The following is a 57,671-nucleotide window of genomic DNA, read 5'->3' as shown; positions in this document are numbered from 1 at the left end:
GTCGCTTCTGCGTAATCTCCAATGTGATGCTCGTAGTAATTCATCTCAATCTGTCTCCGTGTAGTTCTTTTTCTTGCGCACAATATTTTTTGCAAGAGATGAATCTAACAATCGGAAAGCGTATCGTCAAACGCGTTTTTTCTGAATTTTTCTTTAATTTATTTATTCATCATTTCGCTGTAATCCATGTTTGAGAAATTCGTGAGAATGATTTTCTTTATCTGAAGTGTTTGTTGATCTAAGTGTGTCCACCACTCTCTTTGCGCTATCAGAATCTTCTGACAAGGCTGTAGCCATTTATTTATATGGCTTGTGTCACTTCTATGAATAAATATTTTTTTGTAGTCAAAAATTAATATGCGTCTTCAAAGTGGGTATTGACTTTTAATTGACCACCAAAATTTCATTGACTACATTGCACTTCAGCAGCACACAAAATGATTCATAACAATACATAAATGGAGATTAAATTTAATGATGGCAATTCGCTTATACAGCTTGTATCGCTCGTATGGATATACAAAAATGAGTTCTGCAAAGATGGCGTTGCAGGTTTATCGTAAAAATGTAAAACGCGCCCGGTAAGGAAATAATCATGAATGACATCACATCTAGAGATATGAACGTGACCTTAATGCGAATTCCTCAGATTTTGAAAATGATGCCGATTTCTAAATCCAAATTTTGGCTCATGGTGCAGAAAGGTGAATTTCCAAAACCGATCAAAATTGGTAGGTCATCCTTTTGGACGTTTGAGCAAGTTCAGACTTTTATTGGGGAGAAGGCAAGACAATCCACCAATTGAAAAATGGCTATCTCCTCAGGTTAAGCTCATTAAATGAGCCAGTTAATTCATAAACTTTAAATACCTCGGGAGATAACATGCATGTGGAGCCGGCACACCAAAAATACGTAGTAAATGTATACAGCGATCAGTCGCCAATCAATAGTGAGCCTTGGAGAAAGCTGGGGGAATATGATCAGCTGCCTCCAGCCATCGAGGCCTGCAAGGGTGTAGTAGATAGATTTCTACAGAACCCAGCACTAAAGGGGCTCTGTACTCAATCTCTAATTCATCACTTCCTAAGTTATGGGGATGTGCCCTGCATCAATGGTGGCGAGAACCTAGGCATATTTGATGTTTACGAATATCTCAATACGAGATGCACTCGATTTAATAGTCAAATACCAGGTCTCCTTTAAAATTCTCAGACTGTGTTAACCTGGTCGAAACAGAAAAAATTCAAATGCCCCAATCAATACCCGTCATAGATCTATTTGCAGGACCAGGAGGTCTAGGTGAGGGGTTCTCATCGCTTAAGAAGCATGGGAAAAATGCTTTTCAATTAAAGCTCTCAGTTGAAAAGGAGCAAAGCGCACATCAAACATTGATGCTCAGGTCACTATTTAGATCATTTGGAAATAAAGTCCCTGATTCGTACTATGACTACATAACAGGGAATATTACCAAGCAAGAGTTTCACTCCGATAAACCAGTTGCAAGCCTTCTAGGCGAGGCAGCTAATGAGGCAAGAAATGAAACTTTAGGAGTCACCTCTACCAAAGATATTGATCAATGGATTAAGGCCGGCATTAAGGGCCACTCAAAGTGGGTCTTAATTGGCGGCCCGCCTTGCCAAGCTTATTCCCTAGCCGGCAGATCAAAGATGATGAACTCTGACCTAGAAAAATATGAATCTGATGCGCGCCATCTTCTCTATAAAGAATACTTACGCATCATTAAGGAGCACGAGCCCCCAGTCTTCATTATGGAGAATGTAAAAGGTATTCTTTCTTCAAAACTTGATGGCGAGCTAATTTTTAAAAAAATTGTTAAAGATCTCAGTAACCCAAAAAATGGATTGAAGTACGAGATCAGGTCACTTACCCTTGAAACTCCCTCAGAAGAACTTGAGCCCAAAGACTTCATTATTGAGTCTGAACGCTATGGAATTCCCCAGGCGAGACATAGAGTCATACTATTTGGAGTCAGAAAAGACTTAGCCAAGAAGAAACACCGCATCCTTCAGGAAGAGGATGAAATGGTGACCGTTAATGATGTATTGAAATCAATGCCGCATATACGAAGCAAACTCTCTCAAGAGAAAGATTCTTTGAAGGAGTGGTGCAAGACAGTACAAAGCACCAAATCAATGCTTAGTGGCTGGAATCCAGAACAGAAGAAAACTCTAATTGCTGAAATGGAGCGAAGTGCCCAGTTAAGTCTTGAAATAATGAGCGCTGGGGCAGCTTACCTGAAAGGTAAGCCAAGGGCACTAAAGAACTCTGAACTCAACGACTGGCTAATCGACCCGAGACTTAGTGGTGTGATTCAACACCAATCTAGATCGCATATGCGATCAGATATTCAAAGATACTTTCTTTTGTCTAACTACGCCAAGGTATTGGAAAGGTCGCCAAAAATTAGGGAGTTACCGCCTAAGTTGCTACCAGACCATCAGAACGCTAGCTCGGTTAACGCACCCTTTCAAGATCGATTTCGCGTACAACTAGGCGGCCATCCGAGCACAACTATCGTGTCCCACATTTCGAAGGATGGGCACTACTATATCCATCCAGACCCATCACAGGCACGTAGCTTAACCGTAAGAGAGGCTGCCAGACTACAAACATTTCCAGATAACTACTACTTTGAAGGAAACAAAACCTCTCAGTACGGTCAAGTCGGCAATGCAGTACCGCCATTGCTAGCTAAAAAAATTGCCGATATTGTTTACGCTTTTTTGGCCAATTAATTCAACTCTGGGATATTGTCTGCAGGCGGGGAATACTTGCCGTCTTTCACAGCTTCCCAACATTCAGATTTTTTAGCCCATTCAGAAATCATTCGACCCGCCGATGACTTATGAAGTGCGCTGTTAACTTCTCCAGCCCAAATTTTTAGCTGATTTCTAAGCTCCGAAGAGATATCCTGATTAGTCCACACTCGCTCAAAGTTAAATTTGCTTCCATGAAACTCGGATAGCATCGCAACTAGGTATGTTGCAACATTTCCCTGGAAGGCTGGAAACATAGGCCGTACCAACGCGCTAGTTTTCTTATAAATAATAGCCTTAGAAACCATATTTTTAAATTCCGAGACTGTTGGCATAGGCAAAGGATTTCCATCTAAACCAGTATTGATGTAGTCCATGAATTTCTCAAAATTCTTCTGTGAGCCCAAACTCACTAGATCTGGCCTTCTATCCCAAGTAAGCATATATTTCGCTAAATCAGTTTTAGTGATCTTTCTAGAAGATGGGATAACGTCAGTTTTAAGCACCTTAAGTTTTGCCGGGGTATTACCTTCACGTGTGAGTAAAGTGTTATAGCTCCCCGCTGCCCTTTCATAAAACCAACGCCCTATACCATTTGGGCAATATGTTGAGGATGCAAGCTTTTCAATCTCCACATGGAAGGGCTTATTGGCCGCCAAATCTGATTGCTTGACAGAGTTCTGACTATTCGCATATCTAGATATATCGGAAACCAACGATTCCTCGTCTTCAGGACTTGTAGACTTGAGAATAATAATTTTTGCAGGAATGCGGACGCTAGCTAAATTAATCTCAGGGAATTTCTTCTTGGAGAAATAGATAGATGCAGTTGTTTGGCCACCGTTAACAATCTGCATGCCCTTCAAACCCTTTATTCCGGGGCCGCCATCAGAAGTTTTGCCCAGCATAATTTCATCGGCAACTAAAACAATTCCATTGTTATAGGCCATAAATTTCTCAGGATCATTCCTTAATGTGTCTCTAATTCCTCGGTTAATTTTCCCTGTAGAGCTTAAGAATGAGCGTACGTTTGCCTCCAATAACCTCGGCCCATATTTTTCATAAATGAATCGGAGGGCATCGCCATTGATTACCGTCAAGGCATAGTCATAGTCATCTATCTGCCCCGGTACGTAGACACACGGTAGCGCAGTACCTGATACATCCTCAAAGTTAACAATTAATTCATCTCTAGGCTTACCCTCAGACCAATGCCTGAATAAGCGCTCAATATCCATGACTTCCAACTTAACTGTTTTTCCGCCAACCTCGCGGGACTTAAAGTTTTTGGACTTAGCCACCCGATCAGACAATACATACACTCTGATTTGCTCTAGGGATGAATAGCATTGCTCAATTGTTAACGCGAATGCATAGGCATCATGTGACTCATGCATTGTTGCAGCCAACTGGCCATCGGCACACTTTGCCAGAAATCTCAGGCATTGTTCAGCAGCTGTTTTAGTTTCAGTTTCGGAAATTTGTTGAATTTCTCTGGTGTCACTATAGAGACATACAAATAAGTCCAATTGCTCCATATCCTCAGAAAGTGAGAAGCCGGTTAAGCGCAAATTGGCATTTCCAACCTTACCTGAGTAATGACAAATTTCCGGATCGAAAGTCATGCCAATTTCTGACATATGCTCCATTACTTTTTCGGAAAATACCAACTCCGGAAAGGGAAATCCATCTTCATTTGATTTAATCCGGCCTTCAATTTCTTGATGAACCTCATCCTGCAGCTGATTTAAGAATTCTTGTAATTCCATTAAATGCTTACCCCTACTTTATTTAGTATTTCTTTTAAGTCTAACGCCTTGGCTGGCAAGGAACTAATATCTATTTCATATCTTGCAGATTTAATTAATGGATTGAGTAATTGCGGTGTCAATCTTGGAAAATCCTGATCAACTTCATACATCAAAGATTTCTCAATCACTAAAAGGCGGTCATAGGCGCCAGAATGCATATCTAAATACCCTGACCGTAATAATCTACTCTCAAAATTGCTTAGCAAGCTCAGATCCCCTCCTAGCTCAGTACGTATTTCATCGATAATCATTGGCAAAGATATCCCGGCAGGTGATATCCCCAATTTTTTTCCAACTAAGTAAAGGGGCTTATAGGTGCTGTCACTTAACTGATCCAATGAGCCTATCTTTGCAATAAACCCATCTTGCGAAACAGTGGATTTAACCTCAATAGCTCCAAAGCCAATATGGAAATCTTGCAGTCCATCAAGAGGACCATCCCAAGTTTTAATCGCTTCTTCTTTAAGCCCTAAATCAAGTAAATCTTTTAAAAAAGAGAGTTCGCCAAATAGACCGGTTTGACTTTCTATAGTGAGGCTTTGCCTCCCCTTCTTCATGAAATCCTGCCAAGCAGATACTCTATCCAAAAAAGAATGCAAAAGGACATCGCCCTTGGTCGCGCCCATAACCTCGAGCAGGCTAAAAAGGTTTTCTAGCATGGCAACATAAAGATCGGGACTTCCGTCCTCAGATTTAGCAAGGGCAATCCACTTCTTCCCCTCAACTTCTACGTGCTCAACTGAGAACCCCTTACCGCTTGGTAGCAACTCCGCTCTCGGCAACGTTGTTACCTCAAAGTTGAATATTGCTGCCTCCCTAGGCCCTGGAAATGCCATACCGGCCATCAAGCCACAGTTCGAAAAACTGGAGACGGGTATTACCTGCCAGCCATTTTGAGCCTTCGACGCCTCAAATGTTTTCCATGCATCTACAAATTCATTAATCAGCTTCACCAAATTCCTCCCAGAACAATTGATTCACCTGATACTCCACCTTAACGCCATCCTCACTTGCCTCAGTAGATGGAAAGCTGATTGCAAAGCCCATAACAGGATCTTTATAGCCAACATCCTCAAACATTGAATCTTTAATTGCATCATTGCTTGAATCAAGGGGGTAAAGAATCAACAATCCCTTATTAATAGGCGCATGTCCCTCATATCCAAAACCTTTGATTTTTCGAATCTGAATACCGCCCGGGATTTTTGGTGGAACCAGATTACTTCTAGCTGGATCTAACTGCCATGCTTTTTTAGTTGCTTCTAGGGCTGCCGACCATGCCGCTTCATCCAAATCAACCGCCTCATCACTAGGATCGGTTAAAACGCCAATTGAATATCTACCCTCGACACTTTTGTGTTTTCGAGTTTTCATGCTCTCAATCTTTAAGCCACTTTCGAATGTATATGCAGCACCGCTACCCTCACCCATCAATACAACATTCCAATCATTTAATTGGTCCGCAGCAGCTAATTTCTTAACAAAATTAGCAATCATTTGACTGTTAACCCTAGTCGATGTGGGATGAGACTCGTATTCACTCAAGAAGTCGACAATTTTTTTAGGCTCAACTCCTTCCCATAAATAGCTATTACGCAATTCTTCGATCTTGCCACCAGGGCGGCTCAACTTAATGCCTTTTTGAGTAGGCCCACCCATAGAGGTTATTAAATGATTTGTGGCAGCTAAATTCAACAGCTGCTTATCCTTTTCCTTAAAGAAGGCAATCGTTTGCAATAAGCTTCCGCTAAACGATAGGTAAAGCGTTTCTGCAGTTCTCATTTTTAGGGGTGATGTCACCATCAATACTGAATGTGACTTCACCTTAAGGCCGTAATCAAGTGGTGATCCACCACTTTCCACCATAAGATCAAACTCTTCCCTTAACTCTTCAGCTGCATCGGTTATGGCTGCAAACCATCCTATTAAATCCTGGGTTATATATAGACGACAAACATCTACATATCCAGGGCGATATCCAAACCATCGCCCCATCTGCATGAGGGTGTCGTACATTTTTGACGTACGAATGAAATAGCTCACACACAAACCTTCGAGGGTTAAACCCCTCGATAACTTATCGCCGCCAATTGCTATAACCTTTAGACCGGTCTGAGAATGTGTTGTGTAATCCAGCGCATCTTTGGCGCTACCATTGATCATCCTAACGCTGATATCAGACAAGACTCTTGGCAAGATATTCAGAACCTCATCCCAAGTTGGAAGTGTTTTAGATAATTCTAAATACTTATCTCTCGAGGCGATATCCTCAAATTCTTTATAGGTTGGGACATAGTCCGTTACCCACAAATCCTTTAGTGCAGCAATAACTTTTTCGTTGTCAATCTTCCAAGTTATTCTCTGCTTAATGTGGGCAACATATTTCTCAACTTGGTTGTATACGGCCTCTTGTACAAGATTGAATCTTGTTACATGAACCAACATTGACGAGTGCCTATCCTCTTGACCGCGTAAATATCTGACAGCGCAAGTCAAAAAGAAGGAATTCACGGCATTTTCAAGACTCTGGGGGATGCGATCTTCACCATTACATAACGGATGGTGATCCTTCTTATGCTTCAGGGGCATCCACTTGAGTTCTTCAGCTTCATCTTTGTAATTAATTGAACGTATAACTGGCATTCCACCAGTGCGCTCTTCCTCACCATGGAGACCAAATACTCTCGCAGGACCAATGTAATTTGATGGGGCAGCCAAATTCTTAATAAATGCAGATGGAAATAAGTCCTCACCCTCCTCAACGGTTTTATTTTTTCGATGAATGAAGATGTTCGCAAACGGCGTTGCGGTATATCCAACATATGCAGACTTTGAAAATGAATTAAGGATTTTTCGAATACCCGCATTGATTGCCTTGGGCTGATAATCCTCATCTAAAGTACCATCGGAATAATGAACCTGCTCCCCTGTGTCTACAGATGCATGGTCAGCCTCATCATCAATGATCATTAGGGGCAATTTAGATACATACTTACGCTGATTTTCATCCGTAGCATCAGCAACGTGATTCTTGATCCACATAAGAAGCCGATTTAATACAGTTTTGTTCTTTTTGACGACAAACAACCAGGGGCGCTCCTCAGGTCGATTTGCTAAATGGTTCGCCACCCTAGTATTGAAGTCTCCGTTATCGAGTCGGGTTGTAAAACAAGCTGGAGATAACTGCATGTCACTATCAATCTCGCCAACGCCCACACCAATAGGATTAGCTGGATCGCCACTAGAGGAAGTTTCATATCCAAGAAACCCCTCCTCTAGGCGTATCTGGGTCTGGGAACGCAAATTGTTATGCATGCCCGCTAAAACAATAATTAATTTATATCCGGCATCAGCAGCTTTTGCGACTAATGCCGTGTAATTGCTTGTCTTGCCAGATTGAACGTGCCCAACAACTAATCCACGGCGATCGAAACCGCCATCTCTTTTTGGATCAGCCAATAAATCTAAAATTTCATCTGTAGTTTTATCTAATTTTTCCACTGCAGGGGCTGAAATCTCCTGCTCTAACCAAGTCGCATATCGTTGCCAGTATTTCCAGTCCTGCTTTCTTTCAGCAGTAATCCACGGCTCACTTTTTTTATCCGAAATTGTTGAATCAGTTCCAATCCAGCGACTAAACCGTCTTATTAGCTCCTCAACAACCTCATGGACCTCTACCCCCTCAGCGAGAGAGGGGTCCATTGAAAATGCGAGCTTTATTTTTTCTTGGATGAGTGATGGGGTAATTAAGCTCTTGTCCTTAACCCTCATTAGAAGGGTTTGAGCAATATTAATTACGCCCGTTAAATTTTCTTTATTTGCGCTCATTTTTAAACTTTATAAGTTTGAAATTAAATTAGGGTAGTGATTAAAAGGCTCACTAGATAACAATGTCTTTTTTGCCAATTCAGAAGACATGCCGCGCCTTAAAGTTAAATCCTCAAATACTGCTGTGAGGACCTCTACTACGCCTTCAGATGGCTGCTCGGCAAAAGCTGTTCTTGGTGTCTCTTTTGCTTCTGCTGTATCAAGCCATATCTTTTGTACGGGGACGGTTTCTTCGATAATCCTGAGAAGCGCCTTAATTTGAGGACTTAATTCCCCAGAAGACTCCATGATGGATTTAATGGCTGGGTGATCCGTATCAATTCGATAGCGGATTCCACCCTTAAATACCTCAGATCTCCACGCATTGTGTATCTCCTCTTTGGGAGTACTCTTGTTATAAAGGCCGCGATGCGCAAAAACCCTTCTCGCCTTTGCTCTTGTATCTTCAGCAATTTTTATTAGCAGTGGCCTAATTGAAAGCGGTGGTCGCGCTATAGATTTTCGAATATCAATCTTCCAATCAATATCCGATGTATTTGTAATATCAACCGATATTCTGGCAAGCCTATGCGACTCTTCCCTTGTCCATGCCCGTCGACCGCCTAAACCCAACCAGCCGCCGGATACCAGAAGTCTATCGCTCCGATATACATAGAATCCTTGCTGCGAATTCCATCCGTCTGGCCCGCCCCAGCGCTCGTATTCTTCCGCAGTTAGCTGGTCGTTGTGAGGTAACACATAGCCCCTAATCTTAACGATCCCAGAAGGCGTTTTATATGGCACTTCAGGCGATGCCATAGTAAAAGAGTTATTGCTCATAAACGGATCCCAAGGCTTGACTGGCACATCATTGATTGTCAATTTAAGCCTAGGATGGGATCCTTCTATAAAGCGATGAAAAATCATGCCCAAAGTCTGGTCAACTTTTTCTATCAAATCTAGATACTCTTGCTCAGAAAAACCGGGGGTGACGATGCGGTCCATTACCTCCCACAAAACCACAGTGCCATGAGTGGTTGGCATATTTTCGACTATCAAACCGCTAGAGCTGGGATCAGCGCCCTCCAATAAATGCCAGCCCCCATCAGCATTGTTGGCTAGATAGTCCAAATCCCAACGCAAGCAACTTAAAACGCCGTTCTTTGTTGAGCCAACCGTCAGTCGCCTGCACTGCGAAAAGGACGCCGACTTTAATCCAATCCCAAATCTCCCTAGATCATTTGGCTTTCTTTGAGAAGTTGGATTCTTATCTCCCAAGCGCATTGCCAATTCGAGCTCGGCATCACTCATACCGTCACCATCATCTATGACCAGAATGGAGCTCCCCAAGTCATTCCAAATGAACTTTAGAGAAATATTCTTAGCGCCAGCCGAAATTGAATTATCAATAATGTCCGCAAGCGCAGCACCTGTGGAGTATCCCAAGCCTCGCAATGTTTCTATCATTGCAGATGCATTTGGAGGTGCCGACCTAAATTTGTTTATCTGCATTTACGCTTCCAATACTTTCTTTTCAGAGAATAATCCCAAATGCCTCAATGCCGATGGGCCTTGAAGCCTTTTCAGTACCTTAACCTCAATCTGCCTAATTCTCTCTCTAGTTACCCCATAAAGCTCACCAACTTCATCAAGAGTCAGTGGGGATCCGTCATACCAGCCGAACCGTAATTTAATAACTGAAACCTCTTTTCGATCCATATTTTTAAATATAGATTCAAATGATCTTCTCAGCATCCAGTTAGATAGCCCAACGCCATCTTCATAAGCCGGGAATCCATAAGATTCAAGTCGCTCAATATCCTCCGAGTCCTCAGAATCAATAGAGATCATTGTAAATTTTGCGTTTTTCACCCTTTTAATTCTTACTTCTGAGATATCCAACATCTCAGCTATCTTTTTATTCCTTAGTGGAAGAGGTATATCCATAAGGCCACGCTCTGCACGATCAACTTTATTCAATAGCTCCCCAACATGAACTGGAAGCCGAATCTCCCTTGACTTATCCTGGACCATACGACTAACAGCTTGACGAATCCACCAAGTGGCGTAGGTAGTAAATCGGAATCCTCTTTTGTATTCGAATCTTTCTGCAGCCTTAATTAATCCAACGAAACCTTCCTGCACGAGATCTGAAAATGGAAGATCGCTATATCTATAAGCCCTAGATAAGTGAGAAACAAGCCTTAAGTTTGATGTAACTAATTTATTACGAGCGCTTAAAGAGCACTCAATATGAAAAGCTAAAACCGGGTCTTGTAAGTACCCTTCAAAAATTAGATTTTGTATGTATTTAAAATTAATGTTGAGCTTGCGTAGATGATCTCGAATTTGAGCTTGGATTGCATCCGTCATATCAAGCTCAACTAGCTCTATAAATTCTTTTATCTGGGGATCTATTGCAGAAATTTCATCAGACTCCTCCTCTTCGGAATCTTCGAGGGGCATTGAAATTTGGCCGGGAGTTAAGTCACCCTCCCCCTCATCCTCCACCACAACCACCTCAGAAATTATCTCTTCGCGATCTAATAGTCCACTCAAGACTTTTCTTAAATCTTCGGCAATGATTTTTATCGCCGATGTGTTTCCGGCAAGAGTCTTAATGGATTCTTCATAACTGCTATCAATCTTTTTGCCAAGATCAATTTCCTCTTCATGTGTAAGTAGATCCCCTCCACCTAGTGGAATACTCAAGCTCCGATAAAACCATGACTCATCCTGAAGGTTATTATCTATAAGGTAAACAAGCTGATCGTAGAGGTCCTCCAAATGATCATCTTCGGCCAGAGCTTCAGAAACTCTATCAAGACAGATTGAATCCTGTATCTTGAATTCCAAATCTTCAAAAGCTAGTACTAGTGAGTCTAGCAATACCTCATCAAGCTCTTCATGCTCGTCTAAGGCAATTCTTTCCAATAAAGATATTGGAATTGCCCCATTTAAATGGCCAAGATAAATTGCCTCCTTTACAAGCGCTTTATCGGAAACTGATAGTTGCTCCTTTCTTCTTCGCCAGGCGACTTTCCCCGGCAAATCTATTTGGACCTCTGCCCACTCCTCATCCCTATCAATAGGCTTATGCGAGAGGATTTTTACCTGAATCTTATTAGACTCAACACCAATATTAACTTCATGTGACGGCAATAGAATTTCAGCATCCTCTACCCAGCCACTCAAATCGAATGGCTCAGAATCTATCTGAACCTCAACAAGCTCGACCGACCCTAAGGATGGGGCCGTTAAGACTCCAGCAACATCAGAAAAGCCTGCATTTATAGCGAGATCTGCAGCATTCTGTTGGTCATAGTTCTTAATGCTAGGATCAGCGCCAAGTGACAATAGAAGGTTTACGGCATCTAGGTTCCCCTTTCTAGCCGCATACATTAATACAGTTAAACCGTCTTTATCTTGAGCATTTATAGAATCGCCACGGCTAATCCTATTATTAATTGCTGCCGTGACATTTCCAAGGGCGGCAAATTTCAATAGGGAACTAAATCCCAATTGCCTTGACTCTGCCCCCTCAAAAATACCGTCTACCAAAATGAAATCATTCCAATTTATATATTTATTATTAGATGATAGTGAATAACTATCGCAGATTTACATTTTTGGAGGAATGGCAAGAATCACAGTAATAATGGCCTTCAAACTCCCAAGATTTAAGACCGAGCTTCTTTGTGCACCAATAGCAATATAAATTTGATGATGGCACAAATTCAGCATCCACTTTCTTCCAATTTAGAGCTTTGACTCTTTGTTTACTAGACTCCGTCTTTTTCTTATTGGCGGAGTATTTTTTGGCGGCTACCTTTGCCCTTCTTTTTGGGGATTTATTAGCAACAACTCTTTTTTTTCGCCTCGTTTGACGAGTTTTTTGGATTCCTAAAATATGTAAAAAAATTATGAATAAAAACTCAAAAAATGCACCGACCGACCGAATAGTTAAATCTAAATATTGGAGATAACTATTGATATTAACTTTTATTAAAGCTTTATCACCACCCAATTTATGACCGGCGGGATTTACCTTGCTATCTTGAGAACCCTTATTAGCGGCTCCATCTTTACTTTTTAATATCTTCGACTCTTCTACCTTCTGCGAAGACTGAATGTGAATATCTGACCAATCCTCATCCCTATCAACTAATATATGCTCAGAAATTCTTAACTGAATTACCTTCTGATCGCTATAGACACTCTCTTCATGTTTGGGCAAGGTTGATCCTTCCGCAGACTCCCAGACGAGTCCACCCAATTCCTCTTCTCCCCGATTTACTGTATTCATCTGTATATAGTGTCATAAATTAGTAGCTCGTTAGATGAGCCACTAGCACCATCACTTCAGAGACAAAATCATTGAATTTCGCACAGACATGCATCCACTGATTTCGAGCGATTTTTTGATTTTTTTATATAGCTTTAGCGTCGTAAGTAGGTCTGTATGTATGCCTTACGTCTATTGACCTCCTTAGAAAATGAAACCCCCGCTGAGTCGTGAACTACTGCTAGGGGCTCTTGTAACAATGTCTTATCGGCTAAATAGGGGTTGCCACTCGAATCACGCAGCCTAAACTTTGGCAAGCCCAATATCTTTGCCGTATCTACAAATGCGGCTACAGCCAATGGTGTATTTAGGGGAATGGCCAATTTACCGCTAGGAGACACCTGAAGGGGTATGAGGGCAACAAGTACCAAGGCGCTAGTAAGCATGGGCTCTTTATAAAATTTGATAGTTTTTTCATTTTCTTGAACTACTAGCTCATTAGGCGAGCCTTAATCCTTTTAATCTAGCTCCATAGACACTTTTTTGGAGGTAACTATGCAATATCTGATCACCCTACTTTTGATTGCTCAGGCAGTTTTATTAGCGCGAGGAGTATCTGCCCAAGCTATTTATGGCCCAAATGGAAACTATGTTGGCTATAGCCAAACATCGCCCAGCGGTGTGACTAATGTCTATAACTCCACGGGACAGAACGTTCAGTCGTTTCAGACTGATAACGGGCAGACTAATTTTTATAGTCCTCAGGGTGCCTATCAAGGCGCCTCAACTACACCAGTTTATGCAGCACCTAATTCAACAATCAACGCACCTCGTCAAGCACCACAAGCACCCTCTGTGAAAGGTTGGTAATTCAAATGAAAAAGATCATTATTCAAAGCAGTCTTCTAATGACTACAGCATGTTTCTCTTCGGGAGCTTTTGCTCAAGTTACGAGCTGGGAGAACAGCCCTATGAATTACCAGAACAGTCCCATGAACTATGAGAATAGTCCTATGAATTACAACAATAGCCCTATGAACTATCAAAACAGCCCCATGAATTACAACTCTAATAATGGGGTTTATGACAACAGTGGCAAGCGCATAGGTTATGAAGTTACCGCGCCCTCAGGCGTTACCAATGTATTTGATAACAACGGCAACCGAATTGGATACTCGCCCGCTAAAAAATAAATTGATTCAGTTAATAAGTATTCCAACCGCCTGACCCATTAGGTAGAGTTTGGATAAGTTCACCACCAGGCGTATAAGTGTTGTATCCCCCTGAACCATTTGGCAAGGTCTGTGTTACACCGCCCTGAGGCCCGTAGGTGTTGTAACCACCCGAACCGTTAGGTAGGGTCTGTGTCAGCGAACCGTTTCGTCCATATGTGTTGTATCCACCAGACCCATTTGGCAATGTTTGAATTGGCTGGGCAATCGATGAGATTGAAGCCAGGGAGGCAATTGCTAGGCCTAGGATTTTTTCAAATTTAAGCTTGATCATTAACGACTCCGATATTTAGCGCGTACTTTTTCTCGCTGCACAAATGAAACGTGAGCAATCAAGGCTTCGCTGAAAAACATGAAAAGGCCAATAAAGAAAGCTTGAACAAGCCCTAAATCTAATCCTCCCTGCTCCAAGCAGTATGCGCTGATAAACATTAAAAATAGACCGAGTAACTTAACCATTTTTCACTCCTTTTGTTGATATAGGTCAGATTAATGACCAACTAGCTCACGAAATGAGCTATAAACTAACTAAAGTGATAAAAACAACAAAAGATATAACTATTAGGGGTTCTTATGAGTGACATGGAACGGCTACACCGCATTAAGTACATGATTCAGCAGCGTAAATGCGTGCCCAGGGAAGACTTCCTAGATGAGCTAGAGATCTCCCCTGCAACGTTTAAGCGCGATCTAGAGTACCTACGTAGCCGCCTGAAGGCATCTATTGTTTATGACCGATTTATGGGTGGCTATAAGTTTGAGAATCCAGACCAAGTAGACAAGATCGAAATGCCAGGCCTTTGGTTCTCTGAAAAGGAGGCTACGGCTTTAGTACTCATGCAGCACTTACTCTCTTCGCTTGATCAAGGCGGACTTATTGGCCCGCATATTGAACCCTTAACTGCAATCATCGATGGCATCTTGGGTCAAAGTGAAACTTCTGCAAAAGAATTGCGCAAGCGTATCAAGGTGGTTGGAATGGGTGCACGTAAGAACTCCATTGAGAACTTCTCCGAGATCGGAGCCGCCCTACTCAAGCGCAATCGTCTAGACATCTCCTATTACTCCAAAGGCAAGGATGAGCTTACTGATCGTGAAATCTCACCCCAGCGTCTTATCTATTACCGCGAAAACTGGTACCTAGATGCTTATTGCCATACGCGTAATGATTTACGGAGTTTTGCCGTGGATGGCATTCGTAAGGCAACCTTATCAAACAAGAAGGCTGAAGAGGTATCTGATAAACAATGCCAAGAACACTTTGCGGAGAGCTATGGAATCTTCTCAGGTAAGGCAACCCAAAGAGCCAAACTACGCTTTACTCCTGAGCATGCACGCTGGGTTTCAGGGGAACACTGGCATGGCCAGCAAGTGGGCAGCTTTGATAAAGAGGGCTTTTTTAACTTAGAGTTTGATTACAACCAAGATCCAGAGCTAGTCATGGATATCCTAAAGCATGGATCTGGAGTTGAAGTGATTGGTCCAGCAAGCCTTAAAAAGCGTGTCCAAGATGAGCTACAAAAAACTTTAAAGCGCTACACCTAACTAACGAATACTCCAGTCATAGGCCAAATCAATAAAGATTGAAGCCTCATCAGACAGATATCTTGGGGATGGGATTATTCCAACTCTGCCTAGATCTAATCGATCTGAATCCCAGCAAGTTTGAATGGTTGCATCAATCGATATATCTCCACCTGAGTGATGCTTCAATGCAAAGCAAAGCTGATCCAATTTTTTTGGATGCAGGCTATAGAAATCACCATGTATCCCATGCGCAAATTCTGCGGCTCGCTGCCCATGCAAAGGATCGCGCCCATCATTTAAGCGGCAGCTGTCATGCAGAAAGCCAAAGAGCTCAACTACCAGTAAGTCAACATTGCGGAGCTGGCCAATATTGTTTCCATGATGGAATACTCGCGCCCAGTGGTTGGCACCATGAACGCCATGCCAATCAAGCTTGAACTCGCTTCGAATGAGTTGAATAAGGCCCGATCTATCAAAATCCATATCTCATAGCCTTTAGATAGTATTTTGCTGAATTGAAGAACTTAACTCGCCCTATTTTGTACTTAGTGAACAACCGCTTCCTCAACCTTTGGCTTTCCCTCGGGATCTTTTTTTTGACTAGTAACCAAAAAATTCTTTGTTTCTAACGCCACCTTTAGATATTCATCGGTAGCCGCTCTAAAATTATCGGCACCATCTTCCTTGCTAAAGATATAGGTAAGGCTAAAAATAAGATTGTCAGCATCCTCACCATCAACCGTTACAGCACTACTTTCATCGTTATCAACTACACGTAAGCCTCTAGTAAATTCTGGCTTTTCATCATCAACCCAACTCATATCGAGTCGATCAATATCAAAACGTAAACTTCGAAACAAGTTATTTACTGTGAATCGCGCTCCACCCAAATATGTGTAATTACGCATGACACCCCCCAAGGTTGAATAAGTAACATTTATGAGTTAATTATTAAGACTTGGTAGCTCAAATAGTGAGCTTTAAATCAATATTGAAGGGATGCTTTTAGGTAACGCATTCAGCCTTCAATAAAGGGCTCTCGAGTCCAATGCTCACGCCCCTCCACCTTGCCGGTGGAGATCTTGGTTTTACGGTGCGATTCCTCTGACCTGATGGCCTCCTCGAAGGCCTTCTCTTGGGCTTCTGCAGCGGCCCTGTTCTTTGCCAACTGCGAAGCGGGTATGACCTCTTTACTCTCAATCATCTGCTTGAGAGTTTTCATACCTTTTATTTTTCCAACATACTCAAGATCACTCATGCGTTAATCATAATTCTTTCCTAAGGGCATGCTTCGAATACCTTATTCAAATCCATCGTCTCTAATGGGCTCACTCTGTCCAGGCAAACTCATTCCGCTTGCCACTTTATAAATCGGATCCCTAGCGTTAATTTGCTCTTGCGCCCAACTTATCCAACCACCTAGCTCTTCTTTGTTTTTACGTCTTACAACCCTATTGCCCTTTATGGCTTTTACAAACTCTCTAAGCACGGCCAATTCATTCCAGCGCTCTGCCGCATCCTTGAGCTGACCCCATTTCCAGGCTTCTACCTCCCGAGCCCATTTAATGTCGGCTAGGCGCTTGCGCTCTGCCTGCTCCCTTGCCTCACTAGCCTCTCGCTCCACCCTTGCTATCTTGGCGTCAAATGAAAGCTCAGCAATGAGGTTTATCAATTTCCCAAGCTGCTCCTCTACGCTGGTCTTTTCAGAGTCTTTAATAATCTTCCATCCGCATATATCGTTATGGCGAATCCTTAGCTCTAGCCTTCCAGATGGAATGTAGTCAATATCCATCATGTATGTATGAGTCTGCCCGCCATGAGTCCAACTACTTTTTCTCTTCATTGGCTTGGGCGGTTTAGTGCTTACTTCATAGAACTCAATTGTCACTACATCATCATCTCTCATGAATGCGGTAACTTCTGGATTTGAATATTTACGATAGCCACCCAACCGATAACCGCGAGAGGTGAATTCGTTGATGAGGGTCTGAAGTATTCGTTTTACCCGTGGAACGCTATGCGGACCAATCTGGACATCAAAACCAGCTTTAGATTCTGACCTCCCAAATTTTGAGTAGCCTTCCATCTTGAAGTCCTTGAAGGTCTTCTCGATCTCTTCATGGAATTTATTGCCCTTGTAAACCTCTACAACTGGAATAGGCTCAGCAGGCTTATTTAGCCTAGCCTCCATGATTGCTTTATCCCGAGTGCGGACACGTATCAGAGGATCGTGTTCGTTCCACCAAGGCTCTAATGGAGGCCTCTGTGCCGTTACCTTCCCATGCTCCAGCTTGGCCCAATAACCTAATGGTGGCTTAGGTACACCATACTGCTTGCACCACTTGCCAAGGGCCACATCCGAGAGTCCAATCCTCAGTGCAACCTTGGTGGCCGGCTCAGTCCAAAGAAGTTCATAAATTTCACTGCGTGTATATGATTCCCTTTCCATCGCCAACCCCTCCAGAATATGAAGACAATTTAATTAAATTGTACGAATTAAATCTGGGGGTATTTTTGGGCTACAAAATGACGTTTAGTTCGATCTACGCCAATTAATTTTGAGAAATGTTTTAGTGGTGGGTAGGCTGGTGGGTAGAGTCTTTTACAGAAAAAGAAAAAGCCCCGGTTAAGGGGCTATGTCTTTGTTGTATAAAGCAAAAAGCAGGTAGGTTGCCAGAGTTACTGGCGGAGACGAGAGGATTCGAACCTCCGATCAGAGTTTTAGCCCCGATGCTCCCTTAGCAGGGGAGTGCCTTCGACCAGCTCGGCCACGTCTCCGTACTTTTTACAGCTCTTCTGATACTACAACGCCACACAGTTTAACGGATAACCGCTTCTGAGGGGCTTTAATACCCTTTTGATTGGTTTACTTCTGGTCGAGCTCAAATGCCTTGTGCAAGGCGCGTACTGCTAACTCCATGTACTTCTCGTCAATTACTACTGAAATTTTGATTTCACTTGTGGAGATCATCAAGATATTGATGCCCTCTTCTGACAAGGTGCGGAACATTTTGCTAGCGATGCCTACATGGGAACGCATGCCAACGCCCACAACTGAAACTTTGGAAACCTTAGGATCACCTGAGATTTCTTTTGCTTCGATATGTGCTTGAACTGTGTTCTTCAAAATATCCAAAGCTTTCTGATAATCAGCTCTTGGAACTGTGAAGGTGAAGTCAGTCTTACCATCTACAGATTGATTTTGAATGATGATGTCCACATCAATATTTGCATCAGCGATTGGACCCAGAATTTGATAGGCGATACCTGGACGATCAGGAACTCCTAACACGGTAATCTTCGCTTCATCACGCGCAAAGGCGATGCCGGAAATAACTGCGGCTTCCATAGTGCTGTCCTCTTCAAATGTAATCAAGGTGCCCGACTTCATCTCTTGGTCTAAGGGCATCAATGGATCTGTCAACGATGACAGAACACGGGTTTTAACTTTGTACTTACCGGCAAACTCGACTGAACGAATTTGCAATACCTTAGAACCGAGGCTAGCCATTTCTAGCATCTCTTCGAAGGTAATCTTATCCAAGCGACGCGCATCCTCACAGACGCGTGGGTCAGTGGTGTATACGCCATCGACGTCGGTATAGATCAAGCACTCATCGGCTTTGAGTGCAGCAGCCATCGCTACCGCGGAAGTATCAGAACCACCGCGACCTAAAGTAGTGATATTTCCTTCTGAATCCACCCCCTGGAATCCAGTGACCACTACTGCACGACCTGTATTGAGATCATTCAGAATCTTTTTATCATCAATGCTCTTAATGCGGGCTTTGGTAAAAGCAGAATCCGTATGCACAGTAACTTGCCAACCAGCGTAGCTCACTGCATCAATACCTTCGCGCATCAACGCTAAGGCAAGCAAACCAGAGCTGACCTGCTCACCCGTTGAGGCAATTTGATCCAACTCGCGGGGATTTGCTTCAGGATTAATTTCTTTTGCTAAACCGAGCAAGCGATTGGTTTCACCTGACATGGCCGAAGGTACTACGACCACCTGGTGGCCAGCACGCATCCATTTGGCAACGCGTTTAGCGACATTCGCAATGCGCTCAACCGAGCCCATTGAGGTGCCACCGTATTTATGAACGATAAGAGCCATAAAACCGTCTATTCAATTCTCTGTAAGCGGGAAATAACTACCCGAGGATCTAAAAAGGGCTTATTTTACAGCGTTTTGAACCTACAAAGCCTTCTCTTGCCACTCGGGCAAAACGCGTGATCCAGAATCTACTAAGTGTGGATGACTAAGGCCTACGCCAGCAACCGCAATCAGTTGATTGTCAATATACAGCAGAGGCGCATTGCGTTGCCAAGGTGGTATGTCGCCTTCCTGGAAGAGATTTTTCAAGGTTTTTCGCGGAGCATTGGGTTTAATTTGTAGCTTTTCAGAACCCGACCTGGTTTTGGTATGAATACGCCCTTCTTTTTGAGCACTTTTTACCCAGGCAGCCGGCAAGCCCAGATTTTTACTTCTAGATGCAATGGATTTAAAAACCCACATACCAGAGCTAGGGCTAGACACTTGCAATTGATCGCGCCACAGCCGAATGGCTTTGCCATCATGAGCCCACTCAAGCTGAGCATCACTTTTCACTGAACGCAGATCACGCCACCAAGCGTCAAGCCGCTCTTGGGATGGCATAGCTAATTCATTCAGCCTTAGCCAATAGCGCAGAATATTGTTTGCTGCCGCTTGATCTAACTTAGCCAAACTCAACAGTGGTTTTGTTTTCAGGGAGTCTTTTAAAAGAATATCTTTACCATCTTGAATTGCTAGGCGATCTAACAATATTTGTGCATCACTCAATAGATTTGCACTGCGTGCCAAATTCACAATCGCTTCTGGCTGAATCTTTACCAGCCTTGGAATGATGTCTTTGCGAATCGCGTTACGTCTGAATTGACGACTTTGATTACTAGGATCTTCTATCCATTGAAGCTTATGTTCTTTAGCGTAGGTTTCCAATTCCGCTCTGCTTTGGTTCAGCAGCGGACGCCAGAGGGTGACAGTATTGCTACCTACCTTGATCTCCCTAATAGCGGGCATGCCTGATAGACCAGCCACCCCAGCACCGCGTAAGAGTTGCAACAAAACAGTTTCTGCCTGATCGTTCAGATGATGCGCTAGCAGTAAATCTTCAATGCCATATTCTTCACAGAGATCCGCTAGAGCCTCATAACGCCCTGCTCTTGCTCTAGCTTCGATATTGCCTTCTTCTTGACTTAGATGAAGTAAGCGAAAGTCAAAATGAACTTTGTATTTCTGAGCGAGCTTCTCGCAAAAGATAAGCCAGTCATCGGCAGGTTTTTGTAAACCATGATGAATATGGAAAACAAAAATTTCGGTATTTTTATTTTTTGCTTGCGCTTTGCAAACGGTGTCGAGTAACACAACCGAATCGAGGCCACCACTTAAGGCGACCGCAATTCGATTTGTAGACTTAAGACTTGGCTGTGATTTCCTTGAACTTGCCATAACTCATTAGACGCGCATGACGACGTTCAAGTAATGCGTCAGCCTTCATGCCATCAAAAGTTTTGATCGACTCGGCAAGGGCTTTGCTCATGTTACTCATCATGACATCGTAATCCCGATGAGCCCCACCAACTGGCTCAGCCACAATCTTGTCGATTAAGCCCAGGGCTTTCAAGCGTTGCGCAGTTAAGCCCAACTGTTCAGCAGCCTCAGAGGCTTTATCAGCGGTCTTCCAAAGAATAGAGGCACATCCTTCCGGAGAAATGACAGAATAAGTAGAGTTCTGCAACATCAAGACAACATCACCCATGGCAATTGCCAGAGCGCCGCCCGAACCACCTTCACCAATGATCGTAGCGATGATCGGCACTTCAAGCTCAGCTTGCACATAGAGGTTACGACCAATCGCTTCAGATTGGTTGCGCTCCTCTGCATCGATGCCGGGGAATGCACCTGGTGTATCTACGAAAGTAAATACAGGAATACCAAACTTTTCTGCAAGGCGCATGAGGCGCATGGCTTTGCGATACCCCTCAGGACGACTCATACCGAAATTACGTAAGGCACGCTCTTTAGTATCGCGACCTTTTTGATGACCAATTACCATGCACGGCTGATGATCAAAACGCGCTAGACCGCCAATGATCGATTGGTCGTCTGCAAACGTACGATCACCGTGGAGTTCATGGAAGTCAGTGAATAAGGAGTCAACATAGTCCAAGGTGTAGGGACGTTGCGGGTGACGCGCAACTTGCGACACCTGCCAAGGCGTTAAGTTGGCATAAACATCCTTGGTGAGTTGTAGGCTTTTTTCAGAAAGCGTTTTGATCTCATCGGAGATATCTACCGATGATTCATCTTGCACAAAACGCAGCTCTTCAATCTTTGACTCTAATTCGGCGATTTGCTGCTCAAAATCTAGGAAAGTCGTTTTCATAGTCTGATTTTAATATTCAACCGGGATGGGATCGATACTTCTCCACATATACCAGGTAGCAACCGTACGCCATGGAGCCCAATTGGCCGCCACTTCCCTAGCCTCATGGCGGCTAACAGGCTCACCACTGAAGTAATTGAGGGAAATAGCCTTAATGAGGCCAACATCATCTAGCGGCAGAATATTAGGGCGAACCAAATTAAAAATGAGGAACATTTCTGCGGTCCAGCGTCCAATTCCCCGAATCGCGCTCAATTCTTTAATCACGCTCTCATCGTCCATATCTTTCCACTGATTGGCATGGAGACGACCAGAATCAAAGTGATCGGCCAAGTCGCGGATGTACTCGACCTTGCGACCTGATAAGCCAGCTGTCCTTAAATCCTCCACCGTGAGCGCCAAGATATTTTTTGGGTTCACTTTTTTCTTGCTAGCGATAAGCACCCTATCCCACACTGCTTGGGCAGCAGCTACGGAGATTTGTTGTCCAACAATCGCACGAGCAAGCGTTGTAAATGCATCGCCCCGAGTAACTAAAAAACCAGATCCATATTTGGGAATCAATTTCTTCATAATGCGATCATGCTTCATTAACTCACGACAAGCCTGCTCCCAATAATCAGGCGCAACTTCTTTGAGAATGGATTCTTCTTTAACGGACGCCATTAAGCCCTCCGCCATTCTGTGAGACCGCCAGGCTTATCTTCCAAGACAACGCCCTGCTCTAATAAAGTTTTACGAATAAGGTCGGCTTTAGCAAAATCTTTTGCTTGCTTAGCCGCAATCCGAGCAGCAATTTGTTCTTCGATTTGCTCGGGACTGAAGCCACCCACGTCTTTAGTGCCCGATTGCAAGAATGTGGTTGGATCTCGTTGCAAGAAATTCAAAACGCCACCTAAAGATTTGAGGGTGCTTGCGAGTATCTGTCTCTCATCACCTTGAGCTCGATTGACTTCACTTACCAAATCAAACAACACCGCAATCGCATCTGATGTATTAAAGTCATCGTTCATGGCATCGGCAAAGCGCTGTGACCAGGAATTATTGGGATCAAGCGCGACGTTTACTAGGCTGGGTGCCTGTGCTAAGGCGGTATATAAGCGCACCAAGCCAGCACGCGCCTCTTCTAGTTGCGCATCGCTGTAATTGATGGGGCTGCGGTAATGGGCTTTCAGCATGAAGAATCGCAAAACTTCGGGATCAAAACTTTTTAAGACATCACGGATTAAAAAGAAGTTACCCAATGACTTAGACATCTTCTCTTGGTTCACTCGAATATGACCGTTATGCATCCAATAGTTCACAAAAGGAGCGTCATCCTCTTTTCGATTTTGCCCGTACAAAGCCCCTTCGCTTTGGGCGATTTCATTTTCATGATGCGGAAACTGCAAATCAGCGCCACCACCATGAATATCAAAGTGTTCGCCAAGTAAGTCGCATGACATGGCTGAGCACTCGATATGCCAACCTGGTCGGCCCTCGCCCCAAGGGGATTTCCAACGGGTATCTGCAGGCTCTTCTGGCTTGGCGCTCTTCCACAACACAAAATCCAATGGATCGCGTTTACCTCCTCCTACTGCAACGCGCTCACCTGCATTGAGTTCATCGAGAGATTTTCCAGACAGCTGACCGTAACGGGGCAGTAAACGAACTGCAAAATTGACATCGCCGTCTTCTGCTTGATACGCCAATTCATTTTCAATGAGCTTGCCGATCATGCCTTGCATTTGTTTGATGTAATCCGTAGCACGCGGCTCCTGATCTGGATGCATTAAACCTAACTCATCAGAGTCAGAATGCATGGCAGCAATGAAGCGATTGGTTAAGCTTGTAATCGGCTCGCCATTTTCTAGAGCACGCTTAATGATTTTGTCATCAATATCGGTGATATTGCGAACATAGAGAACCTGGTAGCCACTGGCTCTGAGCCAGCGAACAACCATATCAAAGACGATCATGACCCTGGCGTGACCAATATGGCAAAAATCATAGACCGTCATGCCGCAGATATAGATCTTCACCTTACCCGGTTCGATGGGCTTAAAAACCTGTTTAGAACGGCTTAGGGTGTTATAGATTTGCAGCATAGGGCTATAAAGGTGAGGCAAGTAGCGCCAATTTGTTAGACTGAGCGCTGAGTATATCGAATGAGCCAGTTTTTCACCCCTTCCCTTATGTTTGCAACCCTCAAAGCACCGATCGTCACCACTTTTCTAGCAATTGCCATTGCCCTGAGCTTTTTATTACTGACTGGGTGCAGTACCCCCGCCCAACAACAGGCAAATGCTGAAATCGCCGCCGTCAATAGGCAAGAAGCAACTTCTCCACAAGCTAAAACTCAAGCCTACCTGGGCGGCTATGGGCCCAGTGATCCTCCCAGACTCTCCACGGATGCTCCATACGATCCATTAAATCCAGAGCTCTCTGAAACCGTTGGTGTGCCTTTTTTATCTTTCTTGATTATTGAGCCAGATCCGGTGACTAAAAATGCGGTGCCATCGGATATAGAAAAATTAGTGAAGGCTAGAAAATATCAAGATGCAATAGATTTAATTAATACTCGCCTCAAAAAGACTCCTCGTAATGTCCAACTACGTTATATCAAGGCCCGCTTGCAACTTGAGCTACGTGATTTTGATGGGGCAAAGAAAACCTTAATTGAAATTACTCAACAATTTCCAGAGCTGCCAGAGCCTTATAACAATCTTGCAGCAATCGTCGCGAATCAAGATAAATGGATTGAAGCACGTGACTATTTGGAGCTCGCACTGAGGCTGCGTCCTAGTTACAGCACTGCTGCAGCGAACTTAGGTGAAGTCTATGTGCGCTTGGGTGCTAAGGCTTACGAGGATGCTGCCGCTAATACCCAACTCAATCAGCGTCTGTATGCCAATCGCGCTAAATATCTACTCAATTTATTAAAACCTCAGACCAGAGGTCCTACAAACCCCAGTTCTTCTTCAAGCAACCCATCCACTAACTCTCCAGAAAGTAAATAAAACAATGGCGAAGGTTCTCCTTAAAACCAATCAGGGCGATATCACACTCACTCTTGACGCGGCAAAAGCACCCAAAAGCGTTGCAAATTTTTTGCAGTATGTAAAGAGCGGTCACTACGATGGCACAATCTTTCATCGGGTGATTAATAACTTCATGATTCAGGGTGGCGGCATGACTGCTGGCATGAAGCAAAAGCCGACTGGTGCAGAAATTGAGAATGAGGCTAATAATGGTCTCAAGAATGAACTTGGCACCGTTGCGATGGCTCGCACGAGCGATCCTCATTCTGCTACTGCACAGTTTTTCATCAACGTGAATGACAATGAATTTCTAAACCATACCGCTCAAAATGCGCAAGGCTGGGGTTATGCTGTCTTTGGCAAAGTCACTGAGGGTATGGATGTAGTTGATACGATTCGCAAAGTGAAGACTGGTAATTCTGGTTTTCATCAAGATGTACCAGCAGAAGATGTTGTGATTGAGAAAGCCTCTGTTCTCGAGGAATGATCCCGCAATACGCGAGCGCACTGCTCATCTCAGATCTACACTTGACGCCGTCAATGCCCTTGACGGCTCAACGCTTTTTTGACTTTTGTGAAAAAGATGCTTCTCAGGTAGAAGCTATTTTTATTCTGGGCGATCTTTTTGAATACTGGATTGGCGATGATGCTTCAGCGCATTCGCCCTTTCAACAAGAAGTAAAACGCGCCCTCGCGAATCTTTCTGCCAAAACCAAAACGTATTACATTCATGGCAACCGTGACTTTCTAGTGGGTCCTGCCTTCTTGAAAAAAACTGGCATGACTGCATTATCAGATCCCTCGCTGGTGGAACTTGCCGGTCAAAAATACCTGCTCTCACATGGGGATGCTCTATGTACCGCAGATGTGGGCTATCAGATATTTCGTAGCTTGACTAGAAAACCTTGGTTGCAAAAAGGATTCCTCTGTCTCCCCTTGGCCTGGCGCCGTTCCGTTGCGAATCATTTACGGGGTAATAGTCATGCGCAATATCAACGCAATGCGAGAGCTTCCCATCAGAAGAATCAGATGAAAACGAATGTCACTCAAGAAGCTTGTGCCGCAATACTACGCAGTCATTCAGGCGATAAGCTGATACATGGACATACCCATTTACCCGCTCATCATCAAGAGCAATTAGGCGAACAATCTTGGCAACGCTGGGTTTTGTCTGACTGGGACTTAGATCATCCGGAAGGTGCTCGCCCGAGAGCGAGTGCACTCATGATTAATGCTCAAGGCGTGCGCGCTATCGACTTGATTAAATCTTAAGAAGCAGAATATTTAGAAAGCGTTTGCACCATTTGTGCATAGATGCGTGGATTTGCAGCCATCACTTCGCCGCTCTTTAAAAACCCCTCTTCACCGCGGTAATTACCAATCAAGCCACCGGCTTCAGTAATCAACAGAGCGCCTGCAGCCATATCCCAAGGCTTGAGATCACTCTCAAAGAAACCATCGTAACGACCCGCAGCAACATAAGCTAAATCTAATGAAGCTGCACCAGGACGACGTAAGCCTGCGCACTGACGAGACATCTCTGCAAATATGTTGAGATATTTTTCGAGGTCTTGATCTTCTCGATAGGGAAAGCCAGTGCCAATTAAAGAATTCGCTAAACGATCTTGTGCACCAACCCGTAAACGCCGGCGATCCAAATAAGCGCCCGCTCCTCGAGTTGCAGTAAATAGTTCATCGCGAGTTGGATCGTAGACAACAGCCTGTTGAATTACGCCATTGACTGCTAAAGCAATTGACACCGCATACTGCGGAAAGCCGTGAATAAAATTAGTTGTGCCATCCAATGGATCAATGATCCATACGTTCTCTGCATCGGCATTGTGTTCACCCGTCTCTTCAGCCAAAAATCCATGTGTTGGATAGGCCTCACTCAGGGTTTCGATGATGGCCGCTTCTGCGGCCTTGTCCACCTCAGTTACAAAGTCATTGTGCTGTTTACGATCGACTTGGAGGCGCTCTAAATTGAGAGAGGCGCGATTAATCACGGTTCCAGCACGACGGGCAGCCTTTACGGCCACATTTAACATGGGATGCATAGTATTGATGGACAAATTAAATAAGAACGAGCCTGTCACATTGCCAAAACTGCACGACAATACGAAGCTAATACGCTGATTCTAAACGATTTGCAATTTACCCTCCTCCTGACTAACCAGCAAAGAAACTCATGGAAATCGACCAAGCCCGCCTAATACGCTGGGTTCTCGTAGAAACAAGCCACCCTGGCAATGTGGGTTCGGCAGCTAGAGCCCTGAAAACCATGGGCTTTCACGATCTTCATCTGATTAAGCCAAAAATTCCAGATATTGCTAAGCAGGCTGAGGCAATTGCTTTGGCTAGCGGCGCTGCTGACCTACTCGAATCTTCACAAGAGTCAGAGTCTCTTGATAGAGCTGTACAGGGTTGCTCAGTAGTTCTGGGTCTTACTAGCCGTGAACGAGAGTTTGGCCCTCCCGCCATAGATTGGGAAACCGCTAGAGACCTGATTACCGAAACAGTACGTAATCAGGGGCAAGTCGCTCTTGTCTTTGGTCCTGAAAGAACAGGTTTAGAAAACCATCATCTTTCCTTGTGTACTCATCGCGTCTGGTTGGATGCCAACCCCGATTACCCATCCTTAAATCTTGCGCAAGCGCTGATGGTCTGCGCCTACACGCTGAGAGAAGCGTTTTTAGGAGGCATCTCGCAGGACTCAAGCAATAGTCGGGATTTATCGGACTATGCTGATCCAGCTGCAGTGGCTGCTATGTTGGAGCATTGGCGACAGGGTCTAGAGGCTATTGGTTATCTTGATCCCGCCAATCCTAAGAAGCTGATGCCCCGCTTGGAGGCCTTATTTGCTCGCAGCCGCCTCCATCAGGAAGAAATCGACCTCTTACGCGGAATTGCCAAACAGATGCTCCTGAGAAAATAAGCCAGCCCCGTTAAAATCTAGCCATGTTTAATTCACTCTTCGACCAAATCGACTCCATCATCCTCCGAGACCCCGCAGCTAGAAACCGTCTCGAGGTGATCACCTGCTATCAAGGCTTACATGCAGTTTGGCTGCACCGTATCTCTCATTTTTTATGGAACCTAGGTCTGAAGTGGATTGCACGGGTTCTATCGATGCTGTCACGTTTTATCACCGGCATTGAAATTCATCCGGGCGCCAAGATTGGTCGTCGCGTATTTTTAGATCATGGTCTTGGTATTGTGATTGGCGAGACTACTGAGATTGGGGATGACTGCACCATCTACCAGGGCGTGACTTTAGGTGGCACCTCTCTCTATAAAGGGGTGAAACGTCACCCCACCCTGGGTAAAGGTGTAGTGGTGAGTGCTGGTGCAAAAGTACTCGGTGGATTTACTGTGGGCGATGGTGCACGCGTTGGATCAAACGCCGTCGTCTTAAAAGAAATTCCTCCAGGAGCTACTGCAGTGGGCATCCCTGCGCGCATCTTGCATCCTGATCTGCCTCAAAGCGCAGATAGCAAAACGAAAGAGTATTTTTCTGCTTATGGTGTCACGCCCAATGTAGACGATCCAGTATCGATGGCGCTCAAGGGTTTAATTGATGCCACGATCGAACAAGAGGCCAAAATTGCTCAGCTTGAAAAGGCGCTCGCCAAGTTAAGCAATCTTCCGACAGATTCTCCTGCCAACAGCGATACCAAGCGCGATCTGGATGCCATTAAGGAATGGCTTAAAGAGTAATGTCTATCTTGCGGATTAATGCAAGGTGCGTGGTGCCTGGGTTTTTAAGCTCAGTGCTTTCTCAAGAAAATCTTCCTCATCTTCGTCCTCATTGGGCATACCAAAGGTAAAGTTCTCACTTCCTTCGGGATAACGATTTTGAATTTCATCATCAGTCGCTGCGCGCACATCCTCTACCTGCACCCAGAAGCGAAGAGCCATCCCTGCCAGGGGATGATTACCATCTAGAACAACTTGGTTATCAGCCACATCAGTCACGGTATAGATCAAAGGTTCATCGTCAGTTTCGTCTGCATCATCAGCTGATGCAGAGATATCTTCAGACTCTTCATCTGCATCAGAATCTGGAACGCCTTCAAATTGCATGCCTACTTCTAATGGCTCTGGGAAGCGCGTACGTGGTTCTATCTTCAGTAGCTCTGGGTCATATTCGCCAAAAGCCTCATTAGGCTCTAATTGAATAGTGGCTTCATAGCCAATGTCTTGACCGTCCAACATCGATTCAATTTTGGGGAAAGTGCCTTCATAGCCACCGTGCAGGTATACCATCGGAGCATCTGGCTCCTCGATGACATTATTTTGAGCATCGGTTAATTTATATCGAAGGGATACGATAGTATTTTTTTCAATCTTCATGCGCAATTTGTCGTACATTCGTTTTTTTAATGATTTAACACTAGCCTTTACTTTATGAGTTCATTTTACTTGAGCAAGCCTTATCAGCCGCCCCAAGCACCCCAAAAGCTCCCTTTAAACGAGTCCTGGGCCCTATTTGGCGGAATGAGCCCTGAGCAGTTCATGAAACGGTTTTGGCATAAAAAGCCCTTGCTTGTTCGGGGAGCCATTCCAGCATTTGCGCTTTGCTCTCAAAACGAGGAGTCCATAGAAAGCCCGATTTCTTATGAACAATTAGTTCACTTTGCCGCTCAAGAGGAAGTAGAGTCTCGCCTCATTCAATCTAAGCCTTGGCGCTTTGATCAGGGACCCTTCCAGAAAAAATCCTTACCCAAGCTCGATATGCGGGACTGGACGCTTTTGCTCCAAGGTATGGAAGCCCATCATCCCGCAGCTGCAAAAGTACTTTCTTGGTTTCGTTTTATACCTGATGCTCGCTTAGATGACCTGATGATCAGTATTGCTGGCATTGGTGGAGGCGTGGGGCCCCACTTTGATTCCTATGATGTTTTTCTCATCCAAATGTCAGGAAGAAGACAGTGGCGCATCTCTCAACAGAAAGACTTAAGCCTCGATACTAAGTTGCCGCTGAAGATTCTGCAGAATTTTCAATGCGAACAAGAGTGGGTGCTTGAGCCCGGCGATATGCTGTATCTCCCTCCCCATGTGGCTCATGATGGGATCGCTTTAGATGCTGGCTGTCAAACCTGGTCTGTAGGGTTTCGCTCTCCTAGCTTTAAAGAATTGCTTCAAGAGGGTTTATGGCGACTCGCCGAATCCTTGGAAGACATTCCCGAATTAGAGCGTAAATTTGCTGACCCAAAACAGGGGTCAACCGCCAGCCCTGAGCAACTTCCACAAGAACTCATCAAACAACTACGTGAACAATTAGCTAGCCTGAACTTGAACCAAATTGATCGATTTTTACCCGGCATCACCGCATACCTATCCGAACCCAAACAGCAGGCATTTTTTGATGGTCCCATGCAGCCCTTAAGCCCGAGCCAATTTCTCAAGAAGCTGGCTAATACATCACTCATTCCAAGCCCCCAAAGCCGTATTTTGAGCCTTGGCAAACAGGTATTTTGCAATGGTGACAATGTCACAAAAGATCAAACCATCGAGATCATATCTGCCTGGAACGCTCTATCGTCCACCAAAAGACTACAAACTAACCGGCTTAAAAATAGCAGCAAAACAAGTCTTTACGAAGCCTACCTCGCTGGTTGGCTGATTTTCAAAGATTAATCAGGTATGGCTATAATAAATACAGGAAACTACCTAGGGATTTGCCCTTGGTATCTCCCACAACAATTATCGATAATTGGTGTTTAATTTTTTAAGAGGAAATTACAAATGAAGAAGTCACTCGTATTTGCTGCAATGTTAGCTATCGCTTTGGCCGCTTGCGGTAAAAAAGAAGAAGCAAAACCTGCTGAAGCTCCTGCTGCTGCAGCTCCTGCCGCCCCTGCTGCTGAAGCTCCTGCTGCTGCTCCTGCAGCACCTGCTGCTCCAGCCGCCCCTGCTGCTGACGCTAAGAAGTAATCTTCTTCATGAAGAAAAAAAGCCGCTGAAAAGCGGCTTTTTTATTGAGTCAAAAATGAACTGTAGTTATCTAAAAGCGTGCGCTTCCTATTTAGCTAATTGCTCGGTCAGCAGTGTCAATAACTGGAAGCCAGCGGGTGTATTTTCAGGCTTGCCATCAGCATCTTGAACATAGACGTTAGAAGAATTCTCACCAGTACTCTTCACGATCACTTGGTATTTTTTAGCCTGCAGTTTTGAATCATCTTTGCCGCTGAAGAGATTCGAGAAGAAACCTTTGGAATCGCCCACATCCTTAGCGTTCACATAGCGAACAAAATACACACCTTGTGAGCGGTTGCGATCTTCAACGGTGAAGTTGGAGCGGTCAAGTGCCAAACCAATATCTCGCCATGAGCGATCAAAACCAGCGCTCAACTCAATATAACCCTTGTTATTACCTTCTTGCACAAACTTCGCCTTAGGCGTCTTAGGACCTAGTGGAGCAGCAACCATGGCCTTAGCCTGCTCCTGAGTCATCCCTAGGCGTTCCATCAAACGCGCCAAAAAGACTGCTTCAAGCTCTGGATCATTAGGTCTTGATGTCCAAATTGTTGAATTACAAGCTGTGGTTGTACTATCCGTAACACACTTTTCAATCGCGCCACGCTGAGTAATATAGATCTCAGTTTCACTGGGCTTGGTAACCTCTAAACGGGTTTTATATTTATCGCGCTCACCAGTGTCATAAATTGAATCTAGCGCACCACCAATGGTCGAACGAATCCAATCCTGCGCAATCTTTGCACGATTTTCAGCCCAATCGGTTTCCATAATGCCGGTTGAAGGCGAATCCACTACTAGTAAGAATCCATTCTCTTGCCAGAAATCTTTTACTTGTGGATACAGTTCAGGAGCAGGTTTTTCTACCACCAGCCACCTGCGCTCACCATCTTTTGCAATGCGCATGCCTGGAATACCGGTCATCACATTGGTTCGCATTTGTGCTGATTTTTTAACAGCTGCGTTGTACTCAGACATGGTGGCCGTACCATCTTGAACAATATAACGGCGATCAGCCTGGGCGGTAATCAAATCTGGTGGGTAGGACAAATTAGGACCACGAACGGCTCCAGAACTCTTATAGTCAACCGTATCGTTACTAGTAACCGACTTACAAGAAATTAATGCGAGAGCAGCCATCGGCAAAGCCAATAAAGACAACCATCGGCGAGAGAGCAAAAGCAAATTCATCATAGTAAGTTAGCCTGTTTCAATGCTGCCTTTAATGACTCTCTTAGCGAGGTACTCAAAGGGGTTAAGGGCAAACGAATACCCGCGGTAATCTTGCCCATTTCATGAAGCGCCCATTTCACTGGAATTGGGTTGGCCTCGGTAAACATAGCTTTATGCACAGCAATTAATTGATATTGAATCTCACGCGTTCTTTGAACATCATCCGACATCGCAGCAACACACAACTCATGCATGAGACGAGGTGCCACATTAGCAGTGACGGAGATATTGCCTTTACCACCCATCAACATCAACATCGCAGCCGTTAAGTCATCGCCAGAGAATACGGAGAAATCACTGTGACCTGCTCGCTTGAGATCATTGATCAATAAGGTGCCACGCTCTAGACTACCAGTTGCATCTTTAATGCCAATGATGCCCGGCACAGCCGCCAAACGGACCACAGTATCACCAGATAAATCAGCTACTGTGCGTCCAGGAACGTTATACAAAATCACTGGCAAATCTGCAGACTCAGAAATCTTTTTGAAATGGGCATACATGCCCTCTTGCGTAGGCTTGTTGTAGTAAGGAACTACTTGGAGGCTGGCATCAGCACCAACCTTTTTAGCAAATTTCGTTAATTCAATTGCTTCAGCTGTGGAATTACCACCAGTACCAGCGATCACCGGAATACGTCCTGCGATATGTTCCACCGTTACTCGAATTAATTCGCAATGTTCTTCTACAGAGACGGTCGGCGACTCACCACTAGTGCCAACAATGACGATTCCATCAGTTCCTTCGGCAACATGCCAATCAAGCAAAGATTTGAGGCTAGCAAAGTCCAAACTGCCGTCGTCAAACATCGGCGTAACAATAGCGGGCATGCTGCCTGAAATGGTCTTTTTACTAGTTTTGGAATGAACTGGATTTGTCACCGAATGTTTACCGATTGATAACTGTCTTAAGCTTGAAATTGTAACGGAATGTGCCCTTTTCACCCTTCTTTTAGAGCACAAAGGCGCTGAACCATGGCTGGTTTGGGTTCATCTATAAAAATATCCTCGTAGGCAATGACTTTTAGGCCATGGCGAGCTGCTAAAGCTAGTAATTCCCCAGTTTTTAAAAGGAAATTTGGATTGGATGGTTTACCAAATTGGGGATTGCCAAGGGCAAAGGTTTCATAAATCAAAACCCCGCCATTAGCTAACATTACGGGTAGACGATCCCAATGGGGTCTGTAGAGATAATTAGTCACCACAATACCGCTAAATTCGAGACCCTCTAAGGGCCACTCTTCCAGCTCTAAATTGAAAGCTTTACTTGTAATTAGGGGGCTCTTATTTTGCTTAATCAAAGCGATATCTTGATCAACAGCGAACACGGAGTAGCCCATGTCAGCTAAGAAAGTAGCGTGGCGACCTGCACCGCATGCCAGATCTAATACCAAACCCTCTTTAGGAATGTGTGAGGCAAAGCGCCTCACCCAAGGGGAGGCATTTAGCTGAGCATCATGCTGCGCTGTCAAGCAAGCTCTCAATCGTACGCAAGACCCATTGCTTCGCGGACCTCACGCATAGTTTCTTGGGCGACTTTTCGCGCTTTATCGCAACCATCAGCAATGATCGAACGCAAAAGACTTGGATCGTCCAAATACTTTTGGGCACGCTCAAACATCGGTTGCTGTTCAGCCAAAATTGCATCGATGACCGGTTGCTTACATTCAAGACAGCCAATTCCAGCAGACTTACAACCCTGGTCTACCCATTGCTTAGTTTCTTCATTTGAATAGACGGTGTGCAATTGCCATACAGGACAACGCGCTGGATCTCCAGCATCTGTTCTGCGGACTCGAGCAGGATCTGTAGGCATGGTTCTAATTTTCTTAACCACCTCTTCGGGCAGCTCGCGAATGCCAATGGTGTTGCCATAAGATTTGGACATTTTTTGACCATCTATACCAGGCATACGGGAAGCAGAAGTTAATAAAGCTTGTGGTTCTGGGAGAATGATTTTGCGTGCACCCTCTAAGAATCCAAAGAGTCTTTCGCGGTCAGCCATCGACAAACTTTGCGCCTCTTGCAGTAGTGCCTTGGCCTGCTCTAGGGCCTCATCATCACCGCGCTCTTGATATGCAATGCGTAACTCTAAATACATCTTGGCGCGCTTACTACCCAATTTCTTCACCGCTTCGAGTGCTTTTTCTTCAAAGCCAGGCTCACGACCATAAAGATAATTAAAACGACGTGCAACTTCACGAGTCATTTCTACGTGAGGAACCTGATCTTCCCCCACGGGTACATGCTGAGCCCGATAAATCAGAATATCGGCGGCTTGGAGTAAGGGGTAGCCCAAGAAACCATAGGTTTGCAGGTCTTTTTCTTTGAGCTTTTCGATCTGATCTTTATAGGTCGGCACCCGCTCTAACCAGCCCAAAGGAGTTCCCATCGAGAGCAATAAGAACAATTCAGCATGCTCGGGCACCTTGCTCTGAATGAATAAAGTGGCTTGATTGGGATCTACACCAGCAGCCAACCAATCGATCACCATATCCCAAACGGATTGCTCAATGACATCGGGGGTTTCGTAATGAGTAGTGAGGGCATGCCAATCCGCAACAAAGAAAAAGCAGGGATATTCCGATTGCAAGCGCACCCAATTTTTTAATACGCCGTGGTAATGGCCAAGATGTAAATTGCCCGTAGGCCTCATACCGGATAAAACACGTTCAGCAAACATCGTTTTTCTTTATCTTTATTGTGAAGTTGTATTAGTGAAACACTGACCAAACTGGCGTCAAGTGCTCAGGCAAATGGGGCAAGGTCCCTAAATCAATATGACTTTCGTCGGGGTCATGAAAATCTGATCCACGTGAGGCCAGAAAACCATATTGCTGGGCTATCTTGCCATAGGTCAGATATTGATCTGGGCTATGACTGCCGGTAATCACCTCGATACCGAGACCACCAATATCTTTAAAGTGTTTATATAACTCGTCCATTTGCATGGCATTGAAGTTATAGCGACCAGGATGCGCAATCACTGCCACACCACCGGCAGCCTTAATCCATGCTACTGCATCATCTAGCTTAGCCCACATATGGGGCACATAGCCAGGTTTATCTTCAACCAAATAATTTTTAAAGACGTGCTCTGTATCTTTACAAACCCCCTGCTCAACTAAAAAGCGAGCAAAGTGGGTTCGGGAGATGAGTTCATGATTGCCAGCGTAATGTAATGCACCTTCGTATGCGCCCGGTATACCCACTTTGAGCAATTGCTCGCCCATTAACTTCGCGCGATTGCCACGACCATCACGAGTACGACGCAAACCTTCAATGATGCCCACATGGTCCGCATCAATCCCAAGGCCAACGATATGGATGGTTTGCCCCATCCAGGTCACTGAAATTTCGACGCCAGCTAAATAATCCAGACTGAGAGCACTAGCCGCTGCTTTGGCACGCTGCTGACCACCCAACTCATCATGATCGGTCAGCGCCCATAAGTTCACTCCGTTGGCTTTGGCACGTTCTGCCAATATTTCAGGCGTCAAAGTGCCATCAGAAATTACTGAGTGGCAGTGCAAATCGGCATTTAAGGTAGAAAAGCTGCTCATGACCCTATTTTAGGTCAAGCTGGTGTCAATGAGCCGACGGGGCGCATCCAGGTAGTCACGAGACTGCATCTCGATCAAACGGGACACGGTTCTGGAGAATTCAGCGGTAATTTGACCCTCAGTGTATAAATCCGGCGCTGGGACTTCAGCAGACATAATGAGCTTGATTTTATGGTCATATAAGACATCAATCAGCCAAATAAAGCGTCGTGCCTCATTGGTCATTCTGGGCGGCATATAAGGCACCCCAGACAAAATCACGGTATGAAACTGCTTGGCGATTTCAAGATAGTCATTTTGAGAGCGTGGACCACAACAGAGGACTTGAAAATCAAACCACACTACGCCGTTAGCCATATGGAGCGGTCGTAGCTCACGAGACTCGATATATAAGACAGGGTTACGCGCCTCTTTTTGATTACCTATCAGGGTTTGAAACATTTGACCCAGGGTAACCTGAGTTTGCGCATTAACAGGTGTTAAGTACGCTTCAACTTGAGCCATTTGCACGCGGCGGTAATCATTACCCGCATCGACATTCAGAACATCCAACTTCTCTTCTAACAGTTTGATTGCGGGCAGCAAGCGATCACGGTGAAGGCCGTTTGGATACAGTTGATCTGGCCGATAATTCGATGTCATGATAAATTGCACGCGATCCACAAAGAGCGCATTGAGTAAGCGGTACAAAATCATGGCATCAGCAATATCATTGATATGAAACTCATCAAAGCAAATTAAGCGATAGCGATTGGAAATACGCCTTGCTAGCTCATCAAGCGGATCTGCCAATCCTGAGAGCTCATGCAATTCTCGATGCACCTCTCGCATGAACTCATGAAAGTGAATACGAATCTTTTTCTCTATTGGAGAAGCTGCATAAAAGCAGTCCATGAGAAAAGATTTACCACGTCCAACGCCACCCCAGAGATAAAGCCCTTGCGGCAAGGCAGGCTTAAACAGCGCTTTTTTGAGATTGTTACTGCGGATCTCTTTATAGGCAATCCATTCATCTTCGCACTGCTGTAAACGCTCTACAGCGCGGAGCTGCGCGGGATCGCTATGATACCCGCGGGCTTTTAACTCTTGATGGTAATACTCAATGGTTTTCAATTACATATTGAGTGCACGTTGATCTGTCGCTAATGCTGCTTCGCGCATCACCTCTGACAAACTTGGGTGCGGATGACAGATGCGAGCAATATCTTCTGCTGCCGCTTTGAATTCCATAGCAACCGCAGCTTCAGCAATTAAGTCGGAAGCGTTTGGTCCAATGATGTGTACTCCAAGAATCTCATCGGTTTTGGCATCAGCCAATATTTTCACGAAACCATCAGCACGACCCATACCCAATGCACGACCGTTCGCTGCAAATGGAAATTGACCCGCTTTATAAGCAATGCCAGCCTCTTTGAGAGCCTGCTCTGTTTTACCAACCCAAGCAATTTCAGGATCTGTGTAAATTACCCACGGAATACAGTTGTAATCAATGTGTGGTTTTTGGCCAGCAATGATTTCAGCAGCCAGGACACCTTCGTCTTCTGCTTTATGGGCCAACATGGGTCCACGAACAACATCACCCACAGCGTAAACGCCAGGCGCTGCTGTAGCGCAGGTGTGGTCATCAATTGGAATAAAACCGCGCTCGTCTACTTTGAGGCTAATCTTGTCCAAACCTAATTTATCGGTATTCGGTATGCGACCAACAGAAACAATCAAGCGATCGCATTCCAATTTTGCAGCTTTACCAGCGCTATCAGTGTAGTTAACGACAACACCCTTTTTATCGCCCTTCACATCACCGATCTTCACACCCATATTGATGTTCAGACCCTGCTTCACAAACAGTTTTTGCGCTTCTTTAGCAATACCGGTATCGCAAGCAGCTAAGAATGAAGGCAATGCTTCTAGCACAGTGACTTCGGAGCCCAACCGGCGCCATACAGAGCCCAGTTCCAAACCAATCACACCGGCACCAATCACACCTAATTTCTTAGGCACGGAATCAAACTTCAATGCACCTTCATTGTCGCAGATCAATACATTGTCTACAGGCAAACCAGGCAGATGACGTGCTTTAGATCCAGTAGCAATGATCACGTTCTTGGCAGAAACCGTTTCTTTATCCTTGCCGTCAATTTTCACTTGATAACCGTCGGCACCCTTACCTTCAAAAGAAGCATGGCCCTTGAGCAAGGTGATCTTGTTCTTGCGGAATAAATACTGAATACCGCCAGTCATCTTAGTAACGATCTCATCTTTACGAGAAATCATCTTTTTAGAATCAATACTGACAGAGCCTACTTTGATGCCATGATCAGCAGCATGGTGACTGATCTTCTCAAACTCTTCAGAAGAAGCCAGCAAGGCTTTGGAAGGAATACAGCCGACATTCAAACAAGTTCCGCCTAAACGGGGCTCACCCTTAGGATCATCAAAGGCATTTGACTCAGCACAGGCTACTTTAAAACCCAGTTGCGCTGCACGAATTGCGGCGATATAGCCACCCGGGCCACCACCGATTACAAGAACATCAAAAGCTTGGCTCATGATCTTCCCTTCTTATAAATCAAGGAGAAGGCGTGAGGGATCTTCTAAAGCATCCTTCATGGCAACCAAACCAAGCACCGCCTCGCGACCATCAATGATGCGATGGTCATAAGACAGAGCTAAATAGTTGATGGGGCGAACTACCACTTGACCATTCTCAACAACAGCACGATCTTTAGTCGCATGAATACCCAAAATGGCAGATTGTGGAGGGTTGATGATTGGGGTAGAGAGCATAGAACCAAACACACCGCCGTTAGAGATGGAGAAGGTGCCACCAGTCAACTCTTCAATCGACAACTTACCTTCGCGAGCCTTGGTACCGAACTCTGCAATTTTCTTCTCAATGTCGGCCAAATTCATTTGGTCAACGTCGCGCAAAATAGGCACTACCAAGCCACGGGGCGAACTCACTGCGATACCAATATCAAAGTAGCCGTGGTAAACAATATCGTTGCCATCAACAGAAGCATTTAGCAATGGGAATTTCTTCAAAGCATGCGTAGCTGCCTTTACAAAGAAAGACATAAAGCCTAACTTCACGCCATGAACTTTCTCAAACTGGTCTTTATATTTATTGCGCATGGCAATCACGGGGGCCATATTGACTTCGTTGAAGGTGGTCAAGATGGCATTGTTGGCCTGTGACTCCAGTAAACGCTCAGCAATACGAGCACGCAAGCGACTCATCGGTACGCGCTCTTCTGGACGATCGCCAGTTGGAATGGATACATTCGGCAAGGCAGCAGACTTTGTTCCGCCTGCAGTGGCATTCAAAGCATCGTCCTTGGTAATACGACCATCACGACCAGAGCCAGCTACTTGCGCAGCGCTGACATTTTTTTCAGCGAGGATCTTTGCCGCCGAAGGAGCAGCTGCTGCGCCAGCAGCTTTAGCAGGTGCAGCAGCTTTCGCAGGAGCGGCGGCAGGTGTAGCTGGAGTTGCAGCAGCAGGAGCAGAGGCTACAGCAGTGCTATCAATCTTTGCAATCAATTGTTCAGCAACAACAGTGCCGCCATCGGCAACAATGATTTCTGTCAAAACACCTGCAGATGGTGATGGCACTTCAAGTACGACTTTATCGGTTTCAATTTCAATCAAGATTTCGTCTTGACCCACTGCGTCGCCGACTTTCTTTTTCCACTGCAATAAGGTTGCTTCAGCAACTGACTCGGAGAGTTGGGGAACTTTAACTTCAAAAATAGCCATGATTAATCCTGTTTATATGTATATGAGTAATGAAGACGATTATTTCGTGATCACATAACCTTTTAATTTGGCAAATGCCGTATTGAGAAGAGACTTCTGTTGTTCTTGATGCAGATGAGCATATCCACAAGCCGGCGAAGCAGATGCAGGACGGCCCGCATACGCTAACTTCATACCATCAGACATATTCTCTAAGATGTTGTGTTGCACGAAGAACCAGGCGCCCTGGTTTTGTGGTTCATCTTGACACCAGACTACCTCTTCCAATTTTGGATATTTCTTCAACTCAGCAGTTAATGCTTTGTGCGGGAATGGATACAACTGCTCCAAACGAATGATCGCTGCATCAGCAATCTTTCTTTCAGCCCGCTGCTTCACTAAGTCGTAGTAGACCTTACCAGAGCACATAATTAAACGAGTTACTTGTTTAGCGTCAATCGTGTCATCACGCTCACCCAAAACCGTTTGAAATCCACCCTTAGTAAATTCAGATAAAGGTGACGCAGCCTCTTTATTGCGCAGCAATGATTTAGGCGTCATCAAGATCAGCGGTTTGCGGAACTGACGAATCATTTGGCGACGCAATACATGGAAAATCTGTGATGCTGTGGTTGGCTGAATGACCTGCATATTGGTATCTGCACATAACTGCATAAAACGTTCAAGACGCGCAGAAGAATGCTCTGGACCTTGGCCCTCATAACCATGCGGCAACATCATAACCAAGCCATTAGCACGACCCCACTTCACTTCGCCAGAGGCAATGAACTGATCGATCACCACTTGAGCGCCATTAGCAAAGTCACCAAACTGTGCTTCCCAAATCGTCAGCGTATTCGGTTCAGCGGAAGCATACCCATATTCAAATCCAAGCACAGCCTCTTCAGACAGGATGGAGTCAATCACGAGAAATGGTGCTTGATCTTTTGCAATATGGCGCAAGGGAATATAAACACCGGTATCCCACTTCTCACGATTTTGATTATGTAAAACTGCATGGCGATGCGTAAAGGTGCCACGACCACTATCCTCACCAGATAAACGCACTGGATAACCGCTGGCCACTAGGGATGCGAAGGCCATATGCTCACCCATACCCCAGTCGACATTCGTTTCACCGCGACCCATTGCAGCGCGATCATTCAATACCTTTTCAACCAAGGGATGTACTTTAAAACCTTCGCGGGCAGTTGAAACACGTTCTGCCAAGCGCTTCCACTCCGTTAGCGGTATCGCTGTGTCAGCCTCATCGGTCCATTTCTTATTCAAAAATGGCGACCAATCCACTGAGAACTTGCCTTTGTAATTACTCAGAACTGGGTCAGAGGTCTGTTTACCAGCATCCATCGCAGCTCGGTAGTCCTTGACCATCTGATCTCCCGTGCCAACGGGTAGCGTTCCTTCCGCCTCTAGCTTATCGCCGTATAGCTTGCGTGTACCAGGATGCGCAGCAATAATTTTATACATCAAGGGCTGAGTCATCGAGGGTGTATCTTGCTCGTTATGACCCAGTTTTCTGAAGCAAACAATGTCGATTGCCACATCTTTATGAAATTGTGTGCGGAACTCGATAGCCAGCTGAGTTGCTAAAACGACTGCCTCAGGATCATCGCCATTCACATGCAATACCGGCGCATCAATAATTTTCATGATGTCCGTACAGTACAAACTAGAGCGCAAATCTCGCGGATCTGAAGTCGTGAAACCAATTTGGTTATTAATAACAATGTGAACTGTGCCGCCAGTCGAGTATCCACGCACTTCAGCCATCGCTAAAGTTTCTTGCATCACTCCCTGACCAGCAATGGCAGCATCTCCATGCACTAAGACAGGAAGTACTTGCTGGCCTAATACGTCCCCGCGACGATCCATGCGAGCACGAGCTGAACCCTCCACTACAGGATTCACAATCTCTAAGTGAGAGGGATTAAAAGACAAAGAAACGTGCACTGGACCGGTTGGTGTCGAGATGTCACTTGAAAAACCTTGGTGATACTTCACATCACCAGCTGGTAAGGTTTCAGGACCTTTATGCTCAAACTCAGCAAACAAGTCTTTAGGCATTTTTCCTAAAGTATTTATCAAAACATTCAGACGACCGCGATGAGCCATGCCAATCACAATCTCTTGAACACCTTTGGCACCAGCCTCATGAATCAATTCATCCATACAGGCAATAAAACTTTCACCCCCCTCAAGAGAGAAGCGTTTTTGACCAACATACTTCGCCTGAAGATAACGTTCCAAGCCCTCAGCAGCAGTAATGCGATCTAAAATCTGACGCTTTTTATCAACGTTAAATGAGGGCTTTGAGCGAATCGATTCCAGCTTCTCTTGCCACCACTTTTTAATCTTTTGATCAGTGATGAACATATATTCAGCACCAATCGTGCCGCAATAGGTCTCACGCAATGCTTGCAGTAAATCACGCAAGCTCATTTCAGCTCTTCCGAAGAATGTATTGCTGGTATTGAAGACGATATCCATATCGCCATCAGTAAAGCCATAGAAAGCTGGATCAAGCTCAGGAATATCCTGGCGCTCTGTCCGCTTTAAGGGATCAGTGTTGGCCCAGCGGTTACCGACGTTACGATACGCCGCAATTAACTGTTGGACTGCAACCCGCTTACGACCCATTTCCGAGTCAGCTGAATCAGAAATTGTTCTAATAGGACCTTGTTTAGCCCGTTCAGCAAATGACGCAACAATCGGTCCGTGCGCAATGTCGGTTCGAGATGAACCATCCACAGCCGGGACTTGTTTCACGTTATCAAAATAATCTCGCCAATGATCAGCAACAGAAGCTGGATCGTGCAAGTAGGATTCGTAGAGTTCTTCTACATAGGGGGCGTTTCCGCCGAAGAGATAGGAATTATCCCTTTGGTCCTGCATCATGATGCTCACCTTTCATCGGGTTTCCCGATTAAAAACTGTGGTTATAACCTTCCGTTACGCGGCTCTACCGTTTCACGAATTGCTCTGTGCAAATACAGACACTACAGCAGTAATTTAACACGATTGACCATTGCTAGATAAAGGACTTTCCCTGATGAGGAGGATTTCGGGATTCCCCCCCATAAATCAGAAATGAATAAGAACTTTCCTACTCAGCTTTCAATAACTACGGACAGATAGAATTCGAATTGATTTTTATTCTCTAAATCTTCAAGTGAATTAATGAAATTAAGGGGAATATGAAAGCAATTACGCCAGAAATGGAATATCTCAGTACTAGGCAAAGCGCCAAAGTCCTACAGGTCTCTTTAGGAACTGTTCAAAAAATGGTGGAATTAGGCGAATTAATCGCCTGGAAGACCCGTGGCGGCCATCGCCGCATTCTCGCTAGCTCACTTGAGCAGCAACTTCAGAGAAGAAAACGGGCTATGCGGCAGAAAACTACCCAAAACTGCATCGCTATGGGTATTTTTAGGAGAACTGAGAATAGTGAGGAATTATTGCAATCCATTCAAGATTGGCACCTCAAAGTCCATATGGAGGTGGCGGTAGATAGTTTAGAAGGCTTAATGAAGGCGGTTTCAATAGCACCGGATTTAATCTTCCTGGACGCGCTAATCCCGCCAGTTGAGCAAGTTCATTTAATCCATTATCTTAGTAAAAACAAGGACACACAGCGCATTCCTATACTAGTAGATGAAGGTTTTATTAAGCTTCACCCTGGCGTAGTTGCCTTAGCGGACGAAAACCACGGAAACAGGTCACCACTCTCAGAATCCATTAAAGAAGAGCTTGAAAATGGCTTGATAGACCTAAACCCCCTGATTATTGGCTACCCAGCCACAAATCCTGACCTAGAAGCCTCATTAGCCCAGAGCAGTCGCCATGAGCTGTTGGAACCGCTCTTTCTGGAGGCTTTAGCTAGGAAATGTGCCTAGTAATACAAAAATACAAAAGGCCGCTAAAGCGGCCTTTTTTTAATCATTTCAGTAGCTTACTGACTTACCAAGCCACTTAAATGAGGTAATTACTGCGATCTCTACCCTCAATCCACTTAGGAGCCTTACCGCGTCCTGTCCAAGTTTCACCGGTAGATGGGTTGCGATACTTAGGGGCCACCTTGCCGCCAGCACTTTTACCACCTGATTTACGACTAAATAGGTCTGAGGCAGTTAGGTGATATTGCTCAATAATGAGCTTCGCTTTTGCAATTCCGTCGGCTTTTTCACGGTTAATTGCTTCTTTAATTTGCTTATCTAATTGCTCGCGTTGAGCTAAAAGTTCTTTATAAGAAGACATCTATTGATTACTCCAATAATAGGTTATTAGAAATATCTTATTGATAATGTATTTCGTGTCCTTATTATATAGATAAACTTCTTAATGGAGAAATATAAATGGATTATGAATATAGACCCATATTTATCAAGGGTTTATAGTAATAATAGTTATTAATTAAACATAATCATTATAAATACTATTATTAATTATGGTGTATATTACCTTCTCAACATGAAAGTCCCGCTAGCCTTTGCGGTGATCTCTCCAGCCTCATTCAGAGCAACAGCCTCACAGTAGTTAATAGACTTGCCGGCTTTCAAAAGGCTGCCTTCAACGATGATTTTTCCTAAGCTAGGCCTTAAGAAACTAGTAGTCATGTCAATGGTAATTGCACCTAGCTCATGATTTGAAGCGGTTCGCGCGGCAGCCCCCATCGCAAAATCTAAAAGAGTCATGATGAGACCGCCTTGAGCAACATGAAAGCTATTGGTATGTTCTGGCTTCACGGTATAGCTAATTCGGACTTTGCCTGCTTCTGCATATTCAGGCACTACACCCAAATGATCCAAAAAGGGTATGTCCAAGCCAAAGTAAATTGTTCTATTGTGATTTTGCGAGCTGGGGTTTGATGGATTCATATTGGAATACATTAAAAGACTAAAAAAAATAAATGGTCGGGGCGAGAGGATTTGAACCTCCGACCACATGCACCCCATGCATGTACGCTACCAGGCTGCGCTACGCCCCGACGAGAGACAAAATTGTATCAGTATCTATTTAGACAGAATTTGCAGAACGGCTTGCAATTCATCACGCAAACGGAGTTCTCCGCGCGCTTCTTCAAGGCGATTTCGAGCGCCGCTGATAGTAAAGCCCTCTTCGTACAACAAGGCACGAATTTTACGAATTAAGACCACTTCATGGTGCTGATAGTAGCGGCGATTACCACGACGCTTCTGCGGGCTCAGCTGAGAGAATTCTTGTTCCCAGTAACGTAGAACGTGTGAACGCACGCCGCAGAGGTCAGCTACCTCACCAATAGTGAAGTAGCGCTTGGCTGGAATGGGGGGGAGTTGGGAGCTCGGGAGTGCCGAGCTAGCATCAAACTCGGTTTTCTCGAGCATGCGACTCCACTACATCTTTAAGCTTTTGACTTGCGTGAAAGGTGACTACACGTCTAGCAGCAATTGGAATCATTTGACCTGTCTTTGGATTTCGGCCAGGACGAGCCGATTTATTGCGCAACTGAAAATTACCGAAGCCAGAAATCTTTACTTCAGTACCAGCCTCAAGTGATTTACCAATACGATCAAAGAACGCGTCGATCATATCTTTTGCTTCACGTTTGTTTAAGCCCACTTGATCGAAGAGCGCTTCTGAAAGTTCGTTTTTGGTAACGGTATCGCTGGCAAGTAATTCGTTCATTGATAGTCTCTTATGTAGCTTTGTATTTCTCTTGATAACTGTAATAGTAAACCTAGCGCAGACGAGCAGTGCATTTTTTTTCTACTGCACCCAATAATGCAGCCATAACAGCATCAATTTGAGGGTCTTGTAATGTTTCCTGAGGGTTAAGTAAAGTCACTCGAAATGCCAAACTCTTTTCATCATCCGCCATACTGCTTGAGCCTGCTTTTGGCTTAAATTCATCAAAGAGTTCAATAGAGCGCACAAAATTCTGTTTTGTGGAAGTCATTGCATCCAATAAGGACTGAGCAGAAACACTTTGCTTCACTACTAGCGCTAAATCTCGTTGCACTGCGGGAAATTTACTCAACTCCTCTGGTACAGGCAAACCAAGTTCACGTATAGACTCTAAATCTAGTTCAAATAGCACAGGTGCTTGAGGAAGTTCATACGCCTGCTGTAAACCTGGATGTAACTCACCAATCCAGCCAACTTCAATCGTGTTTTTGCCGATATTAATCAATACTTTTGCACTGCGCCCCGGATGTAAGGCAGGATGTTGGGCTGATTCAGTTACAAAATGCAATGGGTCTAAAACACGCTCTAGGTCGCCCTTGACATCGAAAAAATCAACCGCTCTCGTCATGCTCGCCCACTGCTCTGGAACGGATGACCCATAAGCTAAACCACCAATTTTCTGGGGCTGATGAAAGCCTGCTACTTTGCCAGAGGCTTCTTGAACCTTGGAATCTCGCTTAAATACACGACCCGTCTCGAACAGGCGCACTCGCCCTGCTCCCCGATTTAAATTAGATTTGAGGTTAGACAGTAAACCACCCCAAAGATTGCTTCGCATCACGCCATACTGATTAGCAATGGGATTGAGAACCTGAATCACATCTTCCTCTTGCGCGCCAGCTAGGCGCTGCTCGCTTTCGAAATCAGTAAAGCCAAAATTGACTGCTTCTTGATAACCTTGCAAAGCTAAGCGCTGACGTAATAAATGAATGCCACGCTTTGCTTCAGCTTTAGCGCTCATCTTGAGTGAAGCTATCGGTGGCTGATCAGGGATATTTTCAAAGCCGTACATCCGAGCAACTTCTTCAATCAAATCTTCTTCAATTTCAATATCAAAGCGATAGCTAGGAGGCGTAACTTCAAATACATCCCCTTCTTGCTTAAATTCAAAACCAAGCCGATGGAATACATCTGCAACTACTTCTTTAGTGAGGGGGATGCCAATCACTTTTTCTGCTCGTGCCAAACGCATTTTGACTGGCTTACGTTCTGGTACGTTCAGGACTTGATCATCTACAGGGCCAACTTGGCCACCACAGACTTCCAGAATTAAGGATGAGAGATATTCAAGGCAATAGACGGTATTTTGCGGGTCTACGCCACGTTCAAAACGATGAGCAGCATCAGTGCTGAAATTGAAGCGACGGGCACGCCCTTGAATGGCTGAAGGCAACCAATATGCTGCCTCTACATAAATGTTTTTGGTGTCATCGCTTACAGCGCAATGATTACCACCCATGATTCCAGCTAAGGCTACTGGACCTTTTTGATCAGCGACCACCCCTGCTTCTTGTAGCTTACCTGCAGAGTCGGGGCCAACGAGGGTTACTGTTTGACCGTTGAGGAGTTCAAGTGTTTCGCCAGCTTTAGCCCAGCGCACAGTAATGTCACCTTCTAACTTATCGATATCAAATACGTGTGTAGGTTGACCCATCTCTAACATCACGTAGTTAGAGAGATCAACCAATGCAGAAATACTTCTTTGGCCGGCACGTGATAAACGCTGCACAATCCAATCAGGTGTTTTAGCCTGAGGATTGACGCCACGAATCACGCGACCAGCAAAACGTCCGCAGAGCTCTTTGCTCTCTACAGTAACCTTACGCTTGTCACCAATTGATACTACTGGCGCATTCCATTTAGGCGCACAAAGGGGGGCACCAGTAATCGCAGAGACCTCTCTTGCCATACCCATTAAGGAGAGGCAATCCGCTTTATTTGGGGTTAACTTAATGACGAAGACTTGATCGTCTAAGTCAAGATACTTGCGAATATCTTCACCAATGGGTGCATCTGCTGGCAACTCCAAAATACCTTCGTGATCATCGCCAAGACCAAGCTCACGACCTGAGCACAGCATGCCTTGACTCTCTACGCCACGCAGCTTGCCGACTTTAATCATAAAAGGCTTACCACCTGCTTCTGCTGGAGGTAATTCAGCGCCAACTAAAGCGCATGGAATTTTGATGCCAGCACGAGCGTTTGGTGCGCCACAAACAATTTGTAACTCTTGACCCGTACCAGCATCTACCTTACAAACACGTAAACGATCAGCATCGGGATGTTGCTCGGCAGACAAAATCTGCGCAACCACAATCTTCGTAAATGCAGGCACTACTGAATGTTGCTCTTCAACCTCTAAACCTGCCATGGTCATAGCATGACCCAAAGCATCGCTATCAAGCGCTGGATTTACATACTGTCGGAGCCAAGATTCAGAAAATTGCATATGTCTTTATAGGGATTATTTTTTTATGCAGGAAATTGCGCTAAAAAACGTAAATCGTTTTCAAAGAAGAGGCGTAAGTCATCTATACCGTAACGCAACATAGTTAAACGCTCTAAACCAGAACCAAAGGCAAAGCCGGTGTAACGCTCTGGATCAATGCCCATATTGCGCAACACATTCGGATGAACCTGCCCTGCACCAGAAATTTCTAACCAACGGCCGGCAAGCTTGCCACTACCAAAGGCCATATCAATTTCTGCAGAAGGCTCCGTGAATGGGAAATACGAAGGGCGAAAGCGCACTTGTAATTCGTTTGTTTCAAAGAAGGTTCTCAAGAAGTCGGTATAGACGCCCTTAAGATCTGCAAATGAAACACTTTCAGCAATCCATAAACCTTCAACCTGATGAAACATGGGTGAGTGGGTTGCATCACTATCCACTCGATAGGTTCTACCAGGGGCAATCACTTTAATCGGTGGCATTACATCAGCGTTGGCATATTTCTTGACATGCTCACTTGCATAGCGCACTTGAATTGGGCTGGTATGGGTACGCAATAGCAAAGGCTTCTCATGAGCATCTTTGCCATCGATATAAAAGGTATCCTGCATTGAACGCGCAGGATGATTTTCTGGGCTATTGAGTGCTGTGAAATTAAACCAATCAGTTTCAATTTCAGGACCATCAGCCACATCAAAACCAATGGAGCGAAAGATCTCCTCAACACGCTCCCAAGTCCGCATAACGGGATGTAAGCTACCCACCGCCTGACCGCGTCCTGGTAAGGAGACGTCAATCGATTCAGCAGCTAAACGTTGGAGCAATACGGCATCCGCTAAAGCTTGACGGCGCTCATGTAATGCAGCCTCTACTTGAGTTTTGATTTGATTAATTTGGGCGCCAGCACTCTTGCGCTCTTCAGGCGACATTCCACCAAGCGCTTTGAGACGCTCGGTGAGAACACCTGATTTACCGAGATACTTGGCTTTCGCGTCCTCAAGAGCCGCCGAATCGGCAGCTCCAGAGAAATCACGTTTAGCATCCTCGACAATTTGGTCGAGAGAAACCATTGCAGCTTAGTTTTTAGAAACTAAGAATTAAGCTGCAGCGCTTACTACGGATTTGATCCGAGTAACCAAAGCAGCGAAAGCCGCTTTGTCAGCAATGGCCATATCAGAAAGCACCTTGCGGTCGAGTTCGATCGCAGCCTTCTTCATACCATTCATGAATACGCTATAGGTCATGTCATGCTCACGTACTGCCGCATTGATACGAGCAATCCACAAAGCGCGGAATACACGTTTCTTGTTGCGACGGTCACGATAAGCATATTGACCAGCACGCATAACCGCTTGCTTAGCAATCCGGAATACGTTTTTACGACGACCGCGGTAACCTGTTGCGGCATCAGTAATTTTCTTATGACGGGCTCTTGCTGTAACCCCACGTTTGACTCTTGGCATTGAATTCTCCTAATCTAGTCTGAGGTTAAGCGTAAGGAAGCATGGAGCGAATTGACTTAACGTCAGCTTTCGCAACTTCTGTGGAACCACGCAAATGACGCTTGTTCTTTGTGGTCTTCTTGGTGAGGATGTGGCGTTTGAAAGCCTGACCTCGTTTGATCGTTCCGCCTGCGCGAACCGTGAAGCGCTTCTTAGCGCTACTCTTGCTCTTCATCTTGGGCATAAAGCACCCCTTCTTCTACTTGTGCAACATAGGTGGTAACCGACGGCTACTCTTCCTGTACCCAGAAGCACTTCTCACTACCAGCACCTTCAGCAATTACAAAAGTGCCTCGCTACATCAGAACCAGGTAGAACCTAGTTACTTAGCCTTACGAATGGGGGCTAATACCATCACCATCTGGCGACCCTCCATTTTTGGAAACTGTTCAACTTGACCAAACTCTTGTAAGTCCAACTTCAAACGTTCCAACATTCTTGCTCCGATTTCTTGGTGGGCCATTTCACGACCCCGAAAGCGCAGCGTAATCTTTGTTTTATCGCCATCTTCCAAAAAGCGGATTAAATTGCGTAGCTTCACACCGTAGTCACCATCATCAGTGCCGGGACGAAATTTAACTTCCTTCACCTGAATCACTTTTTGCTTCAGCTTAGCTTCGTGCATCCGCTTCGCTTCTTGGTACTTGAATTTGCCAAAGTCCATAATCCTGACTACAGGTGGTACAGCTGTTGGAGCAATTTCAACCAAATCGGTCTCTTTCTCTTCTGCTGCTGCCAAGGCTTCACTCAACTTAACTACACCGATGGGCTCTCCATCAATTCCAATCAAACGCACTTCAGGAGCAGTAATTTCCCGGTTAATGCGCTGCAATTTTTCAGTAGCGATCTTCTTTATTCCTTTAAAAATTCAATAACAAACCGTACAAATATCCACCTGAGCCCTAGCTAGGCTCGGGTCCGACTTTTTGGGATATATCCTGCTGGAGTCGGGCAACGAAGGCATCAATAGGCATTACACCCAAATCCACTCCGCCACGGGCACGAACGGCCACCGTATTACTTTCAGACTCTTTATCACCAACAACCAGCAAAAATGGGATCTTCTGTAATGCGTGCTCGCGTATTTTATACGTAATCTTCTCGTTCCGCAAATCCGATTCCACTCTAAACCCTTGTTTTTTCAGCAATTGCTGTACTTGTTGTGCGTATGCAGCAGAATTTCCGGAGATATTGAGGACTACAGCCTGGGTCGGAGCAAGCCAAACCGGCATGTTTCCAGCGTGGTTTTCGATCAAAATACCGATAAAACGCTCTAAAGAACCCACAATTGCCCTATGGAGCATCACTGGGGTCTTGCGGCTATTGTCTTCGGCCACATATTCAGCCCCAAGACGGGCTGGCATTGAAAAATCCACCTGAATCGTGCCGCATTGCCAAGTTCGGCCAATCGAGTCTTTAAGGTGATATTCGATCTTTGGACCATAAAAAGCACCCTCGCCTGGCAATTCTTCCCATTCTTGACCGGATGCCTTCAAGGCGCCACGCAAAGCTTCTTCCGCTTTATCCCAGATCGCATCTTCACCAACTCGCTTGGCAGGACGCAAAGCCAACTTCACCGCTACTTCGGTAAAGCCAAAATCTTGGTAAACAGCACGCACTGCCTTGTCAAAATTAGCTACTTCAGACTGAATCTGATCTTCGGTACAGAAAATATGACCGTCATCTTGCGTAAAACCCCGCACCCGCATCAAACCATGCAAGGCACCAGATGGTTCATTACGATGACATTGCCCAAACTCACCAAAACGTAATGGCAACTCACGATAGCTATGCAAGCCAGAGTTATAAATTTGAACGTGACCAGGACAGTTCATCGGCTTTAAGGCATAAGCGCGATTCTCTGACTCCGTCGTGAACATATTCTCTTTGTAGTTTTCCCAGTGACCGGATTTTTCCCAAAGGGTGCGGTCTAGGATTTGCGGGGCTTTGACTTCTTGATAGCCCTCGTTCTGATACACGCGACGCATGTATTGCTCAACCTCTTGCCAAATAGACCAGCCTTTTGGGTGCCAGAAAATTAAACCGGGCGCTTCTTCTTGGAAATGGAATAAATCCAGTTGTTTACCGAGGCGACGATGATCACGTTTCTCAGACTCTTCCAGCATATGTAAATAGGCATCTTGATCTTCTTTGCGCAACCAAGCGGTACCGTAAATACGCTGTAGCATCTCATTCTTACTATCGCCACGCCAATAAGCACCAGCAAGCTTCATCAGCTTAAATACCTTCAACTTACCAGTGGATGGTACGTGTGGTCCACGACATAAATCAGTGAACTTGCCTTCAGCATAGAGAGATACATCTTCATTTTGCGGAATGCTGGCAATAATTTCAGCTTTGTAATGTTCGCCTTGATCTTTGAAGAATTTCACCGCTTCGTCGCGCGGCAGAACACTGCGCACTACTGGCTCATCTTTTTTAGCGAGCTCAGTCATTTTCTTTTCAAGTGCCGCTAAGTCATCTGGAGTAAACGGGCGGTGATAAGAGAAATCGTAATAGAAGCCGTTATCAACTACTGGACCAATCGTCACTTGCGCTTCAGGAAAGAGTTCTTTAACAGCATAGGCCAACAAATGAGCTGTAGAGTGACGAACAATTTCTAATGCCTCTGGACTTTTATCCGTGATGATGGCGAGCTGACTATCTTGATTGATCATAAAGCTGGTATCAACCATCTTGCCATCGACGATGCCACCGAGAGCAGCTTTGGCAAGGCCACTACCAATGCTTTGGGCAACATCCGCTACACGAACGGGAGCATCAAACTCACGTTTTGATCCATCGGGCAGAGTAACTACTGGCATGACAACTCCATCTTATTAACTGAACTTCAGCTTCACTACATCATCTTAAAAAGAAAGCGCGGTAGCTTATGGGCAACCGCGCCTCTGGGTCATTATTCGTTGGTAGGCTCGATTGGACTCGAACCAACGACCCCCACCATGTCAAGGTGGTGCTCTAACCAGCTGAGCTACGAGCCTATTCAGCCTGAGAGTTTATCACCGGCGACGCACTTGGGTGACGCCTTTGACCTCTTCTAAGCTATTTTGAACTGCTCTCAAGACTTCAGAATCCTTGACTTCAACGGTTAAAAGGATCTGTGCCAAGCCCTTTTTGGCTGATTTGCGTAAATCAATCACATGAACACCTTGGCGAGTCAGAATCTCAAACAACTCTCTCATGAGCTCAGGTCGATCCAAGCCGCTCACTACTAAATCTGCTGGGAAGACGCGCTTTTGCTCAGAATTCACCACAGGGTCGGCAGCTGATGCGGTCCAAGCCGTCTGAATCACTCTCTCAGGCGCTCGATCTAAAAGCCCTCGAAACGTTTTGCAGGAACGTCGATGAATCGACACCCCTCTTCCTTGGGTCACAAATCCTGCAATCAAGTCTGGTGGTACGGGCCTACAGCAACGCGCTAATTGCGTTAATAAAGAATCAACCCCCACCACTAAGACATCACCACTCTGCCCTGTTTTACGACTACTGCTCCGCAGAATAATTTCTGGAGCAGCAGATTTCGCATCAATGGCGATATCAGACTTACTATCGGGAGCTTTTGCAATCTGACCGGCCTCTTCATCATCGAGTGCATTAAACCAAGCGCGTACGCGTTGACGCGCTCTTTGAGACCGTATGTAGTGTTTATCTGGACTAATCCAATCGCGCGATGGGCCACCATGCTTGACTGCAATGATTTCAACAGTCTGTCCATTTTGTAATGCAGTTTCCAGGGGGGGCATGGCACCATCAACACGTGCCCCGCGACAACGATGACCTAAATTGGTATGAACCGCGTAAGCAAAATCAATAGGGGTTGAGCCCTTCTCTAAAGAAATAACTTTACCTAAGGGCGTGAGTACATAAATATGATCATCAATCTCATGATGCTTGAGCTGATCCCAAGCGTCTTCTTTCCAAGAGATCAGCTGCCTAGCCCAGGCAATCTGTCTTTCATAGGCTACCTCTGCACTATGGGTACCCAGCTGATGATGGATACTCGGTTTGTTAGGCTTCGCAAGATTGGGTGGCGTAGCCATACCAACATAAGCGCCCTCTTTGTAACGCCAGTGAGCAGCTAGGCCATACTCTGCCTGCTGATGCATCTCATGGGTGCGCACCTGAATTTCAAATGCAGTGCCGTCTTCATTCATCACTACGGTATGCAGCGATTGATAGCCGTTAGGCTTAGGTCTTGCAATGTAGTCATCAAACTCGCGTGGCACAGGTTGCCAGACGTTATGCACGATGCCTAAAACGGCATAACAGGTTTTGACATCATCTACTAAAACTCTAAATGCCCTGACGTCATACAGATTAGCAAAGTCAAGAGACTTGCCTTGCATCTTTTTCCAAATACTGTAGATGTGTTTTGGCCTGCCCAAGACTTCGCCCTGTATATGGGCAGCCTTTAACTCTTCCCTAATTTCACGCACAATGCGTTCAATAAAAGCCTGTCGTTCTATGCGTTTTGCATCCAGCATCTTGGCAATATCGCGGTAGACCAACGGCGATAGAACGCGGAAGGCCAGATCTTCCATCTCCCACTTCATTTGCCAAATACCCAAACGATTTGCCAAAGATGCATCAATACTGAGAATCTCTTGGGCCCAAGCGCCTGGCATTTCCAGTTGTTCTTGTGTAACCCAACGGAGAGTTTGCAAACGCGAGGCGAGATAAATCAGTACTACACGTAAGTCATCACCAAATGCTAAGAGCATCTTGCGTAACATTTCTTCTTGACCAGAGACACTCAGACCGCCATCTTCGCGAACCAGTTTTGCTTGTGCATGTCGCAAACCGCGATAGCCAATCAGGAGTTTGGCCGACTCCTCACCAATCAGTTTGATGAGGGCCTCTTTACCATGAGTGCGAGCAATATTATTTGCTGCAATTAAAGTGGCTTCGTCTAAATTCAGGGACTGCAGAATTTGTGAAACACCATCTGAATGCGACTCTGCAGGTTCACCAAACCAGGCATCCTGAAATAGAGCCACTTTTTCGGTTTTAGCTAGAGAGGCAGGAGGATTTGCCATAGGCAAAAAATGAACTAAAAAAGATTAACTGAAAAATTCTTTTACTAAAGCAATCTGCTCTGGCTTCACAAATGCGGGTGCATGACCAACATTGGGAATTTCAATACTACGTGCATGTGGATTAACTTTACACATTTCAGCAACCGTTGCTGCAGATAGCAAATCAGAATCGCCACCCCGCACAATCAGCATCGGAATATGAATTTGCTTAAAGGCATGCCACATCGCCATCTCGCCAGCCTTCGCCATGATGGGGTTTACAGCAGCAAACGGCACCGAGATATTCGGGTCATAGTGCATGATCCACACGCCATCGCGCTGAATCAACATGGGTCCGTTATAAATCTCCCACTCTTCAGGGCTATGAACGCCAAAAGAAGCGCAGATCTGATTCAAACGAGTCAGCGCATCAGCACGATTAGCAAAAGCAAATGGCTGACCGACATAAGAGCCTAAACGCTTGATGGCTTCAGGCTCAATTTTGGGTCCGACATCATTAATCAACATTCTCCGAATAGGAGACTTCGGCATCGCGGCATAGACCATACCGATCAAGCCGCCCATTGAAGTACCAAACCAATCGACCTGTGATACACCTAGTTTTTTAACAAGCTCGGTAATATCTGCAACATATTGTGGAATGGCGTACAGCATCGGATTACTTAATCGATCTGAATCGCCGCGACCAACGACGTCAGGACAAACTACGTAATAGTCTTTGCACATCGCTTGCGCAAGGGTTTTAAAGTCGCTCCCGCGCCGAGTTAAGCCATGAACACAAAGCAATACCTTAGAGTTATTGGGGTCGCCCCATGCGTGATATGCCATACGATGCTGCGCATCACCACTGGAGCACTGCACAAAGAAGGTATCACCATCATGTAAGACGTTTGCACTCTGGGGTGATTGATTGGATTCAGAAGCGTCGTCATGATCATGTAAGTCACCCACCTCTTCGGGTTGCAAGGTGACATGATCGATCCCATGCTTATCTAAGAGCATGGTGTTAATTCTGACCATAATCTCTGGCCACTCGCGAATATTTGCTATCTCAATGTGGCCTATCAGCGCAGGAAAGCTAGGCGTCATTTCCCATACGTGCAAATCATGTACGGCTAATACACCAGGAATATTCTTTAAATCTTTACCTACTTCTAAATAATCAATATGCAGTGGCACACCTTCCATTAAGAAGTGATAGGACTCATGCAAAATCGAAATCGTTGACTTGAGGATGAGTAATGAGACCAAGATAGAGAGAATCGCATCAATAGGCATCCAACCGGTGAGCTGAATCACAACACCAGCAATCAGTGCAGCGACAGAACCCAATAAGTCACCCATGACATGGACTAATGCTGCACGCGTGTTCACACTCTTCTTATCACGTGAGAGAACCCAAGCTACAACGATATTCATGACAAGACCAATGCCAGCCACAACGGTAACCGTTAGTCCATCCACCTTATGGGGATCATAGAAGCGACTAATGGCTTCAAACACAATCCAAGCCACTAAGGCCAGCATCACAATGCTGTTCACAAATGCTGCTAAAGCTTCTGCTCTACCGAAACCAAAGGAATGTTTTGGGGAGGGAGGCCTGCGAGAAATAATTTGCGCCAAGAGTGCCAAGCCTAAGGCAGCTGCATCGGTCACCATATGACCCGCATCTGAGATCAATGCTAAGGAATTTGCAAAGTAAGCCGCTGCACCTTCAACCCCAGAAAAACCTAAGGTCAGAATTAAGGCAATGAAGAGGAGATTTTGATTGGAGACTTCTTTGCTATGAGAATGCTTAGCATCCCCTTTTTTATGCGCATGCAGAGAAGTGTCTGCCCCAGATAAATTCTGCGGTTTTGAGTGGCTGGAATGATGGGAACCCGACATGGTGAACCCATTATTCCATTAAATGATGACGGTAGTTAGAAACCCGTTGTATCAACAGGGGCACCTGTTTTGGCGATCACTTCCTCTTTTGTAACACCAGGAGCCAATTCGATTAACTTCAAACCCTGAGGGGTGATGTCAAGAACACAAAGATCTGTGATGATCTGACTAATGACACCTACACCTGTCAAAGGCAAGGTGCACTTAGGTAAAATTTTAAGCTCTTCAGTGCCATCCTTTTTCTTGGCTACATGCTCCATCAGTACTACGACATGTTTCACGCCAGCAACCAAATCCATGGCACCGCCCATACCCTTCACCATTTTTCCTGGAATCATCCAATTCGCAATATCGCCATGCTCACTCACTTGCATGGCACCTAAAAAAGCGATATTGATTTTGCCGCCACGAATCATGCCAAAGGCATCAGCTGATGAAAAAATCGATGAGCCCGGTAAGGTCGTAATAGTCTGCTTACCCGCATTAATTAAATCAGCATCAATCTGATCTTCTGTTGGAAACGGTCCAATACCTAACAAACCATTTTCAGACTGTAGCCAAACTTCCATGCCCTCTGGCACATGGTTAGCCACTAGAGTGGGAATACCAATTCCCAGGTTCACGTAAAAACCGTCTTTTAATTGTTTAGCGGCTCTTGCCGCCATCTCATCTCTATTCCAAGGCATATTGATCTTCCTAAATTCTTTTGATTATTTTTTTAGATAACTAGCGAGTCGCTGAAAGTGTGCGCTGTTCTATACGCTTTTCAGGGGTGCTATTGATAACCAAGCGATGCACATAGATGCTTGGAGTATGAATCTCAGCAGGATCCAAGACACCATTCTCAACAATCTCTTCTACCTCTGCAACCGTGATCTTTCCTGCCATCGCAACTACTGGATTGAAATTACGAGCGGTATGGCGATAGACCAAATTTCCTGAACGGTCCGCTTTCCAAGCCTTCACCAAGGAAATATCAGAAACGATAGAGCGCTCCATAATGTATTTTTCGCCATCAAATTCTTTTACCTCTTTGCCTTCAGCAACTAAGGTGCCAACACCCGTCTTGGTATAGAAGGCAGGAATGCCGCATCCACCAGCGCGCAATTTTTCGGCCAAAGTTCCTTGTGGCGTGAACTCCAGTTCCAACTCACCAGCTAGAAATTGACGTTCAAATTCTTTATTTTCACCAACGTAGGATGCAACCATCTTTTTTACTTGACGTGAATTCAGCAGTATTCCAAGACCAAAACCATCCACCCCTGCATTATTCGATACGGCAGTCAAATTTTGGGCTCCGAGATCTTTCACCGCCTGGATCAGAGCCTCCGGGATTCCGCAAAGACCAAAACCACCAACCGCTAGCTTTTGTCCATCCTTCAAGATATCCCGCAGGGCATCTACTGCCGATGGGTAAGTTTTATTCATAACTTTTGTCCTAATATTGCCAAAAAGGGTAAAAAAGTAATCATAACGCCTCAGGCTTTAAGCATTGATAGTCCTGGCACTAAATTGGTTTTTAGCACTTAGAACTAAACTATCTGGGCTGAAATACCCTATTTTTAAGAAATCTCGGAGAAATTGCATGAACCAGGTGGAGCTACTAGAACAATTCGGGCCCAGAGAATCCAT

At 45.1% G+C, this 57,671-nt stretch carries 58 protein-coding genes and 3 tRNA genes (2 of these 61 only partly in view); 14 read left to right on the top strand and 47 right to left on the bottom strand.

What is annotated here, in order from left to right; all coding sequences use genetic code 11:
- Positions 1-44 carry the start of a YdaU family protein gene (locus tag VC178_RS08265; RefSeq protein ID WP_323482180.1) on the bottom strand. The gene continues 898 nt to the left of window position 1, outside the view, so the window shows 44 of its 942 coding nt (coding positions 1-44); its start codon is at positions 42-44; its stop codon lies off the left edge, out of view.
- 551 nt (positions 45-595) lie between these two features.
- Between VC178_RS08265 and VC178_RS08260 the strand changes: the two genes are divergently transcribed.
- The gene (locus VC178_RS08260) at positions 596-805 is read left to right on the top strand and encodes a helix-turn-helix transcriptional regulator (RefSeq protein ID WP_323482179.1); all 210 of its coding nucleotides are present in this window, start codon (positions 596-598) and stop codon (positions 803-805) included.
- 442 nt (positions 806-1,247) lie between these two features.
- Complete coding sequence (locus tag VC178_RS08255) at positions 1,248-2,756, top strand: DNA cytosine methyltransferase (protein ID WP_323482178.1); 1,509 nt, start codon at positions 1,248-1,250, stop codon at positions 2,754-2,756.
- On the opposite strand, the gene VC178_RS08250 is transcribed toward VC178_RS08255, so the two are convergent.
- The 7 genes from VC178_RS08250 to VC178_RS08220 all read right to left on the bottom strand — a co-directional run bounded on the left by VC178_RS08250 (position 2,753) and on the right by VC178_RS08220 (position 13,126).
- On the bottom strand, positions 2,753-4,546 hold the full coding sequence (locus tag VC178_RS08250) for an AIPR family protein (RefSeq protein WP_323482177.1): 1,794 nt from the start codon (positions 4,544-4,546) through the stop codon (positions 2,753-2,755). The genes VC178_RS08255 and VC178_RS08250 overlap by 4 nt on opposite strands.
- Complete coding sequence (locus tag VC178_RS08245; protein ID WP_323482176.1) at positions 4,546-5,541, bottom strand: PD-(D/E)XK motif protein; 996 nt, start codon at positions 5,539-5,541, stop codon at positions 4,546-4,548. Before VC178_RS08245 ends, VC178_RS08250 begins: the two co-directional genes overlap by 1 nt.
- Positions 5,528-8,416 carry a Z1 domain-containing protein gene (locus tag VC178_RS08240; protein WP_323482175.1) on the bottom strand — a complete coding sequence of 963 codons (2,889 nt, stop codon included), beginning with the start codon at positions 8,414-8,416 and terminating at the stop codon, positions 5,528-5,530. The genes VC178_RS08245 and VC178_RS08240 overlap by 14 nt, the downstream gene beginning before the upstream one ends.
- Positions 8,417-8,425: 9 nt before the next feature.
- A complete protein-coding gene (locus VC178_RS08235) occupies positions 8,426-9,862 on the bottom strand; it encodes an ATP-binding protein (protein ID WP_323482174.1) in 1,437 nt (478 codons plus the stop codon).
- Between the two features lie 45 nt (positions 9,863-9,907).
- A complete protein-coding gene (locus tag VC178_RS08230; protein ID WP_323482173.1) occupies positions 9,908-11,956 on the bottom strand; it encodes a sigma-70 family RNA polymerase sigma factor in 2,049 nt (682 codons plus the stop codon).
- Positions 11,957-12,005: 49 nt separating this feature from the next.
- Entirely contained in the window at positions 12,006-12,701 is a 696-nt protein-coding gene (locus VC178_RS08225; RefSeq protein ID WP_323482172.1) for a hypothetical protein, read from the bottom strand.
- Between the two features lie 134 nt (positions 12,702-12,835).
- Positions 12,836-13,126, bottom strand: coding sequence for a hypothetical protein (locus VC178_RS08220; RefSeq protein ID WP_323482171.1), 291 nt, complete (start codon positions 13,124-13,126; stop codon positions 12,836-12,838).
- A gap of 109 nt (positions 13,127-13,235) precedes the next feature.
- On the opposite strand from VC178_RS08220, the gene VC178_RS08215 reads away from it, so the two are divergent.
- Positions 13,236-13,550 (top strand): hypothetical protein, encoded by a 315-nt coding sequence (locus tag VC178_RS08215; RefSeq protein WP_323482170.1) that lies wholly within the window; start codon positions 13,236-13,238, stop codon positions 13,548-13,550.
- A gap of 143 nt (positions 13,551-13,693) precedes the next feature.
- Positions 13,694-13,873: a hypothetical protein gene (locus VC178_RS08210; protein ID WP_323482169.1), complete on the top strand. Its 180-nt coding sequence runs from the start codon at positions 13,694-13,696 to the stop codon at positions 13,871-13,873.
- Positions 13,874-13,883: 10 nt separating this feature from the next.
- Here the strand turns inward: VC178_RS08210 and VC178_RS08205 are convergent, their stop codons facing one another.
- The gene (locus VC178_RS08205; RefSeq protein WP_323482168.1) at positions 13,884-14,186 is read right to left on the bottom strand and encodes a hypothetical protein; all 303 of its coding nucleotides are present in this window, start codon (positions 14,184-14,186) and stop codon (positions 13,884-13,886) included.
- Complete coding sequence (locus tag VC178_RS08200) at positions 14,186-14,371, bottom strand: hypothetical protein (protein WP_323482167.1); 186 nt, start codon at positions 14,369-14,371, stop codon at positions 14,186-14,188. Before VC178_RS08200 ends, VC178_RS08205 begins: the two co-directional genes overlap by 1 nt.
- 114 nt (positions 14,372-14,485) lie before the next feature.
- On the opposite strand from VC178_RS08200, the gene VC178_RS08195 reads away from it, so the two are divergent.
- Positions 14,486-15,457 carry a helix-turn-helix transcriptional regulator gene (locus tag VC178_RS08195; RefSeq protein WP_323482166.1) on the top strand — a complete coding sequence of 324 codons (972 nt, stop codon included), beginning with the start codon at positions 14,486-14,488 and terminating at the stop codon, positions 15,455-15,457.
- Here the strand turns inward: VC178_RS08195 and VC178_RS08190 are convergent, their stop codons facing one another.
- The 10 genes from VC178_RS08190 to cysS form a co-directional block, all read right to left on the bottom strand.
- A complete protein-coding gene (locus VC178_RS08190; protein ID WP_323482165.1) occupies positions 15,458-15,922 on the bottom strand; it encodes a hypothetical protein in 465 nt (154 codons plus the stop codon).
- A 62-nt stretch (positions 15,923-15,984) separates the two neighbouring features.
- The gene (locus VC178_RS08185; protein WP_323482164.1) at positions 15,985-16,347 is read right to left on the bottom strand and encodes a hypothetical protein; all 363 of its coding nucleotides are present in this window, start codon (positions 16,345-16,347) and stop codon (positions 15,985-15,987) included.
- 110 nt (positions 16,348-16,457) lie between these two features.
- Positions 16,458-16,697, bottom strand: coding sequence for a hypothetical protein (locus VC178_RS08180; protein ID WP_323482163.1), 240 nt, complete (start codon positions 16,695-16,697; stop codon positions 16,458-16,460).
- Between the two features lie 42 nt (positions 16,698-16,739).
- Positions 16,740-17,888, bottom strand: coding sequence for a hypothetical protein (locus VC178_RS08175; RefSeq protein ID WP_323482162.1), 1,149 nt, complete (start codon positions 17,886-17,888; stop codon positions 16,740-16,742).
- Between the two features lie 234 nt (positions 17,889-18,122).
- Positions 18,123-18,217, bottom strand: a tRNA-Ser gene (locus tag VC178_RS08170).
- Positions 18,218-18,305: 88 nt separating this feature from the next.
- Positions 18,306-19,556, bottom strand: coding sequence for an aspartate kinase (locus VC178_RS08165; RefSeq protein ID WP_215294689.1), 1,251 nt, complete (start codon positions 19,554-19,556; stop codon positions 18,306-18,308).
- Positions 19,557-19,637: 81 nt separating this feature from the next.
- Positions 19,638-20,933, bottom strand: coding sequence for a tRNA lysidine(34) synthetase TilS (gene tilS / locus VC178_RS08160; RefSeq protein ID WP_323482161.1), 1,296 nt, complete (start codon positions 20,931-20,933; stop codon positions 19,638-19,640).
- Positions 20,899-21,870, bottom strand: coding sequence for an acetyl-CoA carboxylase carboxyltransferase subunit alpha (locus tag VC178_RS08155; RefSeq protein ID WP_323482160.1), 972 nt, complete (start codon positions 21,868-21,870; stop codon positions 20,899-20,901). Before VC178_RS08155 ends, tilS begins: the two co-directional genes overlap by 35 nt.
- Positions 21,871-21,879: 9 nt before the next feature.
- Positions 21,880-22,536, bottom strand: coding sequence for a DNA-3-methyladenine glycosylase (locus tag VC178_RS08150; RefSeq protein ID WP_323482159.1), 657 nt, complete (start codon positions 22,534-22,536; stop codon positions 21,880-21,882).
- The gene (cysS, locus tag VC178_RS08145) at positions 22,536-23,957 is read right to left on the bottom strand and encodes a cysteine--tRNA ligase (protein ID WP_323482158.1); all 1,422 of its coding nucleotides are present in this window, start codon (positions 23,955-23,957) and stop codon (positions 22,536-22,538) included. The genes VC178_RS08150 and cysS overlap by 1 nt, the downstream gene beginning before the upstream one ends.
- A 60-nt stretch (positions 23,958-24,017) precedes the next feature.
- Here cysS and VC178_RS08140 point away from each other — a divergent pair, with 60 nt between their 5' ends.
- The 3 genes from VC178_RS08140 to VC178_RS08130 are packed head-to-tail and all read left to right on the top strand — an operon-like array spanning position 24,018 to position 26,162.
- Entirely contained in the window at positions 24,018-24,869 is an 852-nt protein-coding gene (locus VC178_RS08140) for a tetratricopeptide repeat protein (RefSeq protein WP_323482157.1), read from the top strand.
- A 4-nt stretch (positions 24,870-24,873) separates the two neighbouring features.
- Positions 24,874-25,377, top strand: a complete 504-nt coding sequence (locus tag VC178_RS08135; protein ID WP_215317988.1) for a peptidylprolyl isomerase — start codon at positions 24,874-24,876, stop codon at positions 25,375-25,377.
- Complete coding sequence (locus tag VC178_RS08130; RefSeq protein ID WP_323482156.1) at positions 25,374-26,162, top strand: UDP-2,3-diacylglucosamine diphosphatase; 789 nt, start codon at positions 25,374-25,376, stop codon at positions 26,160-26,162. The genes VC178_RS08135 and VC178_RS08130 overlap by 4 nt, the downstream gene beginning before the upstream one ends.
- Here VC178_RS08130 and VC178_RS08125 read toward each other — a convergent pair.
- Entirely contained in the window at positions 26,159-26,947 is a 789-nt protein-coding gene (locus VC178_RS08125) for an inositol monophosphatase family protein (RefSeq protein WP_215294702.1), read from the bottom strand. The two genes, VC178_RS08130 and VC178_RS08125, sit on opposite strands and share 4 nt — an antisense overlap.
- A gap of 131 nt (positions 26,948-27,078) precedes the next feature.
- Between VC178_RS08125 and VC178_RS08120 the strand changes: the two genes are divergently transcribed.
- Together VC178_RS08120 and cysE are read left to right on the top strand one after the other, a co-directional pair.
- Entirely contained in the window at positions 27,079-27,825 is a 747-nt protein-coding gene (locus VC178_RS08120; RefSeq protein WP_323482155.1) for an RNA methyltransferase, read from the top strand.
- A 23-nt stretch (positions 27,826-27,848) separates the two neighbouring features.
- Positions 27,849-28,607 carry a serine O-acetyltransferase gene (gene cysE, locus VC178_RS08115; RefSeq protein ID WP_323482154.1) on the top strand — a complete coding sequence of 253 codons (759 nt, stop codon included), beginning with the start codon at positions 27,849-27,851 and terminating at the stop codon, positions 28,605-28,607.
- Positions 28,608-28,622: 15 nt separating this feature from the next.
- Here the strand turns inward: cysE and VC178_RS08110 are convergent, their stop codons facing one another.
- Complete coding sequence (locus VC178_RS08110; RefSeq protein ID WP_323482224.1) at positions 28,623-29,243, bottom strand: peptidylprolyl isomerase; 621 nt, start codon at positions 29,241-29,243, stop codon at positions 28,623-28,625.
- A 54-nt stretch (positions 29,244-29,297) separates the two neighbouring features.
- Between VC178_RS08110 and VC178_RS08105 the strand changes: the two genes are divergently transcribed.
- Together VC178_RS08105 and VC178_RS08100 are read left to right on the top strand one after the other, a co-directional pair.
- Entirely contained in the window at positions 29,298-30,530 is a 1,233-nt protein-coding gene (locus tag VC178_RS08105) for a cupin domain-containing protein (protein ID WP_323482153.1), read from the top strand.
- A gap of 108 nt (positions 30,531-30,638) precedes the next feature.
- Positions 30,639-30,827 carry a hypothetical protein gene (locus tag VC178_RS08100; RefSeq protein ID WP_216123847.1) on the top strand — a complete coding sequence of 63 codons (189 nt, stop codon included), beginning with the start codon at positions 30,639-30,641 and terminating at the stop codon, positions 30,825-30,827.
- Between the two features lie 87 nt (positions 30,828-30,914).
- Here the strand turns inward: VC178_RS08100 and bamC are convergent, their stop codons facing one another.
- The 9 genes from bamC to VC178_RS08055 form a co-directional block, all read right to left on the bottom strand.
- Positions 30,915-32,060, bottom strand: coding sequence for an outer membrane protein assembly factor BamC (bamC, locus tag VC178_RS08095; protein WP_323482223.1), 1,146 nt, complete (start codon positions 32,058-32,060; stop codon positions 30,915-30,917).
- Complete coding sequence (gene dapA, locus VC178_RS08090; RefSeq protein ID WP_323482152.1) at positions 32,060-32,932, bottom strand: 4-hydroxy-tetrahydrodipicolinate synthase; 873 nt, start codon at positions 32,930-32,932, stop codon at positions 32,060-32,062. Before dapA ends, bamC begins: the two co-directional genes overlap by 1 nt.
- A gap of 110 nt (positions 32,933-33,042) precedes the next feature.
- Positions 33,043-33,573, bottom strand: a complete 531-nt coding sequence (locus VC178_RS08085; RefSeq protein ID WP_323482151.1) for a class I SAM-dependent methyltransferase — start codon at positions 33,571-33,573, stop codon at positions 33,043-33,045.
- 8 nt (positions 33,574-33,581) lie between these two features.
- A complete protein-coding gene (locus tag VC178_RS08080; protein ID WP_215317997.1) occupies positions 33,582-34,784 on the bottom strand; it encodes a tryptophan--tRNA ligase in 1,203 nt (400 codons plus the stop codon).
- Between the two features lie 31 nt (positions 34,785-34,815).
- Positions 34,816-35,664, bottom strand: a complete 849-nt coding sequence (locus tag VC178_RS08075; RefSeq protein WP_215317998.1) for a 3',5'-nucleoside bisphosphate phosphatase — start codon at positions 35,662-35,664, stop codon at positions 34,816-34,818.
- Positions 35,665-35,673: 9 nt separating this feature from the next.
- Complete coding sequence (gene zapE, locus VC178_RS08070; RefSeq protein ID WP_323482150.1) at positions 35,674-36,777, bottom strand: cell division protein ZapE; 1,104 nt, start codon at positions 36,775-36,777, stop codon at positions 35,674-35,676.
- Entirely contained in the window at positions 36,778-38,214 is a 1,437-nt protein-coding gene (gene lpdA, locus VC178_RS08065) for a dihydrolipoyl dehydrogenase (protein ID WP_323482149.1), read from the bottom strand.
- A 12-nt stretch (positions 38,215-38,226) separates the two neighbouring features.
- The gene (gene odhB / locus VC178_RS08060; RefSeq protein WP_323482148.1) at positions 38,227-39,423 is read right to left on the bottom strand and encodes a 2-oxoglutarate dehydrogenase complex dihydrolipoyllysine-residue succinyltransferase; all 1,197 of its coding nucleotides are present in this window, start codon (positions 39,421-39,423) and stop codon (positions 38,227-38,229) included.
- A gap of 39 nt (positions 39,424-39,462) precedes the next feature.
- A complete protein-coding gene (locus VC178_RS08055; RefSeq protein ID WP_215294724.1) occupies positions 39,463-42,318 on the bottom strand; it encodes a 2-oxoglutarate dehydrogenase E1 component in 2,856 nt (951 codons plus the stop codon).
- A 299-nt stretch (positions 42,319-42,617) separates the two neighbouring features.
- Here VC178_RS08055 and VC178_RS08050 point away from each other — a divergent pair, with 299 nt between their 5' ends.
- Complete coding sequence (locus VC178_RS08050) at positions 42,618-43,316, top strand: excisionase family DNA-binding protein (protein ID WP_215318003.1); 699 nt, start codon at positions 42,618-42,620, stop codon at positions 43,314-43,316.
- Positions 43,317-43,392: 76 nt separating this feature from the next.
- Here VC178_RS08050 and VC178_RS08045 read toward each other — a convergent pair whose 3' ends face one another.
- The 16 genes from VC178_RS08045 to VC178_RS07970 all read right to left on the bottom strand — a co-directional run bounded on the left by VC178_RS08045 (position 43,393) and on the right by VC178_RS07970 (position 57,467).
- Complete coding sequence (locus VC178_RS08045; RefSeq protein WP_215294726.1) at positions 43,393-43,677, bottom strand: H-NS family nucleoid-associated regulatory protein; 285 nt, start codon at positions 43,675-43,677, stop codon at positions 43,393-43,395.
- A 200-nt stretch (positions 43,678-43,877) separates the two neighbouring features.
- Positions 43,878-44,297, bottom strand: coding sequence for a PaaI family thioesterase (locus VC178_RS08040; protein ID WP_251371998.1), 420 nt, complete (start codon positions 44,295-44,297; stop codon positions 43,878-43,880).
- 33 nt (positions 44,298-44,330) lie between these two features.
- Positions 44,331-44,407: transfer RNA gene (locus tag VC178_RS08035), tRNA-Pro, on the bottom strand.
- Positions 44,408-44,432: 25 nt separating this feature from the next.
- Complete coding sequence (locus VC178_RS08030; protein ID WP_215294728.1) at positions 44,433-44,783, bottom strand: MerR family transcriptional regulator; 351 nt, start codon at positions 44,781-44,783, stop codon at positions 44,433-44,435.
- The gene (locus VC178_RS08025; RefSeq protein WP_215294729.1) at positions 44,761-45,084 is read right to left on the bottom strand and encodes an integration host factor subunit alpha; all 324 of its coding nucleotides are present in this window, start codon (positions 45,082-45,084) and stop codon (positions 44,761-44,763) included. The genes VC178_RS08030 and VC178_RS08025 overlap by 23 nt, the downstream gene beginning before the upstream one ends.
- A gap of 52 nt (positions 45,085-45,136) precedes the next feature.
- Entirely contained in the window at positions 45,137-47,593 is a 2,457-nt protein-coding gene (pheT, locus tag VC178_RS08020) for a phenylalanine--tRNA ligase subunit beta (RefSeq protein ID WP_323482147.1), read from the bottom strand.
- A 23-nt stretch (positions 47,594-47,616) separates the two neighbouring features.
- Positions 47,617-48,663 carry a phenylalanine--tRNA ligase subunit alpha gene (gene pheS / locus VC178_RS08015; protein WP_323482146.1) on the bottom strand — a complete coding sequence of 349 codons (1,047 nt, stop codon included), beginning with the start codon at positions 48,661-48,663 and terminating at the stop codon, positions 47,617-47,619.
- Between the two features lie 27 nt (positions 48,664-48,690).
- The gene (rplT, locus tag VC178_RS08010; RefSeq protein WP_215294733.1) at positions 48,691-49,056 is read right to left on the bottom strand and encodes a 50S ribosomal protein L20; all 366 of its coding nucleotides are present in this window, start codon (positions 49,054-49,056) and stop codon (positions 48,691-48,693) included.
- Positions 49,057-49,081: 25 nt separating this feature from the next.
- Complete coding sequence (gene rpmI / locus VC178_RS08005; RefSeq protein WP_011902674.1) at positions 49,082-49,279, bottom strand: 50S ribosomal protein L35; 198 nt, start codon at positions 49,277-49,279, stop codon at positions 49,082-49,084.
- Between the two features lie 138 nt (positions 49,280-49,417).
- Positions 49,418-49,942 (bottom strand): translation initiation factor IF-3, encoded by a 525-nt coding sequence (gene infC, locus VC178_RS08000; RefSeq protein WP_191904683.1) that lies wholly within the window; start codon positions 49,940-49,942, stop codon positions 49,418-49,420.
- A gap of 55 nt (positions 49,943-49,997) precedes the next feature.
- On the bottom strand, positions 49,998-51,920 hold the full coding sequence (gene thrS, locus VC178_RS07995) for a threonine--tRNA ligase (RefSeq protein ID WP_323482145.1): 1,923 nt from the start codon (positions 51,918-51,920) through the stop codon (positions 49,998-50,000).
- A 100-nt stretch (positions 51,921-52,020) separates the two neighbouring features.
- Positions 52,021-52,097, bottom strand: a tRNA-Val gene (locus VC178_RS07990).
- A gap of 18 nt (positions 52,098-52,115) precedes the next feature.
- Positions 52,116-54,152 carry a RelA/SpoT family protein gene (locus VC178_RS07985; protein WP_323482144.1) on the bottom strand — a complete coding sequence of 679 codons (2,037 nt, stop codon included), beginning with the start codon at positions 54,150-54,152 and terminating at the stop codon, positions 52,116-52,118.
- Between the two features lie 24 nt (positions 54,153-54,176).
- Complete coding sequence (locus tag VC178_RS07980; RefSeq protein ID WP_323482143.1) at positions 54,177-56,039, bottom strand: alpha/beta fold hydrolase; 1,863 nt, start codon at positions 56,037-56,039, stop codon at positions 54,177-54,179.
- A 35-nt stretch (positions 56,040-56,074) separates the two neighbouring features.
- On the bottom strand, positions 56,075-56,725 hold the full coding sequence (locus VC178_RS07975) for a CoA transferase subunit B (RefSeq protein WP_215294741.1): 651 nt from the start codon (positions 56,723-56,725) through the stop codon (positions 56,075-56,077).
- Between the two features lie 40 nt (positions 56,726-56,765).
- A complete protein-coding gene (locus VC178_RS07970; RefSeq protein ID WP_215294743.1) occupies positions 56,766-57,467 on the bottom strand; it encodes a CoA transferase subunit A in 702 nt (233 codons plus the stop codon).
- 157 nt (positions 57,468-57,624) lie between these two features.
- Between VC178_RS07970 and VC178_RS07965 the strand changes: the two genes are divergently transcribed.
- Positions 57,625-57,671, top strand: partial view of an electron transfer flavoprotein-ubiquinone oxidoreductase gene (locus VC178_RS07965; RefSeq protein WP_323482142.1) — the beginning only. Its footprint extends 1,624 nt past the window's final position; only the first 47 of its 1,671 coding nucleotides appear in the window; it begins with the start codon at positions 57,625-57,627; its stop codon lies off the right edge, out of view.

The organism is Polynucleobacter sp. AP-Sanab-80-C2, assembly GCF_035012965.1.
Lineage (GTDB): Bacteria > Pseudomonadota > Gammaproteobacteria > Burkholderiales > Burkholderiaceae > Polynucleobacter.
This window is presented reverse-complemented; position numbering and strand designations above follow the sequence as displayed.

Bases quoted from the DNA above. Each gene is read 5' to 3' on its own strand.
- VC178_RS07985 (WP_323482144.1), bottom strand. From the start codon at position 54,152: ATGGCAAATCCTCCTGCCTCTCTAGCTAAAACCGAAAAAGTGGCTCTA.
- cysS (WP_323482158.1), bottom strand. From the start codon at position 23,957: ATGCTGCAAATCTATAACACCCTAAGCCGTTCTAAACAGGTTTTTAAG.
- VC178_RS08165 (WP_215294689.1), bottom strand. From the start codon at position 19,556: ATGGCTCTTATCGTTCATAAATACGGTGGCACCTCAATGGGCTCGGTT.
- VC178_RS08105 (WP_323482153.1), top strand. From the start codon at position 29,298: ATGAGTTCATTTTACTTGAGCAAGCCTTATCAGCCGCCCCAAGCACCC.
- VC178_RS07970 (WP_215294743.1), bottom strand. From the start codon at position 57,467: ATGAATAAAACTTACCCATCGGCAGTAGATGCCCTGCGGGATATCTTG.
- VC178_RS08195 (WP_323482166.1), top strand. From the start codon at position 14,486: ATGAGTGACATGGAACGGCTACACCGCATTAAGTACATGATTCAGCAG.
- VC178_RS08200 (WP_323482167.1), bottom strand. From the start codon at position 14,371: ATGGTTAAGTTACTCGGTCTATTTTTAATGTTTATCAGCGCATACTGC.
- dapA (WP_323482152.1), bottom strand. From the start codon at position 32,932: ATGCCCGCTATTGTTACGCCGATGTTTGACGACGGCAGTTTGGACTTT.
- VC178_RS08225 (WP_323482172.1), bottom strand. From the start codon at position 12,701: ATGAATACAGTAAATCGGGGAGAAGAGGAATTGGGTGGACTCGTCTGG.
- VC178_RS08255 (WP_323482178.1), top strand. From the start codon at position 1,248: ATGCCCCAATCAATACCCGTCATAGATCTATTTGCAGGACCAGGAGGT.
- VC178_RS08215 (WP_323482170.1), top strand. From the start codon at position 13,236: ATGCAATATCTGATCACCCTACTTTTGATTGCTCAGGCAGTTTTATTA.
- cysE (WP_323482154.1), top strand. From the start codon at position 27,849: ATGTTTAATTCACTCTTCGACCAAATCGACTCCATCATCCTCCGAGAC.
- pheS (WP_323482146.1), bottom strand. From the start codon at position 48,663: ATGGTTTCTCTCGACCAAATTGTCGAGGATGCTAAACGTGATTTCTCT.
- VC178_RS08210 (WP_323482169.1), top strand. From the start codon at position 13,694: ATGAATTACAACAATAGCCCTATGAACTATCAAAACAGCCCCATGAAT.
- VC178_RS08260 (WP_323482179.1), top strand. From the start codon at position 596: ATGAATGACATCACATCTAGAGATATGAACGTGACCTTAATGCGAATT.
- VC178_RS08235 (WP_323482174.1), bottom strand. From the start codon at position 9,862: ATGATAGAAACATTGCGAGGCTTGGGATACTCCACAGGTGCTGCGCTT.
- VC178_RS08120 (WP_323482155.1), top strand. From the start codon at position 27,079: ATGGAAATCGACCAAGCCCGCCTAATACGCTGGGTTCTCGTAGAAACA.
- VC178_RS07980 (WP_323482143.1), bottom strand. From the start codon at position 56,039: ATGTCGGGTTCCCATCATTCCAGCCACTCAAAACCGCAGAATTTATCT.
- VC178_RS08220 (WP_323482171.1), bottom strand. From the start codon at position 13,126: ATGCTTACTAGCGCCTTGGTACTTGTTGCCCTCATACCCCTTCAGGTG.
- pheT (WP_323482147.1), bottom strand. From the start codon at position 47,593: ATGCAATTTTCTGAATCTTGGCTCCGACAGTATGTAAATCCAGCGCTT.
- lpdA (WP_323482149.1), bottom strand. From the start codon at position 38,214: ATGAGCCAAGCTTTTGATGTTCTTGTAATCGGTGGTGGCCCGGGTGGC.
- VC178_RS08250 (WP_323482177.1), bottom strand. From the start codon at position 4,546: ATGGAATTACAAGAATTCTTAAATCAGCTGCAGGATGAGGTTCATCAA.
- VC178_RS08130 (WP_323482156.1), top strand. From the start codon at position 25,374: ATGATCCCGCAATACGCGAGCGCACTGCTCATCTCAGATCTACACTTG.
- VC178_RS08080 (WP_215317997.1), bottom strand. From the start codon at position 34,784: ATGTTTGCTGAACGTGTTTTATCCGGTATGAGGCCTACGGGCAATTTA.
- thrS (WP_323482145.1), bottom strand. From the start codon at position 51,920: ATGCCAGTAGTTACTCTGCCCGATGGATCAAAACGTGAGTTTGATGCT.
- VC178_RS08205 (WP_323482168.1), bottom strand. From the start codon at position 14,186: ATGATCAAGCTTAAATTTGAAAAAATCCTAGGCCTAGCAATTGCCTCC.
- VC178_RS08045 (WP_215294726.1), bottom strand. From the start codon at position 43,677: ATGTCTTCTTATAAAGAACTTTTAGCTCAACGCGAGCAATTAGATAAG.
- odhB (WP_323482148.1), bottom strand. From the start codon at position 39,423: ATGGCTATTTTTGAAGTTAAAGTTCCCCAACTCTCCGAGTCAGTTGCT.
- rplT (WP_215294733.1), bottom strand. From the start codon at position 49,056: ATGCCAAGAGTCAAACGTGGGGTTACAGCAAGAGCCCGTCATAAGAAA.
- VC178_RS07975 (WP_215294741.1), bottom strand. From the start codon at position 56,725: ATGCCTTGGAATAGAGATGAGATGGCGGCAAGAGCCGCTAAACAATTA.
- VC178_RS08075 (WP_215317998.1), bottom strand. From the start codon at position 35,664: ATGAGCAGCTTTTCTACCTTAAATGCCGATTTGCACTGCCACTCAGTA.
- VC178_RS08110 (WP_323482224.1), bottom strand. From the start codon at position 29,243: ATGAAGATTGAAAAAAATACTATCGTATCCCTTCGATATAAATTAACC.
- rpmI (WP_011902674.1), bottom strand. From the start codon at position 49,279: ATGCCCAAGATGAAGAGCAAGAGTAGCGCTAAGAAGCGCTTCACGGTT.
- tilS (WP_323482161.1), bottom strand. From the start codon at position 20,933: ATGGCAAGTTCAAGGAAATCACAGCCAAGTCTTAAGTCTACAAATCGA.
- VC178_RS08040 (WP_251371998.1), bottom strand. From the start codon at position 44,297: ATGAATCCATCAAACCCCAGCTCGCAAAATCACAATAGAACAATTTAC.
- VC178_RS08140 (WP_323482157.1), top strand. From the start codon at position 24,018: ATGAGCCAGTTTTTCACCCCTTCCCTTATGTTTGCAACCCTCAAAGCA.
- VC178_RS08175 (WP_323482162.1), bottom strand. From the start codon at position 17,888: ATGGAAAGGGAATCATATACACGCAGTGAAATTTATGAACTTCTTTGG.
- VC178_RS08185 (WP_323482164.1), bottom strand. From the start codon at position 16,347: ATGCGTAATTACACATATTTGGGTGGAGCGCGATTCACAGTAAATAAC.
- VC178_RS08150 (WP_323482159.1), bottom strand. From the start codon at position 22,536: ATGGCGTCCGTTAAAGAAGAATCCATTCTCAAAGAAGTTGCGCCTGAT.
- VC178_RS08190 (WP_323482165.1), bottom strand. From the start codon at position 15,922: ATGGATTTTGATAGATCGGGCCTTATTCAACTCATTCGAAGCGAGTTC.
- bamC (WP_323482223.1), bottom strand. From the start codon at position 32,060: ATGAATTTGCTTTTGCTCTCTCGCCGATGGTTGTCTTTATTGGCTTTG.
- VC178_RS08180 (WP_323482163.1), bottom strand. From the start codon at position 16,697: ATGAGTGATCTTGAGTATGTTGGAAAAATAAAAGGTATGAAAACTCTC.
- VC178_RS08100 (WP_216123847.1), top strand. From the start codon at position 30,639: ATGAAGAAGTCACTCGTATTTGCTGCAATGTTAGCTATCGCTTTGGCC.
- VC178_RS08030 (WP_215294728.1), bottom strand. From the start codon at position 44,783: ATGCTCGAGAAAACCGAGTTTGATGCTAGCTCGGCACTCCCGAGCTCC.
- VC178_RS08125 (WP_215294702.1), bottom strand. From the start codon at position 26,947: ATGCATCCCATGTTAAATGTGGCCGTAAAGGCTGCCCGTCGTGCTGGA.
- VC178_RS08025 (WP_215294729.1), bottom strand. From the start codon at position 45,084: ATGAACGAATTACTTGCCAGCGATACCGTTACCAAAAACGAACTTTCA.
- VC178_RS08135 (WP_215317988.1), top strand. From the start codon at position 24,874: ATGGCGAAGGTTCTCCTTAAAACCAATCAGGGCGATATCACACTCACT.
- VC178_RS08050 (WP_215318003.1), top strand. From the start codon at position 42,618: ATGAAAGCAATTACGCCAGAAATGGAATATCTCAGTACTAGGCAAAGC.
- VC178_RS08055 (WP_215294724.1), bottom strand. From the start codon at position 42,318: ATGATGCAGGACCAAAGGGATAATTCCTATCTCTTCGGCGGAAACGCC.
- VC178_RS08240 (WP_323482175.1), bottom strand. From the start codon at position 8,416: ATGAGCGCAAATAAAGAAAATTTAACGGGCGTAATTAATATTGCTCAA.
- VC178_RS08155 (WP_323482160.1), bottom strand. From the start codon at position 21,870: ATGAAAACGACTTTCCTAGATTTTGAGCAGCAAATCGCCGAATTAGAG.